The following is a 56,235-nucleotide window of genomic DNA, read 5'->3' on the forward strand; positions in this document are numbered from 1 at the left end:
CGCCTCCCGACCGTTGCGGTGTGCGCTACTCGCCGCGCAGCTCCAGGTACTTCGCGATGAGGGCCTTCGTCGACGAGTCCTGCGCGTCGAGCGCAGCCTGGTCGCCGTCGACCGCCGGGGCGATCTGCAGAGCGAGCTGCTTGCCGAGCTCCACGCCCCACTGGTCGAACGAGTCGATGCCCCAGATGGTGCCCTCGGTGAACACGATGTGCTCGTAGAGGGCGATGAGCTGGCCGAGCACGCTCGGGGTGAGCTCCGGCGCGAGGATCGACGTCGACGGCTTGTTCCCCGTGAACGTGCGCGCCGCGACGATCGCCTCGTCGGTGGTGCCCTCGGCCCGGACCTCGTCCGCCGTCTTGCCGAAGGCGAGCGCCTTCGTCTGGGCGAAGAAGTTCGCGAGGAACAGGGCGTGCACGTCCTGCCCCGGCTGCACGGCCTTCCCGTCGCCGGACTCGTCCTTGAGCGGTCGCGCCGGCTTCGCGACGGTGATGAAGTCCGCCGGGATCAGGCGCGTGCCCTGGTGGATGAGCTGGTAGAACGCGTGCTGGCCGTTCGTGCCCGGCTCGCCCCAGAAGACCTCACCGGTCTCGGTGGTGACCGGCGAGCCGTCCCAGCGGACGCGCTTGCCGTTCGACTCCATCGTGAGCTGCTGCAGGTAGGCGGGGAAGCGGTGCAGGTACTGCGTGTACGGCAGGACCGCGTGGCTCTGGGCGCCGAGGAAGTTCGAGTACCAGACGTTGAGCAGCCCCATGAGGACGGGGACGTTCTGCTCCAGCGGGGTCGTGCGGACGTGCTCGTCGACGGCGTGGAACCCCGCGAGGAACTGCTCCCAGTTCTCCTTGCCGATCGCGATCACGACGCTCGTGCCGATGGCGGAGTCGACCGAGTAGCGGCCACCCACCCAGTCCCAGAAGCCGAACGCGTTCTCCGGGTCGATGCCGAACGCCGCGACCTTGTCGAGCGCGGTCGAGACGGCGACGAAGTGCTTCGCGACGGCGTTCGACTTCTCGTCGTCCGACGCGTCGGCGAGACCGAGCCGCTCCCAGAGCCACTGGCGTGCGAGCCGGGCGTTCGTGAGGGTCTCCAGCGTGCCGAAGGTCTTCGACGCGACGATGAAGAGCGTGGTCTCGGGGTCGAGGTCCGCGGTCTTCTCGTAGATGTCGGCGGGGTCGATGTTCGAGACGAAGCGCGCCTCGAGCCCGGGCTGCACGTACGGCTTGAGGGCTTCGTACACCATGACCGGGCCGAGGTCCGAGCCGCCGATGCCGATGTTCACGACGGTCTCGATGCGCTTGCCGGTGACGCCGGTCCACGCACCGGACCGCACCTGGTCGGCGAAGGCGTAGACCTTGTCGAGCGTGGCGTGCACGTCGGCGTCGACGTCCTGCCCGTCGACGACGAGCTCCGGCGAGGCCCCCTTCGGACGGCGGAGGGCGGTGTGCAGCACGGCGCGGTCCTCGGTGGCGTTGATGTGCTCACCCGCGAGCATCGCCTGGAAGCGCTCGGCGACGTGGGTGTCCTTCGCGACCTGGAGCAGCGCGCCGAGGATCTCGTCGTCGACGAGCCCCTTCGAGAGGTCGACCGTCAGGTCGGCTGCCTGGAAGGTGTAGCGCTCGGCACGACCGGGGTCGCTGTCGAACCACCCTCGCAGGTCCGGGGTGAAGCCGGCGGCGATGCCGTCCAGCTTCTTCCAGCCTTCGGTCGATGTGGGGTCGACGGGAGCGGATTCGGTCACTTCGGTCCTCCTGGGTACCTTCAAGACGTACAAGCCCGCGGGTCACCGCAGCGCTGCGTCGCGGACCGTCTCCGAGCGTAGTGCCGTCGCGTCGGTCGTGCGCACAGGCGGCCGGGAGGCGCGGGTCGGTTCCGCTGCCCGCGTCACGCGAGCAGCGCCTCCAGTGCGCCCGCGACCGGCCCGGTCGGCGCGCCGCGCCACGCCCGTCCCGCCCAGAGGTGCAGCCATCGGGCGTCCCCGGTCTCCGCGGCAGCGGTCCGCATCGGCCGCGTGAGGTGGTGCACCGCCGGGTAGCCGAGCGGCGCGTCCGGGTGGGCTCGGACGAAGTCGTTGACGAGCGCCCGGGCAGGACGGCCGGTGAACGCCCGGGTCAGGTCGGTCCGGTCGAAGGCGGGGTCGGTCAGGGCCGCTCGGTGGGTCGCTCCCGTGCCGGCCTCGTCCGTCCGCAGCACGAACGTGCCGACGGCGGTCGCTCCCGCACCCGCGGCGAGCGCGGCGACCACGTCGGCCCGGGAACCGATGCCACCGGCGGCGATCACCGGGCGCGTGGTGACGGCGGTGACGGCCCGCACGAGGTCGGGCAGGGACCGCTCCTCGAGGGCACGCGTCGGATCGAACACCGCGGAGTGGCCGCCCGCGCCGGTGCCCTGCACCAGCAGGACGTCGACGCCGAGCTCCTCGGCAGCCCGGGCCTCGTCGGGGTCCGTCACGGACTGCACCGTGATCGTGCCCCGACGCCGGAGTGCGGTCACGGCGCTCGCGTCGGGCAGCCCGAAGGTGAACGAGACCACCGGCACGGGGTCGTCGAGCAGCAGCGCGAGCTTGTCGGGCCAGCCGTCGTCGTCCTCGCGCAGCGGGACCTGCCCGACGGCGGGGGCCTCCTGCGCGAGCCGTGCTCGGAGCCGGTCGTACTCGGCGGGGTCGATCGGCACCGGGTTCGGCGCGAACAGGTTCACGCCGAACCCGGTCACCCCTGCCGCACGGACGGCGGCGATCTGCGCGCCGAGGGTCTCCGGCGTCGTGTAGCCCGCTGCGAGCTGCGCGAAGGAGCCCGCACGGGCCGCGGCCGTCACGAGCGCCGCGGTGGTCGGTCCTCCGGCCATCGGCGCGACGTGGACGGGTCCCCCGCCCCGGAGGACGCCCGGCAGCTGCACCATGCCCCCCCATCCTGCCCCGCTCAGGGGCGGGGCGTGAAGCGGCGCAGGCGGAGGCTGTTGGTCACGACGAAGACCGACGAGAACGCCATCGCCGCCCCCGCGAGCACGGGGTTGAGCAGCCCCGCCATCGCGAGCGGGATGGCCGCGACGTTGTACGCGAACGCCCAGAACAGGTTCCCCTTGATCGTCCGCAGCGTGGCACGGGCGAGGCGGATCGCGTCGACCACCACGGTCAGCCGACCGCTGACGACGGTGATGTCGCTCGCCGCGATCGCCGCGTCGGTGCCGGCACCCATCGCGATCCCGAGGCCCGCGGCCGCCAGCGCCGCGGCGTCGTTCACACCGTCGCCGACCATCGCCACGCTGCGGCCCTCGGCCTGGAGTCGACGCACCGTGTCGAGCTTGGAGGACGGGGTCGCCCGCGCGTGCACCTCCTCGATGCCGACCTCGGCCGCCACCGCTCGGGCGGCTCCCTCGTTGTCGCCGGTGAGCAGCACCGGGTGCAGGCCGAGCTCGCGGAAGCGCCGGACGGCGTCCTGGGCCTCGGTCTTGACCGTGTCACCGACGACCACGACGCCGAGGGCTGCGCCGTCTCGGGCCACGACGACCGCTGTGCCCCCGTCGGACTCGGCGGTGTGGACCGCCTGGGCGATCGTGTCCGGGATCTCGACGGCCCACGAGGACCGGAGCCACGGGACGCTGCCGACGAGGACGACGTCGCCGTCGACCACGGCCTGCACGCCGGCTCCGGGCGTCGCGGCGAACTGCGTGGCTCCCGTCACGTGGAGTCCTCGGGCACGAGCGGCCTCGACGACGGCGCGGGCGACGGGGTGCTCCGAGCCGTCCTCGACCGCCGCGGCGAGCCGCAGCACGGTGTCGTCGGGGACCTCGGAGGTTCCGGTGACCGAGCGCAGGGCCATGACCCCGGTGGTCACCGTGCCGGTCTTGTCGAGGACGATCGTGTCGACGCCGCGCGTCTGCTCGAGGACCTGGGGGCCGCCGATGAGGATGCCGAGTTGCGAGCCGCGGCCCGTGCCGACGAGCAGCGCCGTCGGGGTCGCCAGGCCGAGGGCGCACGGGCAGGCGATGATGAGCGTCGCGACCGCGGCGGTGAACGCGGCGGTCAGGCTGCCGCCGAGCACGAGCCACCCGACGAAGGCCAGGAGGGCGAGGCCGATGACGATCGGCACGAAGACCCCGGAGACGCGGTCGGCGAGCCGCTGCACCTCGGCCTTGCCGGTCTGCGCGTCCTCGATGAGCTTCCCCATCCGGGCGAGTTCGGTGTCGGCGCCGACGCGGGTGATCTCGACGACGAGCCGGCCGCCGACGTTGATGGTCGCACCGGTGACGCCGTCGCCCGGCCCGACCTCGACGGGGACGGACTCGCCCGTGAGCATGCTGAGGTCGACCGCGGAGGACCCGTCACGGACCGTGCCGTCGCTCGGGATGCGCTCGCCCGGTCGCACGACGACCACGTCCCCGACGACGAGCGACGCGGCGGGGACACGGACCTCGGTCGCGGTGCCGGACGACTCCCGGAGGACGGTGGCGTCCTTCGCGCCGAGCTCGAGCAACGCGCGCAGTGCCGCACCGGACTGTTGCTTCGCCCGGGCTTCCATGTACCGCCCGGCGAGGATGAACACGGTGACGGCGCTCGCGACCTCGAGGTAGAGGTCACTCGCCTCGGGGTCGGTGGCGAACCACGAGAACGTCATGTGCATGCCGGTCATCCCGGCGTCGCCGAGGAACAGCGCGTACAGCGACCAACCGAAGGCCGCCAGGACCCCGACGCTCACGAGGGTGTCCATCGTGGCGGCCCCGTGGCGTGCGTTCACCCACGCGGCACGGTGGAACGGCAGCGCTCCCCACACGGCGACGGGTGCGGCGAGCGCCAGGGCCAGCCACTGCCAGTTCGGGAACTGCAGGACGGGCACCATCGACAGCGCGACGACCGGGACCGCGAGGACGGCGGAGACGACGAGCCGCTGCCGGAGCGGTGCCGCCGGGTCGTCCCCGTGCCGACCGGCGACGTCCGCCCCCCGCTCGGGTTCCGGCGGCGCCGGCACCGAGGCGCCGTACCCGGCGGACTCGACGGCGGCGATGAGCGCGGCGGTGTCGGTCGACCCCGGCGCGTCCACCGTGACCTGCGCCTTCTCGGTCGCGTAGTTCACGGTGGCGGTGACACCGGGGAGCTTGCCGAGCTTCCGCTCGATGCGGTTCGCGCACGAGGCGCACGTCATCCCGGTGATGTCGAGCTCGACGACCCCGTCGGTCACGACCGCACCACGTCGTACCCGGCCTCGGCGATCGCGCCGCGGAGGGCGTCCGCGTCGATCGGCGCGTCCGAGGTGACGGTCACCTGCGACGCGCCACCCGGCACGAGCTGCACGGCGACGTCCGACACCCCGTCGAGTTCGCGGAGTTCCTCGGTGACGCTCATCACGCAGTGTTCGCAGGTCATGCCCTCGACGAGCAGGAGTTCGGTGTTCACGGTGGTTCCCTTCGTTCCTAGGAGCGCACGAGCCGGGCGATCGCCTCGCTCGCCTCGCGCACCTTCGCGTCCGCCGCATCGCCGCCGACGGCCACGGCCTCGGCGACGCAGTGCGACAGGTGGTCTTCGAGCAGCGACAGCGCGACGCGTTCGAGCGCGCGGTTCGCCGCGGAGATCTGCGTGAGGACGTCGATGCAGTACGTCTCGTCCTCGACCATGCGGGCGATGCCACGCACCTGCCCCTCGGCACGGCGGAGTCGCTTGAGCAGGTCGTCCTTGTCGCCGATGTACCCGACGTGTCGGTGTGTGTCGTCCGTCATGCTCAGTACGGTACCCCCCTAGGGTACCTGATGTCCAACACTGAGTGTTCGCTGAGTCGTCGTGCTCGAGCGTGACGGATCCACCGCACACCCCGTCTCCTCCACGACAGCAACCGCCGGACGGCCCGGCGGAGAACCGGAAGGAACGACAATGGCTGACTCCACGACCACCACCCCGGCCACCACGAGCACCGCAGGCGGCGTCACGGGCAAGACCGTCATCGACGACTCCGTCGTCTCGAAGGTCGCCGGCATCGCCGCTCGCGAGGTGAACGGCGTCCACTCGCTCGGCGGCGGGGCTGCCCGTGCCATCGGTGCGATCCGCGGCGCGATCGGCCAGCGCGACTTCGGCCAGGGCGTCAAGGTCGAGGTCGGCGAGACGCAGGTCGCCGCCGACCTCGTCATCGTGGCCGAGTACCCGGTCGCCCTCCAGCAGGTGGCCGACGACGTCCGCTCCGCCGTGGCCCGTGCCCTCGAGCAGATCGTCGGCATGGAGGTCGCCGAGGTCAACGTGACCGTCCAGGACGTCTTCATCCCGGGCGACGACGACGACAACGACGACAAGAAGGAGTCGCGCGTTGAGTAACACGGTGCTGGGCGCCCTGATCGGCGCCGTGCTCGCCGTCGTGGCGCTGCAGTTCGGGTTCTGGGGCTTCGTCCTGGTGATCGTGTTCGGCGCGATCGGGGCGTTCGTCGCCGCTCTCGCGACCGGGAGGATCGACCGCGGTGCGCTGACCGACGTGCTGACCGGACGTCGGAGCTCCCGGTGAGCGCCGGCCCGGAGGTCCCGGGCCGCGTCGAGGTCACCGCCCGTGCCCTGACCTCGCTGACGCGGGCCGTCGCAGCCGAACGGCTCGGCGCCCCCGCGAGCCGGGTGCGGGTCGGACTCGGCGACGCGTCCGGGTCCCTCGCCCTCGACATCACCGGTCCGGTCGCGGCGGGCGAGGACCTCGTCGCGCACGCGACCCGCGTGGCCGACGAGGTCAAGGGCCGCGTGAGCGAACTCACCGGGCGTCGCGTCGGCAGCGCACACATCGAACTGACCGGGATCGTGCGCGACCACGAGACCCGTGTCGACAGGAGAGCATCGTGAGCAACGGTTCCGTCGAACGCCGCATCCGGCGTCGGAGCGTGCACCGCTCCCGCTCGACCGCCGTCGCGGTGTCGCTCGTGGTGCTCGCCCTCGTCGCCGCGTGGATCGGCACGGAGTCCGTCCTGCGGGCACTCGGGCGTCCACCGCTCCTGGCGGACCCGCAGACCGCGGTCGACGCCGCCCTGCGCCCGGACGCCGCGTCCATCACGGTCGCGGAGGTGGTCGCCGTCGTGCTGGTGGTCCTCGGCGTGGTGCTCGTCGTGCTCGCACTGAAGCCCGGACGGCAGCACCGCTCGGTCGTCGAGCACGACCGCGGCGCCGTGATCGTCGACACCCGCATCGTCGCGTCGACCGCGGCGAACGCGGCCGGCCGGGCAGCGGGGGTCCCGGAGGGCAACGCCTCCGCGACCGCCCGCGGCCGCCGCACCGACGTGCGGGTCGTCCCCGTCACCGGTGTGCCCGTCGACGAGCACGCCGTCGAGGAAGCCGTCCGAGCGCGTCTGGGCGGACTCGACGAGCGGTTCGCTCGGCGGGTCCGGGTCCACCTCGAGCAGAAGGGAACCCTCGCGTGACGAAGAGCAACCGCACGCTGAACCGGGTCATCCTGTTCGTCCTCGGCCTCGTCGCCGTCGCCGTCGGGCTCGTCGTCGGCGCCGGGGTCCTGCCCGCCGTCCGGGAGGCGCTCCGTCCGTACGCCGACGTGCCCCGCACCCTCGAGGTGCCCGCCTCGTCGCTCTGGATCGTCGCCGGCGTGTGCGCCGTCGTCGTCGTGCTCGCCCTCGTCTGGGCGTGCACCCGGGGCCGGGGCGGCACGGCCGTGGCCCTCCGGCAGCACACCGGCGCCGACACCGTGACCGTGAACGTCGCCCTCGTCCGGGACGTCGTCGAGCACGAGCTGACCGGCGTCCGCGACGTGGTCGGCTCCCGGGTCGACACGTACCTGGTCCGACGGCAGCGCGCCGCTCGGATCCGGGTCGCGGTCCGTCGCGGTGGCGACGCCGTGACGGTTCTCGCCGCGATCGACCGGGCCGTCGCGGCCCTCGACCGCACCCTCGGACGTCAGGTGCCCGTCCTCGTGCACCTCACGGGCGGCACACGTTCCGCCCTCGCGAAGGCGACCCGGGTCCGCTGACCGACCCGGGTCGCCGCGACCACCGCCTCACCCGCACCGACGGGGCGGGCGCGACCCGGGCCTCCCGGGCCACCACCGAACACCCACCGGGCGCACGCCCGAACCGAGGAAGGAACCCCCATGGGACTCGACGACAAGATCAAGAACGCCGCGCAGGACCTCGCCGGGAAGGCGAAGGAGGCCGTCGGCACGGTGACGAACGACGACGACAAGGTCGCCGAGGGCAAGAAGGACCAGGCCGCGGCCAGCGTCAAGCAGGCCGGCGAGGACGTCAAGGACGTCTTCAAGCGCTGAGTCGCCCGTCCCGCGCCGGGGTGCCCNGTCGGGCGCCCCGGCGCATCCGTACGCCCGGGTCGAGGAGGAGGAACCATGCAGCACGATCCGCACGGACGCCGTGCCACCGTCATCGCACGGGCAGCGCGGCCGTGACCACCGCCTGGTCGGGCGGTCGACGCCCCCGGACCCGTCCCCGCGCACGCGGTGTCTGGGTCGCCACCGGCGTGGGTGTCGTCCTCGTGCTCGGGACCGTGCTCGGCGCCTACCTCCCGCTCGTCGGGTTCCTCGGCAGCGTGACCGCCACCACGGCCGGCCTGGTGCCGTTCCCCGTCGTACGGGTCGCCGTCGCGACCGTCATCGGCGCGGTCGTCGTCCTCGGGCTGCTCCTGCTCGCCGCGACCCGCCGGCGCACGACCACCGCCACGATCGCCGTGGTCCTCGCGGTCCTCGTCGCGCTCGCCGTCACGGCGCTCCCGCTCGTGCTCGTCGCCGTCGGGTCCGCCGACCGCGCCGGCGACGTCTGGCCCGTGCTCACGCACCTCTGGAGCCGGTTCACCGGCTGAACGCACCTCCCCCGGGTCACGGATCGACGACGCCACCGGCGTGTCGTGTCAGGATCGCCGCATTCCCGACATTGTTCAGGTGAAGGGAGCACCGTGGACGACACCGCAGACGACGACGCCAGCCTGGCACGGCGCCTCGCATCGGGGGACCCAGGAGCGTTGGCGACGGCGTTCGACCGGTTCGCGCCGGCACTCACCCGGTACGCATGGGCGATCGCAGGCAGCCGGCAGGACGTCGAAGAACTCGTACAGGACACGTTCCTGACGCTCTGGCAGAAAGCGGACGGCGTGCAGCTCGCGACCGGCGGCCTGCTGCCCTGGCTGCTCGTGGTCTGCCGCAACCACGCGCGGAACCTCGGGCGGCGGAACGCGCAGCACGACGCCGACGACCTGCCCGCCGAACTCGCGGCACCGGCCGCCGACACCGACGCTGCCGACCAGCTCCGGTGGGTACGCGACGAGATCGCCGCGTTGCCCGAGACCGACCGGCTGATCTGCGAGCTGTGCCTCGTGCAGGGCTACTCCTACGCCGAGGCGGCTCAGCTCCTCGGCCTCACGGTCGGGACGGTCACGCAGCGCGTCTCCCGATCGCGTCGACGACTGCGGAAGGCGGTGGCGAACGATGGACGTTGAGCCCCCTCAGGGAGACGACCTGCAGCGCATGCTCGTCTCGATGAAGCGGAACGTGCTCGAGCGGGCGACCCCTCGGCCGCGTCGACGAGCACGGCGTGCGGGCATCGCGATCGGTGTCGTGGCGGTCCTGCTGCTCGGTGCGGCCGGCGGCGGCGTGGCCCTCGGCCTCATCCCCACCACCGTCACGGCGGACCCCGCTCCGACGGCGACACCGGAACCAGGTCCGCGCGCGACGGAGACGCCGTCGGGCGCTCCCGTCGTCGGGACGCCGACGCCGACCGCGGTGGCGTCGCCGTCGCCGAGCCGGACACCGGGACGGGCGCCGTACTCGGTGTCGGACCCGTCCACGTGGACGATCTCCGGCGACGAGGTCGGGCCGATCGCGATCCGCGGGCCCATCGACGGTGAACTCGACGACCTCACTGCGGCGTACACGCGCGAACCTGAAGCGGAGGACGGCTGCGCGAACCCGGCGGTGTCCTCGTGGAACGGGTCCGGCTCGAACCTGACGGTGGTCGAGCAGAAGGGCACGGTGTGGGGCGTGTACGTCACCGCGACCGCGACCGACGGTGCTCCCCCGACCACGGCGGAGGGACTCGGCGTGGGCAGCACGCTCGCCGAACTGCGGCAGGCGTACCCCGACCTCACGGCGGTCGACCGCGGAGAAGGGGTGCCCAGCACCGCGTACTCCCTGTGGGGGATCGAACGGGGCGGTCGGTACGTCACGTTCCAGCTCGGGGCCGACGACACCGCGGTCATGGCCGTGTGGGACAGCGTGTGGCCGGCGGTGCCGTACGAGTTCTGCGGCTGACACGGCGGGCGGACACGGCGCCACGGCGTTCGGGCCCGCAGCCCGCCAGCGGAGAGCCCGCTGAGCGGCATCGGGCAGCCCGCTGCCCGCTCCCGCTCAGCGCGCGGCTGCTGCGAGCCGGGCGAACCCCTCGTCGATCGACACGGCCGGCGTCCACTCGAGGTCCCGGCGCGTCCGGCGCTGGTCGAACCAGTGCGCGGTGGACAGCTGCTCGGCGAGGAACCGGGTCATCGGCGGCTCGTCCTCCCCGGGGCGCACCCGCCACACGGCCTCCACGAGCGACCCCGCGACCCGTGCGACCCCGGCGGGCACGTGCAGCCGCGGTGCCGGCACGCCCGACGCGACACAGATCCCGGCGAGCAGGTCGGCGACCGGACGTGGCTCCCCGTTCGTCACCACGTAGGCGTTGCCGTGCACCCCGTCATCGGCTGCGTGGTCCAGCGCGGCGACCATGGCCGAGGCGGCGTTGTCGACGTAGAGCGTGTCGATGAGAGCAGCGCCGGAGTCGAGCAACGGGAGGCGCCCGGTGCGTGCCCGGTCGACGATCCGCCCGACGAGCTGCGTGTCGCCGGGCCCCCACACGAGGTGTGGCCGGACGGCGACCACGGCGAAGCCCGGGGCGTCGGCGTCGAGCGCGAGCAGTTCGGCGGCGGCCTTCGTCCGCGCGTAGTCCCCGCGGGCTCGATCGGGTTCGGCGGGTCCGGCGTCGACGCCCACGAGCGAGGAGCCCGTGTGCGCCACCGACGGCGACGAGACGAACACGAACCGGGACACCCCGGCGGCACGGGCGGCGGCGACGAGGGCTCCGGTGCCGTCGACGTTCACGCGGACGAAGTCGTCCGGGTCGCCGGCCAGCGAGACCTTGGCGGCGAGGTGCACCACCGCGTCGATGCCCTCGACCGCTGCGGCGACGGCGTCCGGGTCGGTCATGCTGCCGAGGACGTCGGTGACGCCGGGCACCCGGGAGGGCCGTCGCTGGAAGGTCCGGACGTCGTGCCCGGCGTCGCGCACGGCAGCGGCGGTCGCCTGCCCGAGGAAGCCGCTGGCCCCGGTGACGAGGACCCTCACGGTCGGACCATCCGGCCGCCGGCCAGCACGGACGAGGCCCAGCGCGACAGCCGGGTCCGATCGACCTTCGAGTTGTGCCGGATGTCGGTCGGCAGCGCGGGCACGACGAGCACCGCGGCGAGCGTCACGGCTGCGGCGGCGCGGACGGCGTCGGCGAGTGCGGGTTCCGCGAGCGCGGGACGACGGACGCCACGGTCGGTCTCGACGACGGCGACGAGCTGCTGCGTGCCGCTCGGGCCGATCCCGGCGACCCCCGCCCGACGCACTCCGGGGACACCCTCGATCCGCTGCTCGGGACCGACCGGCGTGACCACGCCGTGGGGTGTCGTCACGACGTGCTGCAGCCGTCCCTCGACCCACAGGCGCCCGGCCGCGTCGAGGTGCCCGACGTCGCCGGTCCGGTGGCCGCGGGGGTCGTCGACGCCGAGCCGTGACACGCGGTCCGTCCGCCACAGCCGGTCGTAGTGGTCCCGCACGTGGGGCGCGGCGACGACGATCTCCCCGGTGACGCCGGGTTCGTCGGTGAGCGCGCCGGTGGGCCGGCCGGCGTCGTCGAGCGGCGCGATCCGCACGCGGACGTTCGTCGCGGGTCGTCCGACGCAGATGCCGTCGTCGGTCGACGAGTCGGCGGCCGCACGCACCCCCTCGAGGTCGACGTCCGTCATGAGCAGCCCCTCGGTCATGCCGTACGGGGTGTGCGCGGTCGCGTTCGGCATGAGGTCCGTCGCTGCGGCGAGCAGCGAGGCCGACACCGGTGCGCCCGCCGACAGGAACAGGCGCACCCGCGAGAGTGCTGCACGCTCCGCGCCGGTCAGCGCGGGCGCCGTGGCGACCACGTTGGCGAGGGCGGCCGGCGAGAGGAACACCACCGTGGCGTCCGCGGCGGCGACCGATGCCGCGACGGCCCGGGCGGTCAGGGTGCGCGGAGCGGTGACGTCCATGTCCGGCGCCACGGACCGCGCTCCCAGGGCCGGGCCGAGGAGCGCGAACGGCGCGAACCCCGCGACGAGTCCGGTGCCGACGCCGACGTCGTACTGCGCCGCGAGGGCGTCCCGGACGGCTCCGAGCTGCCCGTGCGTGTACACCACGCCCTTCGCGGGGCCGGTGGAGCCGGAGGTGAAGAGCACGGCGGCCGGCGTGTCCGCGGCGGGAGCGGGAGGGAGTGCCGCGCCGGCGGCGAGCCGGCGGGCACCGCGACGTGCGACCTCGGCGAGGGTGTGTTCGACGCGGAGCGCACGGCGCGCGGCACCCGGCAGCGCGATCGTCGCGATGCGCCGTCCGGGCCACCCGAGCGCGCGCGCCGCTGCCAGCCCGGGGAGCGCACCGATGACCCAGTCCGGGCGCGCACCCCGCACGGCTCGGGTCAGTCCCCCGATGCCGAGGCCGGCGTCCGCCACCACGACGGTCGCGGCGATCCGGACGCTGGCGTAGAGCGCGGCGGTCAGGTCGGCTCCGGGCGTGACGAGGAGCGAGACGCGGTCGCCGTGGCGGACACCGACGTCCAGCAGGCCGGCTGCGACCTCGTCGACGCGGCGCGCGAGGAGCCGCCAGCTGATCGTGCGCGGACCGTCCTTCGTCGCCATCTCGACGAGGGCCGGTCCGTCCGAGTCGCGCAGTTCGTCGAGGGCGGCCCAGAGCGGGCGGCTCGCGTCGGGTCCGCGCTCGCCGTCGGCCTGGAGGCGCGCCCCGGCCGGCGTGGTCGCGTGACCGCCCGGCAGGTGGTCGCCGAGCCACTCGAACAGCGCTCCGGCGACGTCGGCGTCCTCCGGGAGCAGGTGGCCGGCGCCCTCGAAGCGGTGCACGTCGGCTTGCGGCAGGCGCTCCACGAGGTCGTCGAGGTAGCGCTCGAGGAACACGGGATCGCGTGGCCCCCACAGGATGAGCGCGGGGACGTCGAGCGCAGCCACCCCGGCTGCGATCCGGTCGAGCTCCGGCGCGCTCGCGTGCCCGGCGTCGACGGGGATGTCGGCGACGAACCCGCCGATGCCGCCGCGTCGCGCCGCACCGCGGTACGGCGCCCGGAACGCGTCGGCCACCCGGCGGTCGAGCCGGGGGTGCGCGATCGCGAGGGTGGTCTCGAGGAACGCGGGCGTCAGCACGGTGGCGCGACCGAGCAGCTCCGGGCGCAGTGCGAGCCGCAGCGGTGCCGGGATCGGGGCGTCGTCCGGTTGGTGCACGGCGGTGTTGCACGTCGTGACGGCCACCACGAGGTCCGGGTGGTCGACCGCCCAGCCGAGGGAGACGACCCCGCCCCAGTCGTGCCCGAGCGTGACCACCGGGCCGGTCAGCCCGAGTTCGTCCGTGAGCGCGCCGAGGTCGTGCACGCGATCGGCGAGACCGTGCGCGTCACCGGTCCGCTCCGAGAAGCCCATGCCGAGCTGGTCGACCGCGACGACCCGCCAGGCCGGGCCGCCCGATGCGGCGACCTCGAGCGAGGTGCGCAGCACCGACCGCCACAGGTACGACCACGTCGGGTTGCCGTGCACGCAGAGGATCGTGCCGACGGGCTCGACGCCGAGCGCGGCGAGGGAGCCGGCCGTGTCGAGGAGGTGCCAGGTGCGGTCCGGACGAGCCGCGCCTCCACGGGCCGTCCCGGGGACGGTCACGAGACGCGACCACGTCGGGTCGAGTCCGGGCAGGGGCGGCGGGAGCGTCGCCGGAGCCGTGGCAGCGGCGACGCGCGGGAGGCCGGACCTCACCAGCGCAGTTCCATCATCGCCGTGTTGATGCCGGAGCCGACGCCCCCGAGGAAGACCCGGTCGCCGGGACGGATCGAGCCGCGCGCGACCTCGTCCGCGAGGGTGATCGGGATCGACGCCGGACCGACGTTGCCGAAGCGCTGGTACGTGGTGGGGACCTTGTCACGCGGCACACCGATCGCCTCGACGAAGGCGTTCGTGTGCACGTCGGAGACCTGGTGCAGGACGTACCGGTCCATGTCGGCCCAGTCGAAGTGCGAGCGCGCCTCGTTCCAGGCGGCGACGACGAGTTCCATGCCGCCCTTGAGCAGCATCTTCGCGTCGGTGAACATGCCGTCGACGCTGCCGACGCAGAGGTCGTACCACTGGGTCGCAGCGCGCGTGACCCCGCCGACGATCCGGTGCCCCGCGGGGTGCGCGTCCGCCGGACCGAGCACGGCGGCGGCCGCTCCGGAGCCGAGCGTCAGGCTCGCGAACTCGCTCATGAAGTCCTTGCGGTTCCGGCCGCCCTCGTTGAGTCGCGCGATCGTGTTGAGCTGCACCTGGTCGGCGTCCTCGCCGTCCACGACGAGGGCGTACTTGATCTGACCGGAGTCGATCATGCCCGCGGCGACGCTCATCGCGTTGACGAACCCGAGGCACGCGTTCGCGATGTCGAAGTTGATCGCGGACGACGGCAACCCGAGGCCGTGGTGCAGCCGCACGGCGACCGAGGGTTCGAGGTGCGGGCGCGTCACCGACGTGTTGATGAGCAGTCCGACGTCCTCGGGGCGGATGCCGGCCTCGGCCATGGCACGTCGCCCGGCGTCGATCGCGGCGTCCTGGAAGGACTGGCCCTCGCCCCAGTTCCGGCGTTCCTTCACCCCGGCCACGCGTTCGAGCAGTCCCATCGGCAGGCGCAGCCGACGCAGCACGCCGCGGAGCCGTTCCTCGATGTCCGCGGAGGTCGTCACGCGCTCGGCCACCGTCGTCGCCACGGAGAGGAGCGCGACGTTGTCGTGCTTCGCCGTGGCGTTGCCCGGCCGCTCCGTTTCGCTGCTCGTCGCCTGGTCGACCGGCCGTTCCGTCATGATCGTCACCGACACATACTTCCGCATCCGGCCTGGGTGCGCGATCCGGAAGCGCTGAGCGGCGCCTCCGGCCCGGAGCGGACGGCCGCTCAGGCATCGGGGAGGCGGGGCTCCTTGGGCAGCTTCCGGACCTTCGCGCGGCGCTTCCGACGTTCCGGGATCATCGAGCGCATCTCTTCCAGCTTGCCGAAGCACAGCAGGCGGTCCCCGGACTCGAGGGGGACGCCGCTGCGCGGATTCGGGATCACGCTCGAGCCGCGGTGCAGCGTGAGCACGGTGATGTCCCGGTCCCAGAGACCGGACTCCTTGATGGTCTTCCCGACGAGGTCGGCGTTCGTGTGCACGAGGAGCTCGGCCACGCCGTACCCCGTCGACACCGACAGACGCTGCCGGACGTCGATCTCCGGGAACGCGACCTGGTTCGCGATGAAGTCGATGATCGCGCCGGCGATGTCCAGGCCCGTCGCGCGCTCGATGCCCTCGAGCCCCGGCGACGAGTTGACCTCCATCACGAGGGGCCCGTCGTTGCCCTCGAGCATGTCCACACCGGCCACCCGCAGGCCCATGATCTGCGCCGACCGGACGGCGGCCTCCTCGTACTCCGGCGTCAACGTCACCTTCTCGACCGTGCCGCCGCGGTGCACGTTCGACCGGAACTCGTCCCCGGAGGCGCTCCGGCGCATCGCGGCCACGACCCGGTCACCGACCACGAGCGCGCGGATGTCCTTGCCGCGACTCTCCGAGATGAAGCTCTGGATGAGGACGTTCTGCTTGGTGGAGTGCAGGGTCTCGACGATCGACTCGGCGACCTTCGCCTCGGGAGCGAGGATCACGCCGATCCCCTGCGTGCCCTCGAGCAGCTTGATCACGACGGGAGCACCCCCGACGCGCTCGATCGCCCCGCGGACGTCCGCGCGCCCGTTGACGAACGTCGTGGCCGGCATGCCGATGTCGTGCCGGGACAGGATCTGGTTCGCCCGGAGCTTGTCCCGCGAGTTCGTGATCCCGTTGGCCGTGTTCGGCGTGTACACGTCCATCTGCTCGAACTGCCGGACCACGGCCGTGCCGTAGTACGTGATCGAGTTGCCGATCCGCGGCAGGATCGCGTCGTAGTCGCTCAGCAGCTTGCCGCGGTACTGCAGGTCCGGGTCGTCACCCGTCAGGTCGATCGCGAACCGCAGGGTGTTGAGCACCTTGACCTCGTGGCCGCGGTCGAGCGCGGCCGCCCGGAGGCGCGCGGTCGAGTACGCGTGCGGGGCACGCGACAGGATGGCGAGTTTCATCGGTGCTGCTCCGCGGGATCTCGGTATCGACGACGACGCTCCATCCAAGCATGCGCACGCGGTGTCCGAGCATGCGACAGGATGGGCGCATGCCCCGAGAGCCGAAGACCCCGAACGGCGGTCTCGTCGTCGCCGGGTGGCGCGAGTGGGCCGGACTGCCCGGCCTCGGCATCCCGTGGATCAAGGTGAAGCTCGACACCGGCGCCAGGAGCTCCGCCCTGCATGCGTTCGACCTCGAGGAACTCCCCGGCGACCGGGTCCGGTTCTCGGTGCACCCGTGGCAGGACACCGACGCGGACGCCGTCACGATCGAGTGCGACGTGCACGACCGCCGCACCGTCCGGAGCTCGACCGGCCACACGCAGGAGCGCATCGTGGTCCTCACGGAGATGACCCTCGCGGGTCGCGTGTTCGAGGCCGAGGTCACGCTGAGCAACCGCGACCAGATGGGGTTCCGGATGCTCGTCGGGCGCGAGGCACTCCGTCAGGGGTTCCTGGTCGACCCGGCGAGGTCGTTCATGGCCGGCCGGGCGCCGAAGGACATCCGGCGCCGGAACCGCGGGCGCGCCTGACGCGACGCCGGTGTCCGGAGGGTGGGGTCAGCGGGTCAGGTGCCGGCCCAGGAACGTCAGCTGCTGCGGCGCCAGTCGTCGCCAGTAGGCCGTCGTGTGGCCACCCGCCTCGAAGCCGCCGGCCGGGGCCGTCGCGAACCCGTCGACGTACGTCCGGACGGCCGGTTCGAACCCGTCGCCGGTGCCGCAGTCCACACGGACCGCGACGCCGTCCAGCGAGCGCTGACGCCCGAGGACGGTGTTGGCGCGGAAGTCCTCGGGGTCGTCGAACGCGCCGCGTGCCGTCTCGCCCGCCTGCGTCCAGAGCGCGGGGCTGATCGCGGACACCGCGCGGACTTGCGACGACCCGAGCACGCCGGCGAGGTGGAGTGCGCCGTACCCGCCCATCGAGTACCCGGTCAGGCCGAGCCGGGCGGTGTCGAACCCGCGTCGGGCGAGCAGCGGGAGGAACTCGTCCACGACCATCGACGCCGGATCGTCGCCGTCTGCTCGGCGGTGCCAGTAGCGGTTCCCGCCGTCGACCGAGGCGATCGCGAACGGGGCGCCGCCGGCGGTGATGTGCGCGGCGAGGAACCGGTCGTACCCGAGGTGCTGCCCGAAGAAGTCGGCGTGGTCGTCGCCGTAGCCGTGCAGCGCGACCACGACCGGGAGCGCGGTGTCGGACGCGGGAGCGGCGATCGTCCACCCGACCTCCCGGCCCTTCCGCGCCCTGGAGACGAAGGTGCCCGACGTGGACGGCACGCCGGCGACGTCGGGCACGGTGCCGGCCGGCCCGTCGAGCCCGAGGACCCGGTACATGGTGGACCGGCCGGGCAGCACGCGGGCGTTCACGGCCTCGGCTGCGCCGCCTGCGACCACGAGGGCCGCGCCGCCGACGATCAGGGACCGCCGGGTGATGCGGGCCGCGCGCGGAGCGGTCATCCGAGGGGCACCGTGCCGTCCGAGGTCACGCGCTTCATCACGAGTGTGGAGGAGATCCGCTGCACACCGGGCAAGGTACCGAGTTCGGTGTCGTAGAACACCTGGTAGGCGGCGAGGTCACGTGTGAGGATGCGCAGCAGGTAGTCCGGGTCGCCGAACAGCCGCTGTGCCTCGACCACGTTCGGCATGCCCCGGACCCGGTCCTCGAACCCGCCGATCGTCTCGAGGTCGGTCCGGCCGAGGGTCACGAACACGATCGCCTCGAAGTGCAGCCCGACGGCTTCCGGCGAGACGACGGCGCGGTACCGCTCGATGGCGCCGGACTGCTCGAGCGCCTTCAAGCGGCGGTGGCACGAGGACAGGCTGAGGCCGACCTCGGCGGCGAGGTCGGTGGCGCTCATCCGGCCGTCGTGCTGCAGGAGTGAGAGGATCTCCCGGTCGAGTGCGTCCATGGCGGCAATCATTGCAGAGAGTCCGGGTGTCGAGCGGGAGAAGCGGAGCACATCCCACACGATCCGCCGTAGCGTCTCGTGCTGTGGACCTGACCCTCGTGCTGCAGTTCTGGACAGTGGCGCTCCTGCTCGCCCTGACACCGGGCGCGGACTGGGCGTACGCCATCGCGGCCGGCCTGCAACCGCGGTCCGTGGTGCCGTCGATCCTCGGGATGGTGTGTGGCTACGTCGTCGTGGTCGTCGTCGTGGCGCTCGGCGTCGGGGCGCTCGTCACCGAGTACCCCGCGGCGCTCACCGTCCTGACGCTCGCGGGGGCGGCGTACCTGCTGTACCTGGGCGGGAGCACGTTGCTCGCCCGGGGCAGCACCCCGGTCACGGCGAGCGACCGACCCGTCGGGGCCAGCGCCCGCACGCGGTTCCTCCGCGGTGCCGGCGTGAGCGGCATCAACCCGAAGGGCATCCTGCTGCTCCTCGCGCTCCTGCCGCAGTTCGTCTCGCCCGGTGGCTGGCCCGCCCCGGTGCAGATGGGCGTCCTGGGCAGCCTCCACCTCGTGGACTGCGCGGTCGTCTACCTGCTCGTGGCGTTGGCGGCGCGGAGGATCCTGCACGCGCGCCCACGGGCCCGGGTCGTGGTGACGAAGGTGTCCGGCGCGCTCATGGTGCTCATCGGCCTCGGGCTGCTGGCCGAGCAGGTCGTGCCGCTGCTGCACTGAGCAGGTCGTCCCGCTGCTGCGCCGAGCAGGTCGTGCCGCTGCTGCGCCGAGCGCGTCCACGTCGGCGCGCACACCGCGTCAGAGCAGTGCGGCAGCGATCCCGCGCGCGACCTCGGTGCCGAGACCGGGATCCCGCAGCCGCATCGCGAGGTACCCGGACACCACGAGCAACAGCTGCTCGGCGAGCGCCGCCGCCCGGTCGCCGACGACGGGCACGGCGAAGTCGGTCAGACGCCGCCGCAGGGTGCCGGTCTCCCGGTCGAGCACGGCACGCAGGTCGTCCGGGGCGTCGGCGTACTCGGCGGCGGTGCCGAGGAACGCGCACCACCGTGACCCCGACGGCGTGGAGCGGTAGGCGTCGAGCGCGTCGAACACGGCGAGCAGTCGCCCGCGGTCGTCCTGCGCGGCGGTGACGGCCCGATCCCAGACGGCGACCCAGTCGTCGTGGCGGCGGTCGAGCGCCGCGGCCACGAGCGACTCCTTGCTCGCGAAGCCGCGGTACAGGGTGGCGCTGGAGATCCCGGCGCGCTCGAGGACGGCGTCGATCGGGGTCGCCGCGATGCCCTGCGTGAAGAAGAGCTCCTCGGCGGCGTCGAGGAGCTTCTGCTCGGTTCCTGGACGCATGGCCATGAGAGCACCCTAGGCTCCGACAAGTGAAACGATCGTTTTCGTTACGGCAACGGCTCCTGCTCGCGACCGGACTCGCGCTCATCGCCGCGACGTACGGGCTCGTCCGACTGGCGTACGGCCTGTTCCTGCCCGACGTGCAGCACGACCTCGGGCTGCCCGACGCCGCCGCCGGTCGGATCTCGTCGGGCGCCTCCGCGTCGTACTGCGTCGGCGCGGTGGTCGGGTTCGTGCTCGCGAGCCGGTGCCCCCGCGCCCTGGTCACAGCGTCCGCACTCGTCGCCGGGTTCGGCGCGCTCGCGATGGCGGCGGCGCAGGGGCCGGGCGTGTTCGGCTCGGCCTCGGTGATCGCGTCCGCGGCCGCCGGGCTCGCCTCGCCCGCTCTGGTCCGCATCGTCGCGCAGCACGTCCCGGAGCAGGTGCTGGACCGGGCGCAGTCCGTCGTCAACGCCGGGACGGGCCCCGGACTCGTGGGCGCCGGCGTGCTCGCACTCCTCCTGCTGCCCGGGTGGCGTGCGGCGTGGGCCTGGTCCGGCCTGTTCACGCTCGCGGTGGGCGCGGCGCTGCTCGCGGTGGCACGCGGCGATGGGGGCGGTCCATCCGTCCGGTCGCCCGGTCCTTCCCGGTCGTGGTTCCGGGCGCACGGCTCCGTCGTCGTGCTCGCCGTCCTCTTCGGTGCGGGAACGGCGGTCGTCTGGACGTACGCACGCGCACTGCTCGTCGACGCCGGCGCTCCGCCCGTCGTGTCGGTGTCCGCGTGGATCGCGCTCGGTCTCGGCGGAGCCGCGGTCGTCCTCACCGCGCCCTGGACGAGCAGGATCGGTCCACGACGACTCTGGGCGATCACCGCCGGCGGGGGCGCGGTCGCGGTCCTGACGCTCGGGGCTGCACCTCGATCGACACTGCTCGCGATGGCGGCGTGCGCGGTCTTCGGGTGGGCGTACACGGCCGCGACCGGTGCCCTCATCGCCTGGACGACCGCGATCGACGCGGAGCGGGCGTCCGCGGGGACGTCGGTGCTGTTCGTGGCGCTCGTGCTCGGGCAGGCTGCGGGGGCGGCCGCAGCCGGAGCGTTCGTGCAGCAGGTCGGGTACCCGCTGACGTTCGCCGCCGGCGCGCTCGTGGTCGCGGTGAGCACCGGTGCCGTCCTCGCCGCTCGGCCGGTCAGAGCAGCGGACGCAGCTCGATCCTCCGGTTGCACGCCGCCGACGCCTCGGTCGCGACGCGCAGCGCGGTCTCGGCGTCCGGCAGGTCCATGACCCAGAACCCGGCGACGTACGCGTCGTGGTCGCCGACGAGCCCGGCGGCCGTGTCGGGCGTGCCGCCGCGGGCGTCGACGACGGTGCCGTCGGCGGGCGCGGACACCCCGGCAGCGAACACGACCGCATCCCCGAGCCGGTCGTTGAGCGCGTCGACCGCGTCCATCTCGGCCTGGGTCGCGGATTCGGTACGGCCGGCCGCGCGGGCCTGACCGTCGTCGATGACGTTGACGAGGAACTGCACGGCGACTCCCCTGTTCGTCGGCCGGAGACTACTCCTGGAGGCGCGGTGCGGGTGACGGACGTCGGGTACCGACACCGCGCCTCCAGGTCGGCCACCGGACCCGCTAGCGTGGTCCGCATGGGGACGACGGCGGGGTGGTCGAGGCTGCCGGTGGGGCGACGGGAACACCGTCAGGACGTCGTCCTGGCGCTCGTGCTCGCAGCCGGGCTCGCCGTGACGACGACGCTCTCGGGCTCCGCCGGCACCTACGGCGACGACCAGGCCGCCTGGTGGGTGTCCGCGGCCTTCGTCGTGGCGAACGCGGCACCGATCGCCTTCCGTCGTCGCTGGCCGATGACCGTCGCGGTCGTGTCCGCGCTGGCGTTCACGGCCACGCAGCTCCTGCACGTGCCCGAGGTCCTCCTCATCAACTTCACGCTGTTCATCGCGCTCTACACGGTCGGTGCCTGGTGCTCGGACCGCATCCGGGCCGAGGTCGTCCGGTGGGTCGTCATCGGCGGGATGTTCGCGTGGCTGTTCCTCGCGATCGCGTTCGGCTGGGCGGTCCCGAGCGCGCTGCCGGAACGGGACGGCAGCCTCATCCCACCCGTCATCGCCCTCTCGTTGCTCAACGTCCTCATCAACGTGATCTACTTCGGTGCCGCCTGGTACGCCGGGAACCGCGCGTGGGCGTCCGCCGTCGCCCGACACCAGCTCGACGAGCGGACCGCGGAACTCGCAGCCGAACGCGAGCGCAACGCCGCCCAGGCCGTGACGATCGAACGCGTCCGGATCGCCCGGGAGCTGCACGACGTCGTCGCCCACCACGTGTCCCTCATGGGGGTGCAGGCCGGTGCCGCCCGGCGCGTCATCGGCCGCGACCCGGACCAGGCGACCGCGTCCCTCGGCGTGGTCGAGGAGAGCGCCCGCACCGCGGTCGAGGAGCTGCGCCGGATGCTCGGCACCCTCCGCTCGGACGAGCACGACACCGGCGCGGACCAGGCCACTGACGGCTCGGGCGAGGGTCGCCGGGACGCTCCGAGCACCGAGGGGCTCGGGCGCATCCGTGAGCTCGCGGACGCCGCCCGGACCGCCGGACACCCGACGGCGTTCGTGATCGTCGGAGTGGAACGGGACGTCCCGCCGACCGTGTCCGCGGTGGCGTACCGAGTCGTGCAGGAGGCCGTGACGAACGTCCTGAAGCACGCCGGACCTGCAGCTCGGGCCGATGTCCGGGTCCGGTACCTCGCGGACGGCGTCGAGGTCGAGGTCACCGACGACGGCCGCGGCGAGGCCGGAGCGGGGCGCCGGGTGAACGACGCGACGGGCAGCGGGCTCGGACACGTCGGCATGCGCGAACGGGTGGCCGCGGTCGGTGGCCGCATCGAGATCGGGCCACGCGCCCGGGGAGGGTACCTGGTGCGGGCATGGCTGCCGACGACCTGACGATCGTGCTCGCGGACGACCAGGACCTCGTCCGGGCAGGGCTCCGTGTCATCCTCGAGTCCGAGCCCGGCTTCCGGGTGGTCGCCGAAGCCGCGGACGGCGCCCGGGCGGTCGACGCCGTCCGCACACACCGTCCGCAGGTCGTCTGCCTCGACGTGCAGATGCCGGGCGTCGACGGGCTCGAGGCGGCGCGGCGCATCGCGGCGCTCCCCGACCCGCCCGCCGTGCTGGTCCTGACGACGTTCGACCACGACGACGCCCTGTTCCAGGCGCTCGAGGCGGGTGCGAGCGGCTTCCTGCTGAAGAACGCCTCCCCCGAACGGCTGATCGACGCCGTCCGCACGGTCGCTGCCGGCGACGCGCTGCTCGCCCCGGACGTGACCCGGCGTGTGATCCGACGGGCGACGGAGCACCCGGCGCTGCGCTCCGCGGTCGCCGGTGCCGACGCGATCGCCGCCGCCGGGCTCACCGACCGCGAGGCCGAGGTCCTGCGGCTGCTCTCCCGGGGCTGCAGCAACGCCGAGATCGCCGCCACCCTGTTCGTCGGTGAGGCCACCGTGAAGACGCACGTGTCGAACGTGCTCCAGAAGCTCGGGCTGCGCGACCGCATCCAGGCCGTGGTCTGGGCGTTCGAGCACGGCGTCGCCGGTCCCCAGGCCTGACCGCGGGCCACCCGCGCTCCCCCGGAAGGCGGAGGGCGGACGCCGGGGAGACCCGTCCGTCGCGGGAGGTGCCGGGCCCGCACGTCCCCGTAGCGTCGAGGCAGGCGGCGGGACCGCCACGAGAGGGGAACGAGATGCTCACCATCGACGGGGTGACGAAGCACTACGGCGACCGCCGGGTGCTCGACGACGTGACGTTCACGGTCGGCGACGGACGCCTGACCGGGTTCGTCGGCGGGAACGGCGCCGGCAAGACGACCACCATGCGGATCCTGCTCGGCGTCCTGCAGGCCGACGCGGGCACGGTCTCGATCGACGGCACCCCGGTCGGTCCGGCCGACCGCCGCCGTTTCGGGTACATGCCCGAGGAACGCGGCCTCTACCCGAAGATGCCGGTGGCCGAGCAGATCACGTACTTCGCCCGGCTGCACGGCGTCGGGAAGGCCACCGCCGCCGCACGGACCGCCGACCTGCTGGAACGGCTCGGGCTGACGGCGCACGCCGGTGACGCCGTCGAGAAGCTGTCGCTCGGCAACCAGCAGCGTGTGCAGGTCGCCGCGGCGCTGGCGCACGGCCCCGAGGTGCTCGTGCTCGACGAGCCGTTCTCCGGGCTCGACCCGATGGCCGTCGACGTCGTGCTCGCCGTGCTGCGCGAGGCTGCGGGGGACGGCGCGCCGGTCCTCTTCTCGAGCCACCAGCTGGACGTGGTCGAGCGACTCTGCGACGACGTCGTCGTGATCGCCGACGGGACCATCCGCGCTGCCGGGCCACAGGACGAGTTGCGGAAGCAGGCCGGACCGAGCGCGTGGGAGCTCCTCGTGGACGGCGACGTCGCGTGGCTCCGTGACGAGCCCGGCGTCATCGTCCGTGCGTTCGACGGCGGCTACGCGGTGTTCGAGGCCGACGGCGTCACCGCCCAGCGCGTGCTGCAGCGCGCGGTGCAGCACGGCACGGTCGGGTCGTTCGCGCCGAGGGTCCCCCGGCTCAGCGAGGTCTTCCGCGAGGTGGTCCGGTGAACGGCTCGTTCGCTGCGTCCGTGCAGCTCGTCGCCGTCCGCGAGGTCCAGGCGCGGCTCCGCAGCAAGGCGTTCGTCGTGTCCGCGTGCATCCTCGTCCTCATGGTCGTCGCGTCGATCGTCGTCGGCGGGATCGTCGGGAAGGCCACCGCCGGCGACACCACACCCGTGGCCGTCGCGGACGGGGTGTCGCTCCCGACCACGACCGGCCTCGACGTGACGCACACGTCCACCGCGAAGGAGGCGGAGCGACTCGTGCGGAGCGGCGACGTCGATGCGGCCGTGGTGCCGTCCGACGATCCGCTGGGGTACGCCGTCGTCGGCCTGCACGACGCCCCGACGGACGTCGTCCAGGCGCTCAGTGCCTCCCCCCGCGTCGACCTGCTCGACCCGGACGCGATCCCCGGTGGGCTCGTGTACCTCGTCGCGCTGGCGTTCGGGGTGGTCTACTTCGCATCCGCGGTGACGTTCGGCCAGTCGATCGCGCAGAGCGTCGTCGAGGAGAAGTCCACCCGTGTCGTCGAGATCCTCATGGCGGCGATCCCGGCCCGGGCCCTGCTCGCCGGCAAGGTCATCGGCAACAGCGTGATGGCGTTCGCGCAGATCGTCGCGGTCGCCATCGCCGCGGCCGTCGCCCTGGCCGTCACCGGGCAGGACAACATGTTCACCGTGCTCGGGCCGAGCATGCTGTGGTTCGTCGGGTTCTTCGCGATCGGGTTCGTGCTCATCGCCGCACTGTTCGCGGCCGCGGCGGTGCTCGTGTCCCGCCAGGAGGACGTCGGCAGCGTGACCACCCCGGTGATGATGCTCGTGATGATCCCGTACGTGCTGATCATCGTCGCGTACGACGACCCGACGATCCTCGGCGTGATGTCGTACGTGCCGTTCAGCGCTCCGATCGGGATGCCGATGCGCATCTTCCTCGGGACCGCCGAGTGGTGGGAGCCCGTGCTGTCCCTCGTCGTCGTCGCCGTGTCCGTCGTCCTGGTCGTGCTCGTCGGGGCGCGGGTCTACGAGAACGCCCTGCTCCGGACCGGCGGACGGGTCAAGCTGACGGAGGCGTTGCGGGGCTGACGCCGTCGGCTCGGACGGGAGGCGCGGTGCACCGCGCCTCCAGTCCGTCCGTCAGCCCGGGAACGCGCGCAACGCGCGCTCGACGACGGCCGCCAGCTCGCCGCGGCTCGCGCCGCTGCTCGCCTGCACGGCGAGCCCGGCGGACACGGTCACCACGTACTTCGTGAGTTCCTCGGGATCCTCGTCGGCGGGCAGGTCGCCTGCCTCGTGCGCTGCGCGGAACCGGTCGGCGATGCGCCGCTCCCCACCGGCTCGGCTCTCCTCGAGGAACGCCACGATCCGCCGGTCGTCGCCCCCGCCGGCGAGGCCGCCCTGGATCGACAGACAACCAGCGGGCCGGCCAGGGTTGGTGACCGCCGCCACGTTGCTCCGCAGGTAGTGCTCGGCGACCGCGCGCGCCGTGGGCTCGGCCAGAGCGTCGGAGACGTAGGCCATCTCGACCTCGGCGTAGCGGTCCAGCGCCTTCCGGAAGGTGGCCTCCTTGTTGCCGAACGCCGCGTAGAGGCTCGGGCGGTTGATGCCCATCGCCGTCGTCAGGTCCTCGAGGCTGGTCCCTGCGTACCCCTGGCGCCAGAAGACCTCGACCGCGTTGTCGAGTGCCGCGTCGGCATCGAAGCCCCTGGGGCGTCCTCGTGTCGCCATCCTGCTCCTCCGATCTGTACCGATCAGACCAGAATACTCGCACTCAGCCTTTTCATACCCATCGGTACAGATTTGACAACACCCCGCAAGCGGTCTACGTTCCTTTCTGTACCGATTGGTACCTAAATGCTCCACTCGGAGCCGGAGAGAGGAACGATCATGGGTGACTTCACGGGGACCACAGCACTCGTCACCGGCGGGACGTCGGGCATCGGCCTGGCCGTCGTCCGCCGGCTCGTCGCGGAGGGCGCGCACGTCGTCGTGACGGGACGCCGCCCGCAGGCGCTCGACGCCGTGGCGGAGGAACTCGGAGACGCGGTGACGCCCGTCCGCGGCGACGTGGCAGTGCCCGCCGACGTCGAGCGGGTGTTCGAGGCCGTGCGCGAGCGCGGGAGCCGTCTCGACCTCGTCTTCGCCAACGCGGGCGGCGGCGAGTTCGCACCCCTCGGACAGATCAGTTGGGACCACTACACGACGACCTTCAACGCGAACGTCGGCGGGGTGATCAACACGGTGCAGGGCGCCCTCCCGCACCTCGGGAAGGGTTCGGCGATCGTGCTCACCGGTTCCAACATCGACGTCAAGGGGAACCCCGCGTTCAGCGTCTACGCCGCGACGAAGGCCGCGGTGCGCTCGCTCGCCCGGAGCTGGGCAGCGGAACTCGTCGAGCGCGGTGTCCGCGTGAACGTGGTCGCACCGGGTCCGATCGGCACGCCCGGACTGTCCGGCCTCGCCGGGAGCCCGGAGGATGCCGAAGCGCTGCTCGGCGGCCTCGCCTCCGGTGTGCCGATGCAGCGCCTCGGCACCGAGGACGAGGTGGCGGACGCGGTCCTGTTCCTCGGCTCACCGCGCAGCAGCTACGTCACCGGCGCGGAGCTGTACGTCGACGGAGGCGCGAGCCAGGTCTGACCGGGGCCGTCAGTGCTGGACTGAGAAGAGGTCGCCGGGCTGGCACCCGAGCGCGTCGCAGAGCGCGGTGAGGGTGGAGAAACGGATCGCCCTCGCCCGGTTGTTCTTCAGCACGGAGAGGTTCACGACGGTCACCCCGACCCGGTTCGCGAGTTCGGTCAGGGTCATCCCGCGTGCGGCCAGCAGGTCGTCGAGGTGGCACACGACCGCGTGACCGTCCTCCTCCGGCGGCATCAGACCAGCCCGGCCTGGTCGCGCACCATGCGCTGCGACGCGGTGAGCGCGAACCGGAAGCAGACCACCACGAGCAGCCCGATGTAGATCGGCAACCACATCGGCTCGGCGACCGGTTCCGGCAGCCTGCCGTGCCAGCCGAGGCCGGACACCACCCAGTTCCAGCCGAGGTGTCGGACGAAGGCCGGAACGACCCCGAGGAGCACGACGGTGACGCCGAGGAGATCGAGGATGCGGGGCATGGAGGCGTCGAACAAGCGCCCCCTGCTGATCCGGAGGGCGATCCACCCGACGACGGCGATGAGGGCCACGACGAGCAGGGCCCCAGCGGCGTCCCCGATCCGGATGGCCGTGACCGCCCCGGCAGGGACGTCCGCCGTCCGGACCTGCAGCAGCATCTGGGCGGCGCGCACCGTCGCGCCGCCCGGGGGCTGCGGGACGTCGGCGGTCGCATCCACCCGGACCGGCACCTCGACGACGCCCGAGCGCACCGACGCCAGCAGGTCACCGAGGTAGGCGCCGACGACGACCACGATGCCGAGGGCGCACAGCGCGACGTAGCCGATGAACGAGTTCCGCCCACGGGGTGGGTCGTACACGGGTGTGGTCATGATCTGTCTCCCCTGTCGATCTTCGTTACCATCGATCTTCGATAACAACGATAAACGATAACGCGGGACGAGGACAAGAGCACACGGAGCCCAGGACCCACGGCGTATCCTGAGCGACGGAAGCAACGACGATTCCGGCCAAGCCCCGTCGTGCCCTCCCCGCGGTCCGGCGGGAACGAACTGCGACCAAGAGCCTCTCGTGTCAGAACACCTCATCGAGTACGTCGCCCGTGACCGCACGGGCATCACCGCCGTCGTGACGCCGACCAGCGTCATCGACGTCGACACCGTGATCCGGAACATCCACGCCGGTCACGCCGGGTACTACGTCGCCGCGGACTCCTGGAAGCGCACACCTGTCCGGAGCATGACGTTCCTCGGTGGTGCGTACCTGTTCGCGAACTGGGACGGCTCGAAGCGGAACATGCTGCACGACCTCGCATTCCGCGCTCCGACCCGGTCGGTCCAGGTGCAAGCCGCGCCTCGGCCGCGCTTCGGGCGTCTCGTCGCGGCACTCTTCGGACGGCGCCGTTCCGCCCGGAACTTAGCCCCACACCGGCCGGGCCGACCCGTGGCGGGACACGATGGAGCAGTGGAGTACGCGGCGGACCGGTGGGTGCAACGACTGCGCGACGGTGTCGTGCCGACACCGTGGCCGGTGATCGTCGGCGGCACGGTGCTGGCGCTCGGCGCTCTCGCGACCCTCGTCGCTGAGCTCAGCACCCCGACGTTCTTCGACCACGTGACCGGGGCGCGAGCTCGGTCCTCAGCGCTGCTGTTCCCGGCCTTCCTCGCCGTGGTCGGGGTCGTCATCGTCATCGGGACCCGGTGGAGCGGTCGGCGTGACCACCGGACCCTCGCCCGGATCCGGGAGAGCGGGAGGCGGTCGGCGTTCTTCCTGCCGGTCGTGACGAGGGGCCGCCGCGCGACCGAGGACCTCCCCCGTCCGCGGCCGGAGATCTGGACGGTCGACGCCGCCGGACTCCACGGGTGGTCGCCCGCCCGGGACGCTCCGGTGATCGACATCGCGTGGTCGGACATCCGCACCATCGACCTGGCGACGCACGACGTCCGCGGCATGCGCGTCGACTACGCACTCTGGCTCGGCCTCACCCACGGCCGCACGCTCGTGATCGGGGCACGCACGACGCTCGGCCGCCCGTTCGAGGCCGGACAGACGAAGCTCGACGTCCTCATGCGGGTGCTGCGTTCGCTGCGGCGCGACCTCCGGCGCTGAGGCTCCGGTCAGCCGTCGTCGCGTCGTGAACGGGTCCGTCGGAACCGCTTCCCGGTCTCCTCGTCCACCGCGACGCTCCCCGTGGGCAGGTTCGAGAAGTCCGGCGCGATGACGGTCGGTTCCGGCCCCGCTCCCGGCGCGTCGAGGACGAGGATCCCGGTCGTCGCGTTCAGTGTCCGTCCGGCGAAGAAGTCCGGCGACCGCACCCACCAGACCACCATCAGGACCGCGCCGATGAGGATCGACCCGACCCCGACCACGGCGACCGCCCCGATGCCGAAGATGGTCACGTCCTTGCCGTCGTCACCCTGCAACCAGTCGGGCTGCGCGAACTGTACGAGGCCGTACACGAAGGTGATGCCGAGCGTCAGGCCGCCCAGCAGGGGGACGACGCCGCGCATGAGGAAGTGCCGGACGCTGGTGAACAGCGTGCGGCGGTACACCCAGACGCACGCGAACCCGGTGAGTCCGTAGTAGAACGCGATCATGAGGCCGACCGAGCCGATCAGCGCCGTGAGCAGGTTCGTCGAGATGACGGTGAACAGCACGTAGAAGCCGATGGACGCGACGCCCATCCCGACGGTCGACCAGGTCGGTGTGAGGAACCGCTTGTGGATACGTGCGAAGTGCGACGGCAGGGCCTTGTAGACCGCCATCGACAACGAGGTCCTCGCCGTCGGCATGATCGTCGTCTGCGTCGACGCGGACGCCGAGGTGAGGATCGAGAAGGACAGCAGGGCCATTGCCGCGTGACCGAGGAACGAGGTCCCGAACAGGGCCGGACCGATCGCGGAGAACACGTCGTCCGCGTTCGCCTGGGAGCCGAGCCCGATGCCCTTCGTCCCGACGCCTGCGAACGCGATCGCCGCGATCGACACGAGCGCGTAGATGACCAGGAGCAGGACCGTGCTGATGACCGCGGCGCGCCCCGGTGTCTTCTCCGGGTCCTTCGTCTCCTCGTTGAGCGAGACGGCCGTGTCCCACCCCCAGTAGATGAAGATCGCGGTGAGCATCGCCGGCGCGATCACGGACCCGAAGTCCATGCCGCTCGGCCACAACCACGACAGGGACGGGACGAGTGACCCCGACACCCCGTTGCCCGTGGCCACCCGGACCAGCGCGACGGCGGCGAACACGACGAGCACGAGCACCTCCACGCCGAGCAGGACGTACTGCATCCGCGCCGACACCTCGACGCCGACGTAGCAGATGACCGTCATCACGGCGATCCAGGCCACGCCCGCGACGGTCGACCAGAGCGTGCTGTCACCGAGGGCGCTGATGGCCGGGTCGTTGGTCACCACGCCGACGAAGGCGTACCCGTACGAGCCCGCGATCTGCGCCAGGTTCGCCATGACGATCACGTCGGCGGCGATGATCCCCCAGCCACCGAGCCACCCCGTCACCGCACCGAACGCCCGCGTCGCCCAGGTGAACGTCGTGCCGCAGTCGGGGTCCTCGCGGTTGAGCTCCTGGTAGGCCACGGCGATCATCCACATCGGGATGAACGCGAGCAGCATGATCGCTGGCGCCTTGACCCCGGCGAGGAGCGCGCCGCCGCTGGCCACGACCAGACCGAGGCTCGCGGCGAGACTGTACGCCGGCGCCGTGGAGGAGATGCCCATCACGACGCTGCCGACCAACCCGATGGCACCGGGGCGCAGCCCCTTCTCCGCGCCGACCGTCTCGGTCGACACCGTCACGACTCGTCCGTCTCGCATGACCACCACACCTCGTCGGATGGCGAGCGACGGAAACCGTCGCCGTCGCTCCACATCACCGTGGATACGCGCACTGAAACTATCCCCAGACGACGCTTTCCGCACCTGTCTGTGTCAATCTTGATCGAGTCCCGAGAGGAGCACCAGCATGGAGGTGACCGACGTCGTCGTCATCGGAGCAGGAGTCGCCGGACTCACCGCGGCGCGACTGCTCACCGATGCGGGGCGTCGCGTCGTCGTGCTCGAGGCCCGGGACCGCATCGGCGGACGTGTCCACACGGACCGGAGCGACGGACACGCGGTGGACCTCGGGGCGTCGTGGATCCACGGGATCGACGGCAGCGCGGTCGCCGACGCTGCCCGGGCGTTCGGCATGCGCACCGTCGAGTTCACCGTCGGCGGCTACCAGGTCGACGGCCGGCCGATCGCGTACCACGGCCCGGACGGTGCACGCCTCGACGACGACGCCGTCCGGCGGTTCGCGGCCGACGTGCACACGGTCGACCGGGCGCTCGTGGGGGCAATCGAACGATCGGGGGCGTCCGACACGTACCGCGACGTGGTCGAGCGGGTCCTCTCGGAGCAGGGCTGGAGCGCCGAGCGGGCCGAACGGGTCCGCGAGCACCTCGAGCACCGGAGCGAGGAGCAGTACGGGGTGCCCGGTGACGAGCTCGCGGCGCACGGGCTCGACGACGACACGATCGACGGTGACGAGGTCGTGTTCCCGGACGGGTACGACGCGCTGCCCGCACACCTGGCCACCGGGCTGGACGTCCGACTCGAGCACGTCGTCCGGTCCGTCCGCCACGACGACGACGGCGTGACCGCGACGAGCGACCGCGGACCGTTCCGCGCGGCCTCCGTGATCGTCACCGTGCCGGTCGGGGTCCTGCACTCCGGCGTCCTCGCCTTCGACCCGCCGCTGCCCGCACGACACCGTGCGGCGCTCGGGCGGCTCCGCATGAACGCCTTCGAGAAGGTCGTCCTGCGCTTCCCCGAGCGGTTCTGGGGCGACGACGTCTACGCCGTCCGGCAGCTCGGGCCCGAGGGGCGGTGGTGGCACTCGTGGTACGACCTGACGCGGCTCGACGGCGTGCCCACCCTGCTCACGTTCGCGGCCGGACCCGCGGCGCGGGCGATCCGCGGGTGGAGCAACGACGAGGTCGCCCGGTCCGTGCTCGAGCAGTTGCGGCGGCTGTTCGGCGCGCGGGTGGGCGCCCCGACCTCGGTGACGGTGACCGCGTGGCAGGACGACCCCTGGTCGCGCGGGTCCTACGCGCACATGCTGCCGGGGTCGACGACGAGGGACCACGACGACCTCGCGCGTCCGATCGGTGGCCGGGTGCACCTGGCGGGCGAGGCGACGTGGACCGACGACCCGGCGACGGTGGCGGGCGCGCTCTCCTCCGGTCACCGGGCGGCCGTCGCGGTGCTCGGACGGGACGTGCCGGTCGAACGGCTCTGGGCAGACCCGGGCCACGACTGAACGGCTGCGCTCGCTGGTGATCGCTGCACGGACGCCGTGGCGACGCGGTCAGGCGCTCGTCGCGGTCGCCGTCACGTCACTGATCCGCAGGCCGGTCTCGACGAGCCGCTCGACGGCGGGCGTCGACCGTCCCGCCGGCCATCCGAGGACCGTCGTCGCGATGGGCGCGTCGAGCACCGGTACCGCGACGTGCTCGGGCCACTGCCACGCGCGGCTCGACCGGGGGATGACGAGCAGCGTGCGGCCGAGCGCGACGAGCTGCGCCAGCTGGGCCTGGGAGTGGACCTCCGGACCCGGCCCCGGCGGGTAGGTCCAGTCGGCGAGCGGCCACCGTGCCATCGGCAGGTCCGGCACCGACGAGACCTCCGCCATCGTCAGGGACCGCCGGCGAGCGAGCGGGTGCACCGCCGGCACGATCGCGACCTGCGGTTCGGAGTACAGGTCGACGGACTCGATGCCGGCGAAGTCGTCGAAGGGCCGGTGCATCACGGCGACGTCGGCCGTGCCGTCGAGCAGCAGCCCCGCTTGTTCGCCGATCTCGCAGAGCTCGACGTCGATCGGGGTGCTGCCGTCCTCGGCCGCGTGCGCGTCGAGCAGGGCCTGCAGGAACTCGTGCGACGAACCCGCCTTCGTCGCGAGCACGAGGCGCCGGACGGGCGCTCCGGCACGACGGGCTCGGCGCACCGCCGCCCGGACGCCGTCGAGTGCGGCCGGTGCGTCGCGGAGCAGCGTCGCCCCCGCCGGCGTGAGGCGGACGCCGCGACGGTCCCGGTCGAACAACCGCACCCCGATCCGCTCCTCGAGCTGCCGGATCGCCCGCGACAACGGCGGCTGCGCCATGCCGAGCCGGAGCGCCGCGCGTCCGAAGTGCAGTTCCTCCGCGACGGCGACGAAGTAGCGCAGCTCACGGGTCTCGACGTCGTCCACACCAGGACCATACGTCCGGTGATGCCGGAGCGGTATCACCGCGGACCCGATCGGTGTTGGACGCCGTCCGGTTGCCGGACGGACGATCGACCCATGGAGAACGACGTGACGACCGCGCTGGTGACCGGCGCGAACAAGGGAATCGGGTACGCGATCGCCGAGGGCCTCGGTGCTCGCGGGATGCGGGTGCTCGTGGGGGCGCGGAACGACGCGAGCCGTGACGCCGCCGTCGAACGGCTGCGCGCATCGGGCGTCGACGCCCACGGGGTGCGGATCGACGTGACGGACGACGCGAGCGTCGCGGCGGCCGCGACCGACGTCGAGGCGCGGTTCGGGCGGCTCGACGTGCTCGTGAACAACGCCGGCATCTCCGGCCCGTTCGACCCCGTGACCTGGACGCAGGACCCGACGACGCTCGACCTCGACGTGGTCCGCGAGGTCGTCGACGTGAACGTCTACGGCGTGGTCCGGGTGACGAACGCGATGCTCCCGCTGCTCCGGCGCTCCCCCGCGCCGCGCATCGTGAACGCGTCGAGCAGCATGGGTTCGCTCGGACGGCAGCCCGGTCCGATCATGGCCGCCTACTCCCCCTCGAAGACGTTCCTCAACGGGATCACGACGCAGTACGCACGGGCGTTCGAGGACACGCCGGTCATCATCAACGCGGCGTGCCCGGGACTGGTCGCGACGGACTTCAACGGCTTCGCGGGCGACCGGACGGCGACGCAGGGCGCGGCGACCGCCGTCCGACTGGCCACGTTGCCGGACGACGGTCCCCGAGGCGGCTTCTTCGAGGACGCGGGCGTCGTTCCCTGGTGACGACGGACCGGACTGGAGGCCCTGCACACGTTCCGCGCCCTGCCCACGTGCGCAGCGCCTCCAGTCCGGCCCCGGTCCGGCCACCGACGGCCGGGCGGCCGGTGGCACCCGTCCGCGCTACCGCACCGACTTGATCGGGAGGACCGCGAGCGCGCCGAAGACCACCGCGATGCCGGCGCCCCAGAGCATGAGCGTGTAGTTCTCACCCGTGCCGCCGACGCCGAGCAGCCAGAGGCCGACCGCCGGGGCGAGCGACTGCGGCAGCGCGTTGGCGATGTTGATCACGCCGAGGTCCTTGCCCGGGCGGTCGGCGTTCGGCAGGACGTCGACCACCAGGGCGGTGTCGATCGCGGTGTAGACGCCGTACGCGAAGCCCATGATGACCTCAGCGACGTAGAAGGTCCCGACGGAGTCGGCGTGCGCGAGGATGACGAGGCCGACGGCGGTGAGCAGGGTCGAGCTCCAGACGAAGACCTTCCGACGCGCGATGCGGTCCGACGCCCACCCGGAGACGGCGGCCGCGGCCATGAGCGCGATCGTGTACAGGAGCACACCGAACGCGACGGCCGAGACGGCTGCCCCCTCCTCCAGGCCGAGGTGCTTCTGCATGTACAGGAGCCGGTACGTCGTGAACATGAACGTGCCGAAGGTGATGAGGAAGCGGCCCCACCAGGCGAAACCGAAGTCCGGGTTCGTGATCGGGTTGGTCCAGAACGACGAGACGAGGTTGAGCCAGGTGAACTTCTTGAGCCGGTAGGTCGGCAGCTCGTCCTTCGCGACGACGCAGTAGACCAGGATGAGGACGATCGCCAGGACGCCCGGGGCGATGAACAGCACCGGGATGTTGCCGACCAGGTACACGGCGAGGTAGATGCCCGCGAGGATCGCGACGTTCTGCGCGAGGGCGATGACGCTCGATGCCTTGCCACGCTGGAACTCGGGGACGTTGTCCGCGAACGACGCCGTGAGCGTCGCGAGGACCGCGTTCGCCGACACCTGCGCGACGAGCCAGCCGAGCGTCAACTGGAGCTGGTCGTCCGCGACGGCGAGCCACACGAGGGCGGCGACGAAGACGACCAGGCCGCCGACCATCCAGGGGCGACGCCGACCCCAGCGGGTGCGGGTCCGGTCGGACAGCGCACCGGCGAGCGGGTTCGCCAGGAGTGCACCGAACGCGCCGATCGGGAGCACGGCGCCGACGACCACCTCGGGGTGCGCCGGGTTGATCTGGGACGCCTTGAGCGACATGCTCACGAACACCGGGGTGAGCAGGGCGGCGAACAGACCGAACTGCGCGAGGCTCAGCCCCAGAGGTAGCCACCCGTGACCTTCTGCGTGGCGACGGGCTGCGTGATGCCCTCGGCCGTGAACGCCGCGGCTGCGGTGCTCTCCGGCGATGCCGTGGATGCGATGCCGCGTTCTTCGTCCGACGTCGGTGTCGACATGACTCCTCCTCGAGCCATCGGGGGCGCCAGTGCCCACTGAATACCTAGTGCTGGTAGGTGATCGGGACTGTAGCAGCAGAAACCGACTCGCGAAAGGTTTTGTTCGGGAGTCCCTCCAGCGGCGCGATCCGGCGAGCGACGGGGAACCCCGCAGCGCGGCGCCTAGGCTGAGTCCGTGGACACAGCGCGCGAGGAGTTGTTGGCGCTCGTCCGCCCCGGCGCCCCCTCGCTCGTGCCGAACTCGTCGGTGCCCGCGGCATCGCGTCGCGCCGCGGTCCTCATCCTGTTCGGGCCGCTCGACGGCGTCCCCGCCGCACGGGCTACGGGCGCCCCCGTGACGCGGGACCTCGACGTCCTGCTGCTCGCCCGCGCCACGACGCTCCGCGCCCACCCCGGCGAGGTCGCGTTCCCCGGCGGACGGATCGACCCGGGGGACGCGGACGCGGTCGCCGCAGCGCTCCGCGAAGCGAACGAGGAGACCGGGCTGGACCCCGCGGGCGTGGACGTCCTCGGAGCGCTCGAACCGGTGCCGCTCGCGTTCTCACGACACCTCGTCACGCCCGTGCTCGGGTGGTGGCGCGCCTCCTCCCCGGTGCGGGTCGTGGACGAAGCGGAATCGGCCGACGTCTTCCGCGCACCGGTGGCCGACCTGGTCGACCCCGCGCACCGTGGCGTGACGGTGGTCCGCCGCGACGGTCGGGAGTGGCGCGGACCGGCGTTCACCATCGACACCGGCGCCGGGACGCACGTCGCCTGGGGGTTCACCGCGATGCTGCTCGACGCCCTGTTCGAGCGCCTCGGTTGGGCGGAACCGTGGGACCGGGAGCGTGTGCTCCCGCTGCCCGGCCGCCGTCCCTGACGACGTGCTCGACCGGCGAGGACGGACACCGCGTACCCGACAGCGGCGCTGTCCCGTACTGTTCGGGTGTGCGCACCGGACCCCGTGACTGGTTCCTCTCGCGGGACGAGCGAGGCAACCTCGCTACCGACGTGCACTCCGGCGCGCGTGCGGCGGGCAGCTCCGATGCCGCCGCGGCCACCAACGCCCTCGCGTGGTCCGAGGGCAACCTCGTCCGCCCGTTGGTCCACGGCGCTCCCTACTTCGACCGCATCCACGCCGAACTGTCCGCGCTCGGCCCCGGCGACCGGGTGTGGTTCACCGACTGGCGGGGCGACGCCGACGAACGGATGCTGCCGGACGGCCCGACGATCGGGGACCTGCTCGCCGACCGTGCCCGCGCGGGCGTCGAGGTGCGCGGACTCATCTGGCGCTCACACGGCGAACGGGTCTCGGCATCGATCAGCGCCCGGTCGAACGAACTGCTCGGCCGGAAGATCAACGACGCCGGCGGCGAGGTGCTCCTCGACCAGCGGGTCCGCATGTTCGGGTCGCACCACCAGAAGTTCTTCGTCATCCAGCACCGCGACGACCCGTCCCGCGACGTGGCCTTCGTCGGCGGCATCGACCTGTGCCACAGCCGTCGGGACGACGCCGACCACCACGGCGACCCGCAGCCGGTGTCGATCGACGCCCGCTACGGGAAGCGCCCGGCCTGGCACGACGCGTCGACGGAACTGCGCGGACCGGTGGTGGCCGACGTCCTCGCGGTGTTCGCGGAGCGGTGGGACGACCCGCACCCGCTCGACCGGAGCCTGCCGTACCGGATGCTCCTGCAGCGTCTCGCGCACATGCCGCGTCGCCCGGAGCCGCTGCCGGAGCGCACCCCGCCGCCCCCGCCCGCCGGTGACCACGCCGTCCAGCTCCTGCGCACCTACGGCGTGAAGCACCCGCCGTTCCCGTTCGCACCCGAGGGTGAGCGAAGCATCGCCCGGGCCTACGCGAAGGCGTTCGGCCGCGCCCGGTCCCTGCTGTACATCGAGGACCAGTACCTCTGGTCACGGGAGGTCGCGAGCGGCATCGCGGAGGCACTCGAGCGGAACCGGGACCTCCGCGTGATCGTGCTCGTGCCGCGGTACCCGAACTCGGACGATGCCCTCGGTGGGCCGCCCGCGCGCCTGGGACAGATCGAGGCGATCCGGACCCTCCGTCGGACCGCCCCCGACCGGGTGGGCGTCTTCGACCTCGAGCACGAGTCCGGCCGACCGATCTACATCCACGCGAAGGTCTGCATCGTGGACGACGAGTGGTTCACGATCGGCTCGGACAACTTCAACCGCCGGTCGTGGACCTCCGACAGCGAGCTCACCTGCGCCGTGGTGGACACGTCGGACGGTGACGGCTCCCTGGCGCGGGACCTGCGCCACGAGCTCTGGGCCGAGCACCTGGCGACGACGACCGACGACGAACGGCTCGACGGCACGGGCGCGGAACTCCTCGCCCGGTGGCGGTCACAGGCCCGGGCGCTCGACCACTGGTACGAGGACGGTCAGCACGGGCCTCGGCCGGCGGGCAGGGTCCGGCAGCACGAGCCGGAGCCGGTCTCGGCGCTCCAGCGTCTGTGGGCGCGCCCGCTGGCGCGGCTCGCGGTGGATCCCGACGGTCGACCACACCGGTCGCGCGGCTCGACCCGGTTCTGACCGCCCCGCCCGCGGGTTGCCATCCGCGAGCGGCCTCACCGGTGGTCTGGGGGCACCCGGCGGCCACGCTCGTCGTCCTGGTCCTCGGGTCCTGCTGGACGGTCGTACGGCGCCGTCGCCGTCGCCGTGGCTGGCCCGCCGCGCTCGCGACCCTCGTCGGCGTGGTGGTCGTGTTCCTGGCGGCCGTCGTCACGATCCAGGTCGCGAGCGGCGGACACCTGCTGTAGCGGCCACCCGCGACGCACCGACGGGCCGGGAGGACGGGACGCCCGGCGCCCCGTTCCCCCGGCCCGTGTCGGCTCGGGCTTCCCGACTACCCGAGCCGGCTCCGACGACGCCGGACGACCACGACCGCCCCGGCGAGCGCCGCGCCGGCCGCGACGAGCACCCCGGCGACGAGGCCCCAGCGGACCGGGTCCACGTCACTGCCGGTGTACGCCAGGCCGTCCCAGCTGCCCGGGTCGGCAGGTGCCCGACCGGCGTCGGCCGCGGGCCGGGCCAGCACCCGGAACGCCGCGGTCACGGCGACGTCCGAGCTGGTGCCGAGCGCGACGACCTCGTGCACGCCGGGGGTGGCCGCCGTCGGCACGGCGAAGGTGCCGGAGACGATCCCGTCGGCGTTCGCCGTGGCCGTCCCGAGGGCGATCGGCGTGCTGTGCAGCGTCAGGCCCACGTGCTCGCCCGCCGCGAAGCCGCTGCCGCTGAAGCCGACGACGGTGCCCTCGGTGCCGGAGGCCGCCAGCAGGTGGAACTCGGGCGACCAGTGCCCGTGACCACCACCGGTGCCGCCACCGTGGCCGCCGCCGGAGCCGGGCGTGACGACCCGGAACGTGGCGCTGGCGACGGTCTGCGACTGCGCACCGAGCGCGGACACCGCGTGGTTCCCGGGTCGGCCCGGCGCCCGCACGTCGAACGCGAGCCGACCGGACGCGTCCGCCGTCACCGGCACCCGCACGGCGGAGCCGTCCAGGCTGACCGCGACCGACTCGCCGTGGGCGAAGCCGGCGCCGGTGACGTGCACCGCGCCTCCAGGCCGGACACCGGACCCCGCGGAGGTCGTGAGCGACGTGTGCCAGACCGGCGCCGCGGCGATCTCGACCGGGGTGCGCACGCTGGCGCTCCCCGTGCTGTCGTCGACCGTCACCACCGCGGTGACCTTGCCGGCCGCCGTGTAGGTGTGCTTCCCGGTGACGGTCGCGGTGCCGTTCGCGACGGTCACCGTGGCCTGCTCGAGCGGCGTGCCGTCACCCCAGTTGACCGTGGCGGTCGTGGTGCCGGTGCCGATCGCGCCTCCCGTCGCGGTCGCGAGGGTGCCGGTGACCTGCTTGCCGGCGGTCCCCGTCAGCGTCGCGCCCGGCGTCGCCGCGAGCGGTGCCACGGGCACGCGGGTGCCGTTCGTGGCGATCGCGAAGACGTGGATGCGACCCTGGCCGGTCGGGGTGCCGACCGCTGCGGGCAGGGTGATCGAGACCGCCTGCTTGCCCGCCGGGACCGTGAACACCGGTGTGGCGAAGATGCCCGCCTTCGTGGTGTCCGACCCGTTCACGCCCACGGTGCGGTGGTCGCTCGTCGCGACGAGCGTGTCACCGAACTGCGGTGCGGCCACCGAGGCGGTCCAGTCGCCGAACGCGATCGGGAGCACGTCGGTGCTGCCGTCCGCGTAGGTGACGGTGCCCTGCAGCTGCTGCCCGCGCTCGTTGGCGGTGCCGACGAGCGACAGCTCGGTGATGCCGGTGCCGGTCGGCACGGGGATGGTCTGCCCGTCGTTCGTGGCGTTGTCGGGGTCACCCGGGGTGACCGCCGGCAGGTCGAACGTCAGGTCCGTACCGGGGACCGCGTTGGACCGCCCCTGGACGAAGCCGTCGGCGGCGAGCGCCGACCGCGAGAACCCGCGGCCCTCGAAGTCGCAGTTCCCCGCCTGGCCCGGGTCACCCAGGCAGACGTTGTCGAAGGCGCCCTGGAGGCTCGGTGCGGTCCGCGAGACCATCACCGGCACGTCGGTGCTCGCCATCGCCGTGCCGGAGCGGACGACGACGTGGACCGTGTGCGCACCGGCGGTGGCGAACACGTGGTCGCCGGGGACCTCCCACGCGCCGAGCGCCGACTTCGTCGGCGTCACCGCCTTCGGCCCCGCGCCGTCCTGCCAGTCGACCGTCACCGTGTAGTCGGACGCCGAGGTGCCCGGCCCGGTGATCGCCGCGAGGTTCCCGGTGAAGGGCTTCCCGACCTCGGCCGTGAGTCCCGGCGTCGCGGTGACCGAGAACGCGGCGGTCGTGGCTCCGCTGTCGGCGAGCAGTTCGAACTCACCGATGCTCGGCGCCTTCCCGGTGTCCGTGCCGGTCACCGAGAGTCGGTAGTACGACAGGGCGGCCGGGTGCGCGATCGTGAACGGACGGGTCTGCAGGGGTGCGGTGAAGCCTGCCTTCGGCACCGTGGACAGCGGGACCCACGTGGTGCCGTCGCTGGAGCCCTCGAGCTTCCACGACGTCGGTCGGGTGCCGCTGGAGGCGGTCGTGAGCGTGTACTGGTCCACGGTCACCGGCCCCTGCGCCGACTTCCAGGTGATCGCCGGGGTGGCGGTGCCGAAGGTCGTCGCGGTGAGGGACTCGTCGTCGGTCAGCGCGCCGGTGGCGGTGCCGTCGTCGCTCGTCGTCTCGCCGTACCCGGTGGTCGTCGCGTCGACGAGGGGCTTCGGTGCCTCGGCAGGGGTGTCGAGCCCGTCGGCGCCCTGCGTCTTCCCGTTGCCCCACGTGGACGGCTGCGACCCCATGGTGAAGTCGAGCGAGCCGCCCTTCGCGATGTCGGCCTGCGACACCACTGCGCGGTCGAGCGGCTTCCCGTTCAACGAGGCCGACTGGACGTACACGTTCGACGCGCTGTTGCCCGCCGCGTCGATCTGCAGGTCACCGCCGTCGAGGTGGACGGTCGCCTTCGAGAACAGCGGGGACCCGATCGTGTACTGGCCGGAGCCCTGCGCCAGCGGGTAGAAGCCGAGCGCGGAGAACACGAACCACGACGACATCTCGCCGTTGTCCTCGTCGCCGGTGTAGCCCTGCCCGATGTCACTGCCGACGAACAGGCGCCGCGTGCTCTCCCGGACGACCTGCTGCGTGAGGGACGGATCCCCGGCTGCGGCGGCGATGTACGGGATGTGGTGCGAGACCTGGTTGCTCATGCCGAGCTGCCCGATCCGGACCGAGCGCGCCTCGAGCATCTCGTGGATCTGGCCGCCGTACGAGCCGACGTCCTCGGCCGTCTCCGGGGTGGCGTAGAACTCCTTGAGCTTGGCGATGAGCTGGTCGTCACCGCCGTACAGCCCTGCCAGGCCCTGCACGTCGAAGGGCGCGTGGAAGGCGAAGTTCCACCCGTCGCTCTCGGTGAAGGCACCACCCCACTCGGCGGGGTCGAAGTCCTTCGCGGCGACCTGGAAGGAACCGTTCGCGTCGCGCCCCTGGAAGAACCCGGCGTCGGCGTCGAACAGGTTGACGTAGTCCTTCGAGCGGTCGGCGAGGTACGCAGCGTCGGCCTTGAGCTCGTCGACGCGGTCCGCCGGCGTGGCCGGGTCGGTCGCGAGCTTCTCGGCCATCTTCGCGAGACCGTAGTCGTTGATCGTGCCCTCGAGACCCCACGAGACGCTCTCGCCGAGCGAGTCGGGGACGTACCCGAGGAAGGCGGACTGGTCGAGCGCCTTGCGACCGGCTCCGGAGACGTTCGACACGGTGGTGGCGTTCTGGAACCCGGCGTCGAACGCGTCGAGGGCCGTCTTCGTGTCCACCGCGCCGTCGACGTAGGCGTTCGCGAACGCCACGTCCGAGCTGGTGCCCGTCATGAGGTCGGCGTAGCCCGGGGACGACCACCGCGGCGTCCACCCGCCGTCGCGGTACTGCTGCACGAACCCGTCGACGAGCTCCTGCGCCACCTTCGGGTAGAGCATCGAGTAGAGCGGCCACACGGTGCGGTACGTGTCCCAGAACCCGTTGTTGACGTACACCTTGCCGTCCTTGACGACGGCGTTCGTGGTCGTGTCCGTCGCGGTGCCGGTCGGGGTCACGTTCGGGCTGGCGTGCCGGTAGACGGGCGACCCGGCGGAACCGGTGTTCTCGAACTGCGAGTTCGGGTAGAGGTTCATCCGGTAGAGCGAGCCGTAGAGGGCCTGCAGCTGCGAGTCGCTCGCTGCCGACTGCGGCACCGTGACGACGCCGAGCCGGTCGTTCCACTGTGAGGCCGCGGCCTGCTGCACCTGGTCGAACGTCTTGCCGGTGAGCTCGAGGGCGGCGTTGTGCCGTGCCTGGTCGAGCGAGATGAACGAGGTCGCGAGCCGGAGTTCGACGACGTGGTCGCCGGTCAGTCCGGTGAACGACGCGTACCGGGCGCTGCTGCGGTCGCCCGCCGCGGTGCCGGTCGTCGTCGGTGCGTGGTCGAACGTGCCGGTGAAGAACATCCGGGTGGCACCGACGGAGAGGCCGGAGCCGCCCTGGGTCCAGCCGGAGACCTCGCCGTCCGATCCCACCGTGACCGACGTCTTCTCGTCCGAGCCGACGTTGTCGAAGACGACGCTGCCGCTGTCCTGCGGGAACGCGAACCGGAGGACGGCGCCGTGGTCGCTCGGCGTCACCTCGGCGACGAGCCCGGACTGGGTCTTCACCGAGTAGAGGTCCGGTCGGGCCACCTCGTCGTTGTGGTCGAACGCCAGGGCGCGTGCCGAGAGGGATGCGTTCGGGGTCGATCCGGAGTTCGACGGCATGATCGCGAGTTGGTCGCGGTCACCCATCCAGGGGCTCGGCTCGTGGGAGACGCCGAGCGCCTGCAGTTGCGGGAGGTTGGCGCCGTTGTTGTCCGACTGCCACGAGTACTCCCACGACTCGCTCGACGCGTTCGTCATCGGGGTCCAGAAGTTGAACCCGTTCGGCACGGCCGCTGCGGGGATGTTGTTGCCCCGCGAGAAGCTGCCGGACGAGTTCGTCCCGCGGCGGGTGTCCACGTAGTTCGTGAGGCTGCTGCCGTCGATGCGTTCGGCGGCCGGGTCGATGCGGATGTCATCGACCCACCCCTGGAACTTCGTCGCGGCGCTGGTGCCCGCGGCGTCGTCGTCGTACGTGAACAGCACCTTGGTGACCGTCTTGCCGGCGAGGGCGCCGAGCGGGATCCGGATGGAGTTCCACTGGTCGGCGAAGAACACCTTCGCGTCACCGAGCGCCTTCGCGGACACCCGGTTGCCGTTCTCGTCGGTGACCTCCGGGTCGGCCGACACGAGGGAGCCGTCGGAGAGCTGCAGGTCGACGGCGGCGTAGGTGGGCGGGTACGTCGTGTCGCCGCCGAGCTCCGGGAAGAGCTTGTAGCTGAGCTCCGTGTCGGCGGTGATCGGCAGTGACACGTCGTCGTACAGCACGTTGGTGGCGCTGGCCTCGCCCGTGGTGACGTGGGCACCGGAGTAGCGGAGCGCCTTCGTCCCGCTGAACCCGACCGTCGAGCGGATGTTGTAGCCCGAGACGGGTCCGTTGCCGACCTGCGTCACCATCGGGCTGGGCGGCGGCGGGGTCGTCGAGCCGTCGGAGATGCTCCAGTCGGCGAGCTGCGTGAGTCCGTCACCGCTGTTCTTCGTGATGGTCAGCCGGTACTGCGAGTACGAACCGGGCGTCGCGGCCGTGTAGTCGTTCGTCTTCCCCCGGCCGGAGAACGCCTGCCCGGACTGCGTGTCCACCGTCGTCCACGTCGATCCGTCGTCCGATCCGGCGAGCGTCCACGCCGCCGGGTCGCGACCGGGCGAGTCGTTCGCACTCGTGAGCGAGTACTTCCGGAGCGTCTCGGCCTGGTCGAGCTGGTACGTGATCACGCCGGTGGGCTGGAACGCCAGCCACTTCGACCCGGCGTTGCCGTCGGCGAGGTTGGCGGCGACCTCGTTCGGCGGGTTCTCCGCGTCGGCAGTGACGTTCGTCACGTGTCCGAGGAGACTGCCGACGGGGAGCGTCGAACCGGTCACCGTCGTGGACGGGGTGAGCGGGGTGTTCGCGAGAGGCTGTGCGTCGCCGCTCTCGAACGAGGTGGTGAAGGCGGAGGGAGCAGCGTGCGCGGGTGCCGCTGCGACCAGGGCGCCGGACGAGGCGATCGCCGCGCCGACCACGACCGCGGTCGCGCGCGTGGCGAACCCGCCGAACGCGCTCCTGATCTCGTGCATGGCCCGGCCGCGCCGGGAGCCGAATGACGTCATCGTCACCTTTCGGGATGGAGGAGGAGGTGACGCCGCGTCGACCATGACAGCGTTGTCACACCCGCTGTTTCTATCCGTTCCGTGTGAACAGTGTCAAGAGGTCCTGAGGATTCCGGACAACCGTACGATGGCGGTGTGAGCAACCCACGCCCGACCCTGCAAGCGGTCGCCGAGCGGTCCGGGGTCAGCATGAAGACCGTCTCCCGTGTCGTCAACGGGGAGCGGTACGTCGCCGCCGACACCGCCGCGCGGGTGCTCGCCGCCGCCGAGGAACTCGGGTTCCGCCCGAACGCGCTCGCCCGGGAGTTCCGCGCCGGTGCCCGTTCCGCGACCATCGGGCTGATCACCGGAGACGTCGCGAACCCCTTCTACTCGCGCATCGCCCGCGGCGCCGAGCACGCGCTCCGCGACCCCGGGTACAGCTTGCTCTCGGCCTCGAACGACGAGGAACCCGCCCGCGAACGCACTCTCGTCACGCAGCTCGTCGACCGGCGTGTCAGCGGCCTGCTCGTGGTCTCCGCCGACGACGACCACGCGCAGCTCGACGAGGAACGCCGACGCGGCACGCCCGTCGTGTTCCTCGACCGCGCGCCCACCGACGTCGACGCCGACACCGTGGTGCTCGACAACGCGGACGGCATGCGCCAGGCGGTCGGGCACCTGCTCGAACGCGGGCACCGGCGCATCGGCCTCGTCGGCGACCTCAGCCGGCTCTCCACGCACCGCGAGCGCATCGACGGCTTCCGCGACGTGATGCGCCAGGCCGTCGGTGGTGACTGGGAACGGTACGTCCGCAGCGGCTCCCACGACGTCCGAGCGGCAGCCGAGGCGACGACGTCGCTCCTCGCCGAGGCGGACCCGCCGACGGCGATCGTCACCACGAACAACCGCATCACCACCGGAGCGCTCGGGGTCCTCGCGGGACGCCCGGACGCGCCCGCCCTGGTCGGGTTCGACGACTTCGACCTGGCCGACGTCCTCGGGATCACGGTGGTCGCGCACGACCCGGACGAGATGGGTCGGGTGGGCGCGGAGGAGCTCCTGGCCCGGATCGGCGGGGACGACGCGCCCGCCCGGCACCACGTGCTGCCGGTCCGGCTGGTGGTGCGGCGCTCCAGCGGGGCACCGGTGACGACCGCGTCCTGACCCGGCAGCCCAGCGGGGCGCCGGTCACGACCGCGTCCTGACGGGGGCGACCGGCGCTGACCGACGGGGCACGAGGACGACCGGGGGCTCCTCACCGGGCGGGAACCGCGCCTCCCGTCCGGCACCCGCACACCCCGTCGGGACCCCCGCCGTGGGCTCAGGCGCGTCGACGCCGAGCCGCGGCCGCGGCCGACGAGGCGAGTACCAGCAGGCCCGCGAGGACCGCCGATCCCCACGCGATCGTCCTCGCCGCCTGCGCGAGCTCCCACCGGGTCGTCGTGGCCACGTACGCGTAGTCGCCGCTGTGCCACGGGAACGCCGGCGCCAACGGCCACGCCGCGTGGTCGGCCACCAGCGCGACCACGACCGCACACGCCGCGAGCAGGGCGAGGACGACGGCCGGGGCCTGGCGTCGGAGCCGGGAGGACACCGCCTCTACGCCCCGCCGTCGCCGGAGCGCTGCAGCCGGTCGGCAGCGCGACCCAGCAGCCAGTTCACGGCCCACCCGACGATGCCGACCATCGGCAGGGCGAGGATGAGCACCGTCCAGACCACCTTGACGACGTCGCTCCGGCGGCGGTCCCGCCACACCTGCACGAGCGCGAGCACGTCCAGCGCGACGACCACCAGGATGACCAGGAGGTGTGCACCTGCGAGGTTCTCGAACACGTCGTCCTCCGATCGTCGAGCGGTCCGTCGGCGACGAGTCTAGGGACGAGGCGCTCGCGCGGAGTCCGCCGCGGGGATGACATCGGCGTGCCCGGCTGCCGCTCCGCCGACACCGTCGTCCCCGCCCACCGTGGGTGGCCCGGGAGCACGCGCGTCCTGCGTGGCCCGCCGCCGGAACGCCTCGGCGGCCGGGGTGCGGACGCGTCCGAGCGTCCCGTCGGCCGCCTCGTCGAGCCGGATCAACCCCATCCGTCGGAGGTACGGCGTCTTCCGGTCGCTCGCCGCGCGTTCCGCCACGACCTCGGGCGGGAGTTCGAACTCCTCGACGTTGCGTCCTCCGGAGGCGTACGACCAGTCCACGAAGTCGAACAGCGGCCACCACGTGAGCCCCCGCACGTCGAGGCCGTCGGCGGCGAGGTCGCGCACGGCGTCTGCGGCGTCGTGCACCCAGGACGTCCGGAGCTCGTCGACGCCCTCGATGGACGTCTCCGTGACGACCATCGGCAGCCCGTACCGTGCGTCGAAGCGCCGGAGTGCGTCCGCGAGCCCGTCGGCCCAGCGGTCGTGCGCGCGCTGCACGACCCGTCCTGCTTCGGTGGTCAGCCGCCGCGGGGTGAGGTCCGGGTAGTAGTTCACGCCGAGCAGGTCGAGGGTGACGGCGCCGTCGACGAGCGCGTCGAGTTCCGCAGCGGTGGCGCCGTGCTCGAGGAGCCACGGGTACACCTCGTGGTCGGGCGTGACGCGGCCCGTCACGAGGTCGGTCGGCACGGTCCCGAGCACCTCGAGCAGGGCCGTCTCGGCCAGGGTCTCGGTGTGGGCGTCCCCGGCCTCGACCAGGGAACTCGCCTCGACGTGCAGGATCACGGCGTCCGGGTTGGCGTCGCGGACGGCCTCGATCGTGCGTTGGATCCCCGCGGCGATGCCGAGCACGACCCGGGTCCACCCGTCCCAGCCGGTCAGCGCCGGCGGCCACACGCCGCGCAGTCCGGCGAACGAGGCCGTCGTGATCGGTTCGTTGAGCGGCGTGACGTGGTCGACCACCCCCGCGTAGCGCGCCGCGAACGCACCCGCGAACGACGCGATCGCCTCCGGGTAGCGCGGGTCGGCGAAGGAGCCGTCGAGCCACGTCGGTGTCCCGTAGTGCACGAGGTCGGCGATCACCGTGACACCGCCCGCCGCCGCGTGTGCCAGCCGTTCGTCGAGCACGGTCCAGTCGTACCGGTCCGGGCCGAGGTGGACGCGTGGCCAGTCGACCCCGTACCGCAGGGCGGTCGCACCGAGGTCGCGGACGGCGTCGAGGTCGGCGCGCCAAGCGGTGTCGTGCCCGGTGAGACGGTGCTCGTCGAGCGGCGCCATCACGAAACGGGCCGGCGGGTACACGCAGGTGTCCTCGATCCCGAGCGCCCAGGTGAAGGTGCCCGGCGCGAACGCCCGGTTCACTTCAGCCCTGACGTCGCGACCCCGGCGACGAAGTACTTCTGCGCGAAGAAGAACCCGAGGGCGATCGGTACGAGGGAGATCACCGCGCCGGCGAGCAGCACGGCGTGGTCGGTGACGTGCGCCCCGCCGAAGAGCGTCAGGCCCGCCGGCAGGGTCAGCATGTCGTTGGAGGTGCTCACGACGAGCGGCCAGAGCAGGTCGTTCCACAGCGCCATCCCGTTGAGCACGGCGACGGTCGCGATCGCGGGCTTCGCGAGCGGCAGGATCACCTGCCAGTAGATCCGCCAGTGGCCGGCACCGTCGATCCGCGCCGCCTCGTCGAGCTCCGGCGGGATGTCGATGAAGAACTGCCGGAACAGGAAGATCCCGAACGCGCTGGTCGCCCGCGGGATGATGAGTCCCTGGTAGGTGTTGAGCCAGCCGAGGTGGAACAGCTCCACGAACACCGGGATGAGCGTCACCTGGAACGGCACCATGAGCGTCGCGATGACGAGCACGAACGCGACGTTCCGCCCGACGAACCGCATCCGCGCGAGCGCGTAGGCACACATCGAGTCGAACAGCAGCGTCAGCACGGTCGTCACGGCCGTGAACACGAACGAGTTGAGCAACAGCCGCAGGAACGGCAGCTGTGACCAGACGCCCTCGTAGCCGTGCAGCGTGATGCTGGTCGGCAGGAGCGACGCGGGGTGGCCGAACAGGTCCGCCTCGGACCGGAAGGAGCCGCTGACCATCCAGATGAACGGGACGAGCGCGAACACCAGCCCGATGCCCAGGTAGACCCACTTCAGGACGGAGCCGGTGACGACGAGGCCGCTCCGGTGGCCGTGTCGCCGCCGCCGGTCGGCGTCCGGACTGGAGGCGCGGGTCGGCTCCGCCACGGGCGGTCGCCGGGTGAGTGCGTCAGTCGACATCGTCGTAGCGGAAGAGTCGGAGCTGCAGGAGCGAGATGAGCATGATGATCACGAAGAGGACCCAGGAGATGGCCGACGCGTAGCCGGTCTGGTAGTTGACGAACCCGTCGCGGTAGAGCAGGTTCACGAGCGAGTCGGTGGCGAACACCGGGCCACCTCCGGTCATGACGTAGACGAGGTCGAACACCTGGAACGACTGGATCGTCAGGATCATCGAGGTGAAGAGCAACGTGGGACGGATGCTCGGCAGGGTGATCCGCCAGACGGTCTGCCAGCGGTTCGCGCCGTCGAGCTCGGCGGCCTCGTACCGTTCGGCGGGGACGCCCTTGAGGCCGGCGATGAACAGGATCATCGCGAACCCGATGCTCTTCCAGACGGACACGAAGATCACCGTCGGCAGTGCGAGCGAGGTGGACTGCAGCCAGGCGACGCTCGGCAGGCCGAACAGCGCGGTGAGACCACCGACGAGCCCGATGTCCGGGTCGAGCAGGAACTTCCAGACCAGGCCGATCGTGACGAGCGACACGATCGTCGGGAAGAAGAACACCGAGCGCACGATGCGGTTGAGCAGGGTGTCACGCTGCAGGAGCAGGGCGGCGACGAACCCGAGCACCACGAGCAGGACGACGGAGACGACCGTGTACTCGAGCGTCACCCGCAGGGCGTTCCAGAACTGCGGGTCGTGGAAGAGCTTGACGTAGTTGCCGAACCCCACGAACGGCTGCGACGCCGCGCCGACCGTCCAGTCGAAGAACGAGTAGTAGAGGGACCGCAGGATCGGGAACAGGACGAAGACACCGAGGATCAGCAGCGACGGCGCCATGAAGAGCCAGGCGGGCTGGAAGCGGCGCGGACGGCGTCGGGTGACCCGCGCCTGGCGTCCGCCTGCGGGGGCGGGGGCCCCGTCACGCGCGCCGCGTGACGGGGCCGACCCGGTGAGCTGGTCGGTCACTGGCTGCAACCGGTGAGGCCGTCGATCGTCTGCGCGGCTTCCTTCGTCGCCGAGGCGACGGAGGTGCCCCGCGTGATCTTGCCGATCATCGGGACGTACGCGTCGGAGTCGACCTTCGTCGCGTTCGTGACGTGCGGCAGGTAGAGACGGGAGTCGCCGACCTGGCTGGCGAAGACCGAGACGGTCGGGTCGGCCTTGAGCTTCGCGTCGTCGGAGAGGTCGGTGCGCAGCGGCGGGAAGCCCGTCTGCAGTGAGAACTTCTCCTGGGCGGTCTTGGACGTCCAGTAGGCCAGGAACTCCTGCGCCTGCTTCGGGTACTTCGTCTTCGCGGAGATCGACAGCGGCGCGATCGAGCCGAGGGTGGTCGACTTGCCGTCCACGCCGACCGGGACCTTGACGATGCCGAGGTCGATGCCGGCCGACTTGTAGCCGGGGGCCGCCCACGGACCGTTGATCTCCATCGCGGCCTTGCCGGCGGAGAACAGCGAGTCCGCCTCCGCGCCGGTGAGACCGACCGGGCTGACCTTGTCCTTCGCGACGAGGTCGCCCCAGGTCGTCAGGCTCTGCTGCCCGGCGCTCGTCTGGACGGCGCTGCACCCCTTGGCGGTCACGATGTCGCCGCCTTCGAGCCATTGGAGGACGGGCCACATCTGGATCGTCTGGTTGTCCGCGAGCGCGATGCCGTACTTGCCGCCGGTGGTGAGCTTCTTCGCGTCCGCCGCCATCTCCTGCACGGTCGTCGGCGGGTTCGTGATGCCCGCCTGCTCGAAGAGCTTCTTGTTGTAGTACAGGCTGAGCGTCGCGAAGTTGGCCGGGACGCCGTACAGCTTGCCGTCGTAGGTGAACTCGTCGACGGTGCCGGGCGCGAACTCGGAGGTGTTGATCTTGCCGTCCCCGCTGCCGGTCTCGGTGATCGGCAGCACCGAGTTGGTCTTGACGTACTGCGCCACGGCGTTCGGGTCGGAGCTCACCGCCGCGACGTCGGGGCCCTGCCCGGTCAGCCACGCCGAGGGGAGCTTCTGCTGGATGGTGTCCCACGGCTGGACGGTCATCTGGACCGAGATGTCCGGGTGCGCCTTCTCGAAGTCCTTGACGATGGTGGCGTAGCCGGGTCGGTCGCCGCCGGTGAAGCCGGTCCAGACCTTGAGGGTGACGGGGCCGCTCGTGTCGGCGCTGCCGCCGGCGGAACAGCCGGTCAGGACGAGGGCCATGGCGGCGGCACCGGAGACGACCGCGAGGGTCGTGCGTGCGTGCTTCATCTTCGAACGCTCCTTTGCGTTACGGGTGCGCGGGTCGGTGTTCGGGGTCGATCGAGTGCGCTGTGGGTGGGATGGGGAGGGGTGGGTGCGGGTCGGGGTGGGTCAGGGGGCGGACTGTCCGGGGTCGTCGTCGCAACCGCAGGATCCGCGGAGGACGATCTCGACCGGGAGTTCGGTGTGTCGGCCGCGCCTCGGCCGGCCGTCGACGAGGTCGAAGAGGCGCTCGGTGGCGATCCGCCCCATCTCCTCCGCGGGGACGCGGACGGTCGTGATGCCGGGCGTGGTCACGCGTGCGAGGCCGAAGTCGTCGAACCCGACGACGGAGAGGTCCTCGGGCACGCGGACGCCCGCGCGGCGGAGGACCCGGAGCCCACCCACCGCCATGTCGTCGTTCGCGAACACGATCGCGTCCGGCAGGTCGTCCGGGTGGTCGCGGAGCACCTGCTCGACGGCCGCGGCGCCGGACTCCTCGGACAGGTCGCCCTCGACGACGGAGACGTCGTCGACGCCGTGTGCGGCGGCCGCGCGGAGGAACCCGTCGCGGCGGTCGATGCCGGTCTGGTGGTCGAGCGTGCCGGTGACGTGCAGCAGCCGTCGTCGTCCGTGCTCGGTCACGAGGTGGTCGACGAGCCGCTCGGTCGCGGTGACGTCGTCGATCCCGACGGAGACGGCGTCGGCGAGGTGCGGGTAGTTGCCGATGAGGACGACCGGCAGCCCGCTCGCGACGAGTCCCTGCACGTGGTCGTCGTCGATCGCGGCGCTCGTGACGATGGCGCCGTCGGCCGTCCGCGACCGCATGACCCGCTCGTACGCGACCCCGCCGGTGGACGTGTCGGCGTTCGTCGACACGATCACCTGGGCGTCGTGCGCGTTCGCGGCGGTGGACATGCCCGTGAGGACGTGCATGAAGTACATGTGGCCGAACACGTGGGTGGACGAGTTCGGCACGATCAGCGCGACGGCGTCGGCGCGCTGGCTGCGGAGAGCACGACCGGCGGAGCTCGGGACGTAGCCGAGTTCGGCTGCGGCCTGCCGGACGGCGGCCCGGGTCCGCTCGCTGATCCGCTCGTGTCCGGCGAGGGCCATGCTCGCGGCGGCGGACGTCACGCCGACCTTGGCGGCGACGTCCTTCAGGGTCACGGACTTCGGCACGGTCGCCTCCTCGCAGATCGACGCTTTATCGATTAACTGCACTCATCATGCACCTGCTTAATCGATGAAGCAAGCACTTTCTCGCGATCGCCGCGAAACGCGCCGGCACGACGGACGGGAGGCCCGTGGCGGCGTCGCCACGGGCCTCCCGTCCCCCTGGGGATCGTCGGCGATCAGTTGAAGCTGAACACCTGCGGTTGCTGGTTGTTGCAGTCGTAGAGCTGCAGCGGCGTGCCGTTCGCGGTGTTGCCGGACGGGACGTCGAGGCACCGACCGGACTGCGGGTTGAGCACCGAACCGTTCGCCTGCGGGACCCACTGCTGGCCACCGACCCCGTTGCACGTGTACAGCTCGAGGTGCGAACCGTTCGCCGTCGCGTTGCCGTCGACGTCGAGGCAGCGCCCGAGGGTCCGGATCGTGTGGTCGGCGGCGTTGTAGGCCCACTGCTGGTCCGTGGTCTGCTCGTCGGTCAGGAGCGTCTGACAGTCCCACACCTGCACCTGCTGGCCGTTCTGCTGCAGGTCGTTGCCCGCGACGTCGACGCACTTCGACCCGATCGTCCGGATCGGGACGGCGGCGACGAACTTCTGCGCCTGGTTGCCGTTGCAGTCGTAGAGCTGGAGCGGCGTGCCGTTCGCGGTGTTCCCCGACGGGTCGTCGAGGCACCGGCCGGACTGCGGGTTCTTGATCGAACCGTCCGGCTGCACGATCCACTGCTGGCCGCCGACCCCGTTGCAGTCGTACAGCTCGAGGTGCGTGCCGTTCGCCGTGCCGTTGCCGTCGGCATCGAGGCAGCGCCCCAGCGTGGAGAGCGTGTGGGCACCGTAGACGTTGCCGAGCCAGTGCTGGTCGGCCGCCAGCGCTTGGCAGTCCCAGAGCTGCACGACGGCCGTGTTGCCACCGACGTCGTCCCCGCTGACGTCGATGCACTTGCCACCGGGACCCACGATCGGCGCCCCCGGTCCGCCGCCCGTCGACACGCCCTGGTAGTTCTGCGCCACGACGTTCGCCTGCACCGCGTCGTCCGCGGCGTCGGAGCTGTAGCCGGTCGTCATCACGCCCTCGAAGAACGACTGCGTCCCACGGTTCGAGTTGTCCCCGCCCGCTCCGAGCACGATCGACCCCTCGAGCTTCATCGGCGTGTAGCCCTGGCCGTCACCGTCCTTGTCGGTCGGCAGCGCCCCCTCGTACCACTTCGTCAACGAGCCGGACTGCGAGTCGCCGCCCTTCAGCGCGAAGTTCGCGACCCCGTCGTTCTTCAGGAGGGCGGTGACGAACTTCGTCGAGTTGCCGGTGTTGGCGGTGTTGATCGCCGTCTTCCCCTCGTAGACACCGTTCTCGAGGTCCGCCTGCACCCACGGACCACGGCCGGCACTGCCCGTCCCGTTGAGCATCGACAGGTTCAGGGCGTCCATGTGCCCCTTGCCCGTGTCCTTCTCCTGGGTCTCGACGTTGCCGAAGTCGGAACAACAGCCGTGGTTGACGTTCGTGCCGCTCGCGACCTCGTACATCGACTCCGGACTGGCTCCTCGCGCCGTGCCCTTCGCCAGCGTGCTCGAGATCCGGTAGGCGACCTGTTGCGGCATGTAGATGCCGTACGCCGCGTGCCCGGCGACGGTGATCGGCAGGGCGGTCGCGTTCGCCGGGTTGTTGGCCGGGCCGGCGTCACCCGCCGGTGCGACGGTCAGGTCGTTGTGGTTCGGCGACTGGTCGTAGATCTTCGGGATCGTGCAGGTGGTCCCCGAGCAGAACGCGTCCTGCGTCGCGGCGTTCGCGTACCCGCCGGCAGCGAGCAGCCCGATGTTCGTCGTCGCGCCGTCCGAGGCGCGTTGCACCTGGTAGAGCGGACCGTTGTACGAGGAGTACAGGGCCCGGGTCGAGCTGTACGCGGCGACACAGGCGGTGCCCGAGTTGCCGTAGATGTCGCACGGCCCGTTGCTGGCGGCAGTGGCGCTGCCCGCACCGGCCGTCGCGCCGAGGAGTCCCCCGGCGACGAGGGCGAGTGCCCCGAGGGTGGCCGCGGTGATGCGGCCGACCCGTGTCCTGGATCTGTTGTGCATGTGGTGCTGTCCTTCCTTGCGTCGTTGCGAGGTGGAGCGGTCATCGGTCCAGCAGCATTGCTTAATCGATTAACCCCACCCATGGTACCGCTCGGGGCCGCCGGAGGTCGAGGACCGTCCCGGAACACCGACGGTCCGACCGGGGACGACGGTCCCGTCCGGGTGCCGAACGGACCGAGCGCCGGAAGCTTGCGCGGCGGGGCCGATCCGCCGCGACGCCCGCCCGAACACGCACGATTCCGCCGCAGATGGGCAAGAACCCGTCTCCGGTTCTTCCTTAGGCTCGTGGCAGGTCCGCGCACCGCGCACGATCCCGCCGCAACGCCGCGGCTGACCCGATGACGGGAGGTTCGACATGTATCAGTTCGTCCAGGAGTTCTCGAAGGACGCGATCGTCGGCGAGCCCGAGGTCGTCGAGGACCGCCCGACCGTGCGGGAGCTGGCCGTCCACCCGGCGTGGCTCCGCCTCAAGGAGGCCGTCGTCGCACTGCAGGGCGTGCAGGCGAAGGACGGATCCGTCCCCGAGGAGTCCGACCACCCGGCCGCTGCGGCGCACCTCGCCGTGATCATGCCCGCCATCACCGAACTCGTCCCGTTCTTCCCGCACGACGAGGCGTTCCTCACCGCAGTCCAGCGGGACTTCGCACAGTGGGAGGCACAGGGGTTCGGCGTCCCCGACTTCCTCGACTCCCTGAACGCCTTCCAGCCGCAGCAGCACCGCGTGGACGGCCTCGGGCACCTGGTCGTCTTCCCGATGTACACACAGAACGGCAGTTCCTCTCGGTTCGTCGAGGCCGTGCTCGTCGAGGTGATCTGGCCGGACTTCATCGCCGAGCTCGAGGCGGGCGACTACGGCAACACGCTGTTCGTCGCGCTCCGCTTCGTCGACTTCACCCCCGGATACGACACGAACTCCGCCGTGCTGTTCCCCGAGACCGTCGCGATGCGCGAGATCCCGACGTTCACCTGGGGCGCGATCTTCCAGGACCGCGAGGCCGCGCGCTACCGCCGGGTCGTCCGCGCGGCCGCCGAGATCACCAAGCTCGACCTGCCCGAGGACGCCGCCGCGATGCTCGACGACCAGCAGCTCACCGAGGAGGTCTTCGTGATGTGGGACATCATCCACGACCGCTCCCACATGCGCGGCGACCTGCCCTTCGACCCGTTCATGATCAAGCAGCGGATGCCGTTCTTCCTGTACTCGCTGGAGGAGCTGCGCTGCGACCTCACCGCGTTCCGTGAGTCCGTACGTCTGGAACGCGAGCTGTCCGCGCTCGGCGATGCGAGCCTCCAGGACGGGCAGCGCGCCATCCGCGACCACGCGCGTCTCGTGCAGTACGCGGTGATCTTCGACCGCATCTTCCGCTTCGCGATCACCGGCAGCCGCGTCCGGAACTACGACGGCCTCGGTGGCCAGCTGCTGTTCGCCTGGCTGCACCAGCACGGCGTCCTGCACTGGACCGACACGCAGCTCACGATCGACTGGGACGCCGTGCCGGACGTCGTCATCGCACTGAGCGACGAGATCAACGAGCTGTACTGGCGGTCCATCGACCGGCCGAAGTCGGCACACTGGCTCGCCGCGTACGAGATGCTGACCCGCACGCTCACGCCGCACCCCGCCTCCGTCTGGGCGCGCGGCCTCCCGGCGGAGACGCTCGCCGGGCTCCCCAAGGGCTACACCGACGCGGTCCTGGACGACGAGTTCCCGCTGTCGATGTTCTACGAGGCGCTCGACAAGAAGATGGCGTCGGTCATCGAGTCCACCGCCGGCATCACCGGCACGACGGACGCGGCGTCCCCGGACGTCGCGGACGCCGCGGCGTGAGCCGCCGCCCCCTGGACGGCCGTCTGGTGCTGGTCGCGGGCGCGACCAGCACCAGCGGCGAGGCCGTCGCGCGCGCACTCTCGGCAGCGGGGGCGTCGGTCCACGCCGTCGGGACGCGCGCGGACGCACTGGAGGCACTCCGCGACTCCGTCCCCGGCGTCACGACCCACAGGTGCGACCTCGCCGACCTCGACGCGGTCACCGCACTCGCTGCGGAACTCCACGAGACCGCCGGCCCCGTCGACGGCCTGGTCCACCTCGTCGGCGGCTGGCGCGGCGGCGGCGGGATCGCCGGCCAGTCCGACGAGGACTGGGAGTTCCTCGACCGCGGCTTCCGCACCCTGCGGAACACCACGCGCGTGTTCGACGCGGACCTGGTCGCATCGCCCGCCGGGCGGCTCGCGATCGTCTCCTCCACCGCGGTCGACTCCCCCACCGCGGGCGCCGCCAACTACGCCGCCGCGAAGGCCGCTGCAGACGCCTGGGTCCGGTCCGTCGCGCAGGGCTTCCGGAAGCAGGCCCCGCAGACCGCGGCCGCCGTCGTCTTCGTCGTCAGGACGCTCGCCGGCCTCGAGCAGCAGCTCGGCGACCAGGTCGTCCGGCTCTGGGACGGGGCACCCGGAGCGCTCAACGGCACCCGCATCCCGCTCGAACCCGTCTCCCTAGGATGAACCCGTGACCCTTCCACTGCACGACCTGGACCTGCGGGGCTTCGCCTCGGACAACTACGCCGGCATCCACCC

56 protein-coding genes (1 of these 56 only partly in view) are annotated in these 56,235 nt (G+C 72.1%); 27 read left to right on the top strand and 29 right to left on the bottom strand.

Annotated elements, in window-relative coordinates:
* Positions 1-25 precede the first annotated feature (25 nt).
* The 5 genes from pgi to ACTJKO_RS05145 all read right to left on the bottom strand — a co-directional run bounded on the left by pgi (position 26) and on the right by ACTJKO_RS05145 (position 5,703).
* Positions 26-1,735, bottom strand: a complete 1,710-nt coding sequence (gene pgi, locus ACTJKO_RS05125) for a glucose-6-phosphate isomerase (RefSeq protein ID WP_440686352.1) — start codon at positions 1,733-1,735, stop codon at positions 26-28.
* Between the two features lie 143 nt (positions 1,736-1,878).
* The gene (locus ACTJKO_RS05130; protein WP_440686354.1) at positions 1,879-2,892 is read right to left on the bottom strand and encodes a nitronate monooxygenase; all 1,014 of its coding nucleotides are present in this window, start codon (positions 2,890-2,892) and stop codon (positions 1,879-1,881) included.
* A gap of 20 nt (positions 2,893-2,912) precedes the next feature.
* Positions 2,913-5,168, bottom strand: a complete 2,256-nt coding sequence (locus tag ACTJKO_RS05135) for a heavy metal translocating P-type ATPase (protein ID WP_440686356.1) — start codon at positions 5,166-5,168, stop codon at positions 2,913-2,915.
* Positions 5,165-5,383: a heavy-metal-associated domain-containing protein gene (locus tag ACTJKO_RS05140; protein WP_440686358.1), complete on the bottom strand. Its 219-nt coding sequence runs from the start codon at positions 5,381-5,383 to the stop codon at positions 5,165-5,167. The genes ACTJKO_RS05135 and ACTJKO_RS05140 overlap by 4 nt, the downstream gene beginning before the upstream one ends.
* Before the next feature lie 17 nt (positions 5,384-5,400).
* Positions 5,401-5,703, bottom strand: coding sequence for a metal-sensitive transcriptional regulator (locus ACTJKO_RS05145; protein WP_440686360.1), 303 nt, complete (start codon positions 5,701-5,703; stop codon positions 5,401-5,403).
* Positions 5,704-5,854: 151 nt separating this feature from the next.
* On the opposite strand from ACTJKO_RS05145, the gene ACTJKO_RS05150 reads away from it, so the two are divergent.
* The 9 genes from ACTJKO_RS05150 to ACTJKO_RS05190 all read left to right on the top strand — a co-directional run bounded on the left by ACTJKO_RS05150 (position 5,855) and on the right by ACTJKO_RS05190 (position 10,211).
* Positions 5,855-6,289, top strand: a complete 435-nt coding sequence (locus ACTJKO_RS05150) for an Asp23/Gls24 family envelope stress response protein (protein WP_440686362.1) — start codon at positions 5,855-5,857, stop codon at positions 6,287-6,289.
* Positions 6,282-6,473, top strand: coding sequence for a DUF2273 domain-containing protein (locus tag ACTJKO_RS05155; protein ID WP_440686364.1), 192 nt, complete (start codon positions 6,282-6,284; stop codon positions 6,471-6,473). The genes ACTJKO_RS05150 and ACTJKO_RS05155 overlap by 8 nt, the downstream gene beginning before the upstream one ends.
* Positions 6,470-6,796 carry a hypothetical protein gene (locus ACTJKO_RS05160; protein WP_440686366.1) on the top strand — a complete coding sequence of 109 codons (327 nt, stop codon included), beginning with the start codon at positions 6,470-6,472 and terminating at the stop codon, positions 6,794-6,796. The genes ACTJKO_RS05155 and ACTJKO_RS05160 overlap by 4 nt, the downstream gene beginning before the upstream one ends.
* Complete coding sequence (locus tag ACTJKO_RS05165) at positions 6,793-7,368, top strand: DUF6286 domain-containing protein (RefSeq protein WP_440686368.1); 576 nt, start codon at positions 6,793-6,795, stop codon at positions 7,366-7,368. Before ACTJKO_RS05160 ends, ACTJKO_RS05165 begins: the two co-directional genes overlap by 4 nt.
* Entirely contained in the window at positions 7,365-7,928 is a 564-nt protein-coding gene (locus ACTJKO_RS05170) for a hypothetical protein (RefSeq protein WP_440686370.1), read from the top strand. The genes ACTJKO_RS05165 and ACTJKO_RS05170 overlap by 4 nt, the downstream gene beginning before the upstream one ends.
* A gap of 120 nt (positions 7,929-8,048) precedes the next feature.
* Positions 8,049-8,222 (top strand): CsbD family protein, encoded by a 174-nt coding sequence (locus ACTJKO_RS05175; RefSeq protein WP_440686372.1) that lies wholly within the window; start codon positions 8,049-8,051, stop codon positions 8,220-8,222.
* Positions 8,223-8,353: 131 nt separating this feature from the next.
* The gene (locus ACTJKO_RS05180; RefSeq protein ID WP_440686374.1) at positions 8,354-8,767 is read left to right on the top strand and encodes an MFS transporter permease; all 414 of its coding nucleotides are present in this window, start codon (positions 8,354-8,356) and stop codon (positions 8,765-8,767) included.
* A gap of 93 nt (positions 8,768-8,860) precedes the next feature.
* Positions 8,861-9,400, top strand: a complete 540-nt coding sequence (locus ACTJKO_RS05185; RefSeq protein ID WP_440686376.1) for an RNA polymerase sigma factor — start codon at positions 8,861-8,863, stop codon at positions 9,398-9,400.
* Complete coding sequence (locus ACTJKO_RS05190; protein WP_440686378.1) at positions 9,390-10,211, top strand: hypothetical protein; 822 nt, start codon at positions 9,390-9,392, stop codon at positions 10,209-10,211. Before ACTJKO_RS05185 ends, ACTJKO_RS05190 begins: the two co-directional genes overlap by 11 nt.
* Positions 10,212-10,307: 96 nt before the next feature.
* Here the strand turns inward: ACTJKO_RS05190 and ACTJKO_RS05195 are convergent, their stop codons facing one another.
* The 4 genes from ACTJKO_RS05195 to ACTJKO_RS05210 form a co-directional block, all read right to left on the bottom strand.
* Complete coding sequence (locus ACTJKO_RS05195; RefSeq protein ID WP_440686380.1) at positions 10,308-11,279, bottom strand: NAD-dependent epimerase/dehydratase family protein; 972 nt, start codon at positions 11,277-11,279, stop codon at positions 10,308-10,310.
* The gene (locus ACTJKO_RS05200; protein ID WP_440686382.1) at positions 11,276-13,978 is read right to left on the bottom strand and encodes an alpha/beta fold hydrolase; all 2,703 of its coding nucleotides are present in this window, start codon (positions 13,976-13,978) and stop codon (positions 11,276-11,278) included. The genes ACTJKO_RS05195 and ACTJKO_RS05200 overlap by 4 nt, the downstream gene beginning before the upstream one ends.
* Positions 13,975-15,048, bottom strand: a complete 1,074-nt coding sequence (locus ACTJKO_RS05205) for a 3-oxoacyl-ACP synthase III (protein ID WP_440686571.1) — start codon at positions 15,046-15,048, stop codon at positions 13,975-13,977. The genes ACTJKO_RS05200 and ACTJKO_RS05205 overlap by 4 nt, the downstream gene beginning before the upstream one ends.
* An 89-nt stretch (positions 15,049-15,137) precedes the next feature.
* A complete protein-coding gene (locus ACTJKO_RS05210; RefSeq protein WP_440686384.1) occupies positions 15,138-16,331 on the bottom strand; it encodes a RimK family alpha-L-glutamate ligase in 1,194 nt (397 codons plus the stop codon).
* 89 nt (positions 16,332-16,420) lie between these two features.
* Between ACTJKO_RS05210 and ACTJKO_RS05215 the strand changes: the two genes are divergently transcribed.
* Positions 16,421-16,903, top strand: coding sequence for an ATP-dependent zinc protease family protein (locus ACTJKO_RS05215; RefSeq protein WP_440686386.1), 483 nt, complete (start codon positions 16,421-16,423; stop codon positions 16,901-16,903).
* Between the two features lie 27 nt (positions 16,904-16,930).
* Here the strand turns inward: ACTJKO_RS05215 and ACTJKO_RS05220 are convergent, their stop codons facing one another.
* Positions 16,931-17,824, bottom strand: a complete 894-nt coding sequence (locus ACTJKO_RS05220) for an alpha/beta hydrolase (protein ID WP_440686388.1) — start codon at positions 17,822-17,824, stop codon at positions 16,931-16,933.
* The gene (locus tag ACTJKO_RS05225) at positions 17,821-18,276 is read right to left on the bottom strand and encodes an Lrp/AsnC family transcriptional regulator (RefSeq protein WP_440686390.1); all 456 of its coding nucleotides are present in this window, start codon (positions 18,274-18,276) and stop codon (positions 17,821-17,823) included. The genes ACTJKO_RS05220 and ACTJKO_RS05225 overlap by 4 nt, the downstream gene beginning before the upstream one ends.
* Before the next feature lie 83 nt (positions 18,277-18,359).
* Between ACTJKO_RS05225 and ACTJKO_RS05230 the strand changes: the two genes are divergently transcribed.
* The gene (locus ACTJKO_RS05230; RefSeq protein ID WP_440686392.1) at positions 18,360-18,989 is read left to right on the top strand and encodes a LysE family translocator; all 630 of its coding nucleotides are present in this window, start codon (positions 18,360-18,362) and stop codon (positions 18,987-18,989) included.
* A 78-nt stretch (positions 18,990-19,067) separates the two neighbouring features.
* Here the strand turns inward: ACTJKO_RS05230 and ACTJKO_RS05235 are convergent, their stop codons facing one another.
* Positions 19,068-19,619, bottom strand: coding sequence for a TetR/AcrR family transcriptional regulator (locus tag ACTJKO_RS05235; protein WP_440686394.1), 552 nt, complete (start codon positions 19,617-19,619; stop codon positions 19,068-19,070).
* A 23-nt stretch (positions 19,620-19,642) separates the two neighbouring features.
* Between ACTJKO_RS05235 and ACTJKO_RS05240 the strand changes: the two genes are divergently transcribed.
* Complete coding sequence (locus tag ACTJKO_RS05240; RefSeq protein WP_440686396.1) at positions 19,643-20,875, top strand: MFS transporter; 1,233 nt, start codon at positions 19,643-19,645, stop codon at positions 20,873-20,875.
* On the opposite strand, the gene ACTJKO_RS05245 is transcribed toward ACTJKO_RS05240, so the two are convergent.
* Positions 20,781-21,119, bottom strand: coding sequence for a YciI family protein (locus ACTJKO_RS05245; RefSeq protein ID WP_440686398.1), 339 nt, complete (start codon positions 21,117-21,119; stop codon positions 20,781-20,783). The genes ACTJKO_RS05240 and ACTJKO_RS05245 overlap by 95 nt on opposite strands.
* 117 nt (positions 21,120-21,236) lie before the next feature.
* On the opposite strand from ACTJKO_RS05245, the gene ACTJKO_RS05250 reads away from it, so the two are divergent.
* The 4 genes from ACTJKO_RS05250 to ACTJKO_RS05265 all read left to right on the top strand — a co-directional run bounded on the left by ACTJKO_RS05250 (position 21,237) and on the right by ACTJKO_RS05265 (position 25,295).
* Complete coding sequence (locus ACTJKO_RS05250) at positions 21,237-22,544, top strand: sensor histidine kinase (RefSeq protein WP_440686400.1); 1,308 nt, start codon at positions 21,237-21,239, stop codon at positions 22,542-22,544.
* A complete protein-coding gene (locus ACTJKO_RS05255; protein ID WP_440686402.1) occupies positions 22,526-23,206 on the top strand; it encodes a response regulator in 681 nt (226 codons plus the stop codon). The genes ACTJKO_RS05250 and ACTJKO_RS05255 overlap by 19 nt, the downstream gene beginning before the upstream one ends.
* 134 nt (positions 23,207-23,340) lie before the next feature.
* Positions 23,341-24,222, top strand: a complete 882-nt coding sequence (locus ACTJKO_RS05260) for an ABC transporter ATP-binding protein (RefSeq protein WP_440686405.1) — start codon at positions 23,341-23,343, stop codon at positions 24,220-24,222.
* Positions 24,219-25,295, top strand: a complete 1,077-nt coding sequence (locus ACTJKO_RS05265) for an ABC transporter permease (protein WP_440686407.1) — start codon at positions 24,219-24,221, stop codon at positions 25,293-25,295. The genes ACTJKO_RS05260 and ACTJKO_RS05265 overlap by 4 nt, the downstream gene beginning before the upstream one ends.
* Before the next feature lie 51 nt (positions 25,296-25,346).
* Here the strand turns inward: ACTJKO_RS05265 and ACTJKO_RS05270 are convergent, their stop codons facing one another.
* Positions 25,347-25,937, bottom strand: coding sequence for a TetR/AcrR family transcriptional regulator (locus tag ACTJKO_RS05270; RefSeq protein ID WP_440686409.1), 591 nt, complete (start codon positions 25,935-25,937; stop codon positions 25,347-25,349).
* 159 nt (positions 25,938-26,096) lie between these two features.
* Between ACTJKO_RS05270 and ACTJKO_RS05275 the strand changes: the two genes are divergently transcribed.
* Positions 26,097-26,846, top strand: coding sequence for an SDR family NAD(P)-dependent oxidoreductase (locus ACTJKO_RS05275; protein ID WP_440686411.1), 750 nt, complete (start codon positions 26,097-26,099; stop codon positions 26,844-26,846).
* A 9-nt stretch (positions 26,847-26,855) separates the two neighbouring features.
* On the opposite strand, the gene ACTJKO_RS05280 is transcribed toward ACTJKO_RS05275, so the two are convergent.
* Complete coding sequence (locus ACTJKO_RS05280) at positions 26,856-27,080, bottom strand: helix-turn-helix domain-containing protein (RefSeq protein WP_440686413.1); 225 nt, start codon at positions 27,078-27,080, stop codon at positions 26,856-26,858.
* Entirely contained in the window at positions 27,080-27,691 is a 612-nt protein-coding gene (locus ACTJKO_RS05285) for a hypothetical protein (RefSeq protein WP_440686415.1), read from the bottom strand. The genes ACTJKO_RS05280 and ACTJKO_RS05285 overlap by 1 nt, the downstream gene beginning before the upstream one ends.
* Before the next feature lie 199 nt (positions 27,692-27,890).
* Here ACTJKO_RS05285 and ACTJKO_RS05290 point away from each other — a divergent pair, with 199 nt between their 5' ends.
* Positions 27,891-28,928, top strand: coding sequence for a hypothetical protein (locus tag ACTJKO_RS05290; protein ID WP_440686417.1), 1,038 nt, complete (start codon positions 27,891-27,893; stop codon positions 28,926-28,928).
* A gap of 8 nt (positions 28,929-28,936) precedes the next feature.
* Here the strand turns inward: ACTJKO_RS05290 and ACTJKO_RS05295 are convergent, their stop codons facing one another.
* A complete protein-coding gene (locus ACTJKO_RS05295; RefSeq protein WP_440686419.1) occupies positions 28,937-30,649 on the bottom strand; it encodes an APC family permease in 1,713 nt (570 codons plus the stop codon).
* A gap of 148 nt (positions 30,650-30,797) precedes the next feature.
* Between ACTJKO_RS05295 and ACTJKO_RS05300 the strand changes: the two genes are divergently transcribed.
* The gene (locus tag ACTJKO_RS05300) at positions 30,798-32,135 is read left to right on the top strand and encodes a flavin monoamine oxidase family protein (RefSeq protein ID WP_440686421.1); all 1,338 of its coding nucleotides are present in this window, start codon (positions 30,798-30,800) and stop codon (positions 32,133-32,135) included.
* 48 nt (positions 32,136-32,183) lie between these two features.
* On the opposite strand, the gene ACTJKO_RS05305 is transcribed toward ACTJKO_RS05300, so the two are convergent.
* Positions 32,184-33,062 (bottom strand): LysR family transcriptional regulator, encoded by an 879-nt coding sequence (locus tag ACTJKO_RS05305; protein WP_440686423.1) that lies wholly within the window; start codon positions 33,060-33,062, stop codon positions 32,184-32,186.
* 93 nt (positions 33,063-33,155) lie between these two features.
* On the opposite strand from ACTJKO_RS05305, the gene ACTJKO_RS05310 reads away from it, so the two are divergent.
* The gene (locus tag ACTJKO_RS05310) at positions 33,156-33,881 is read left to right on the top strand and encodes an SDR family oxidoreductase (RefSeq protein ID WP_440686425.1); all 726 of its coding nucleotides are present in this window, start codon (positions 33,156-33,158) and stop codon (positions 33,879-33,881) included.
* A 117-nt stretch (positions 33,882-33,998) separates the two neighbouring features.
* Here ACTJKO_RS05310 and ACTJKO_RS05315 read toward each other — a convergent pair whose 3' ends face one another.
* Positions 33,999-35,129: an MFS transporter gene (locus ACTJKO_RS05315; RefSeq protein ID WP_440686573.1), complete on the bottom strand. Its 1,131-nt coding sequence runs from the start codon at positions 35,127-35,129 to the stop codon at positions 33,999-34,001.
* A gap of 53 nt (positions 35,130-35,182) precedes the next feature.
* Positions 35,183-35,326, bottom strand: coding sequence for a hypothetical protein (locus ACTJKO_RS05320; protein WP_440686427.1), 144 nt, complete (start codon positions 35,324-35,326; stop codon positions 35,183-35,185).
* Between the two features lie 175 nt (positions 35,327-35,501).
* Here ACTJKO_RS05320 and ACTJKO_RS05325 point away from each other — a divergent pair, with 175 nt between their 5' ends.
* The 3 genes from ACTJKO_RS05325 (at position 35,502) to ACTJKO_RS05335 (ending at position 38,091) form a co-directional block, all read left to right on the top strand.
* Positions 35,502-36,185 (top strand): NUDIX hydrolase, encoded by a 684-nt coding sequence (locus ACTJKO_RS05325; protein ID WP_440686429.1) that lies wholly within the window; start codon positions 35,502-35,504, stop codon positions 36,183-36,185.
* A gap of 68 nt (positions 36,186-36,253) precedes the next feature.
* Positions 36,254-37,864, top strand: a complete 1,611-nt coding sequence (locus tag ACTJKO_RS05330; protein WP_440686431.1) for a phospholipase D family protein — start codon at positions 36,254-36,256, stop codon at positions 37,862-37,864.
* Positions 37,865-37,905: 41 nt separating this feature from the next.
* On the top strand, positions 37,906-38,091 hold the full coding sequence (locus ACTJKO_RS05335) for a hypothetical protein (protein WP_440686433.1): 186 nt from the start codon (positions 37,906-37,908) through the stop codon (positions 38,089-38,091).
* Between the two features lie 86 nt (positions 38,092-38,177).
* On the opposite strand, the gene ACTJKO_RS05340 is transcribed toward ACTJKO_RS05335, so the two are convergent.
* Entirely contained in the window at positions 38,178-44,072 is a 5,895-nt protein-coding gene (locus ACTJKO_RS05340; protein ID WP_440686575.1) for a GH92 family glycosyl hydrolase, read from the bottom strand.
* A gap of 135 nt (positions 44,073-44,207) precedes the next feature.
* Between ACTJKO_RS05340 and ACTJKO_RS05345 the strand changes: the two genes are divergently transcribed.
* A complete protein-coding gene (locus ACTJKO_RS05345; protein WP_440686435.1) occupies positions 44,208-45,218 on the top strand; it encodes a LacI family DNA-binding transcriptional regulator in 1,011 nt (336 codons plus the stop codon).
* 157 nt (positions 45,219-45,375) lie between these two features.
* Here the strand turns inward: ACTJKO_RS05345 and ACTJKO_RS05350 are convergent, their stop codons facing one another.
* The 8 genes from ACTJKO_RS05350 to ACTJKO_RS05385 form a co-directional block, all read right to left on the bottom strand.
* The gene (locus tag ACTJKO_RS05350) at positions 45,376-45,648 is read right to left on the bottom strand and encodes a hypothetical protein (protein ID WP_440686437.1); all 273 of its coding nucleotides are present in this window, start codon (positions 45,646-45,648) and stop codon (positions 45,376-45,378) included.
* A gap of 5 nt (positions 45,649-45,653) precedes the next feature.
* Positions 45,654-45,887: a PLDc N-terminal domain-containing protein gene (locus ACTJKO_RS05355; protein ID WP_440686439.1), complete on the bottom strand. Its 234-nt coding sequence runs from the start codon at positions 45,885-45,887 to the stop codon at positions 45,654-45,656.
* 39 nt (positions 45,888-45,926) lie between these two features.
* Positions 45,927-47,327 carry a family 1 glycosylhydrolase gene (locus ACTJKO_RS05360; protein WP_440686441.1) on the bottom strand — a complete coding sequence of 467 codons (1,401 nt, stop codon included), beginning with the start codon at positions 47,325-47,327 and terminating at the stop codon, positions 45,927-45,929.
* Entirely contained in the window at positions 47,324-48,241 is a 918-nt protein-coding gene (locus ACTJKO_RS05365) for a carbohydrate ABC transporter permease (protein ID WP_440686443.1), read from the bottom strand. The genes ACTJKO_RS05360 and ACTJKO_RS05365 overlap by 4 nt, the downstream gene beginning before the upstream one ends.
* Positions 48,231-49,193 carry a carbohydrate ABC transporter permease gene (locus tag ACTJKO_RS05370; RefSeq protein WP_440686445.1) on the bottom strand — a complete coding sequence of 321 codons (963 nt, stop codon included), beginning with the start codon at positions 49,191-49,193 and terminating at the stop codon, positions 48,231-48,233. Before ACTJKO_RS05370 ends, ACTJKO_RS05365 begins: the two co-directional genes overlap by 11 nt.
* Entirely contained in the window at positions 49,190-50,452 is a 1,263-nt protein-coding gene (locus ACTJKO_RS05375) for a sugar ABC transporter substrate-binding protein (RefSeq protein ID WP_440686447.1), read from the bottom strand. Before ACTJKO_RS05375 ends, ACTJKO_RS05370 begins: the two co-directional genes overlap by 4 nt.
* A gap of 102 nt (positions 50,453-50,554) precedes the next feature.
* On the bottom strand, positions 50,555-51,604 hold the full coding sequence (locus ACTJKO_RS05380) for a LacI family DNA-binding transcriptional regulator (protein ID WP_440686449.1): 1,050 nt from the start codon (positions 51,602-51,604) through the stop codon (positions 50,555-50,557).
* A gap of 173 nt (positions 51,605-51,777) precedes the next feature.
* Positions 51,778-53,664: an arabinofuranosidase catalytic domain-containing protein gene (locus ACTJKO_RS05385; protein ID WP_440686451.1), complete on the bottom strand. Its 1,887-nt coding sequence runs from the start codon at positions 53,662-53,664 to the stop codon at positions 51,778-51,780.
* Positions 53,665-54,019: 355 nt separating this feature from the next.
* On the opposite strand from ACTJKO_RS05385, the gene ACTJKO_RS05390 reads away from it, so the two are divergent.
* The 3 genes in view from ACTJKO_RS05390 to ACTJKO_RS05400 are tightly spaced (at most 4 nt apart) and all read left to right on the top strand, a layout consistent with a single transcriptional unit that may run on beyond the window.
* Positions 54,020-55,492, top strand: coding sequence for a DUF6421 family protein (locus ACTJKO_RS05390; RefSeq protein ID WP_440686454.1), 1,473 nt, complete (start codon positions 54,020-54,022; stop codon positions 55,490-55,492).
* Positions 55,489-56,163 (top strand): SDR family oxidoreductase, encoded by a 675-nt coding sequence (locus ACTJKO_RS05395; protein ID WP_440686456.1) that lies wholly within the window; start codon positions 55,489-55,491, stop codon positions 56,161-56,163. The genes ACTJKO_RS05390 and ACTJKO_RS05395 overlap by 4 nt, the downstream gene beginning before the upstream one ends.
* A 4-nt stretch (positions 56,164-56,167) precedes the next feature.
* Positions 56,168-56,235, top strand: partial view of a threonine aldolase family protein gene (locus tag ACTJKO_RS05400; protein WP_440686458.1) — the beginning only. 1,006 nt of this gene lie beyond the right edge of the window; the window shows 68 of its 1,074 coding nt (coding positions 1-68); the start codon lies at positions 56,168-56,170; its stop codon lies beyond the right edge, outside the window.

The sequence above is a fragment of the Curtobacterium sp. 22159 genome (assembly GCF_052045775.1).
In the GTDB taxonomy this organism is placed as follows: Bacteria; Actinomycetota; Actinomycetes; order Actinomycetales; family Microbacteriaceae; genus Curtobacterium.

What these genes read in the sequence shown, in the direction of transcription:
- ACTJKO_RS05320 (WP_440686427.1), bottom strand. Translation starts at nt 35,326, where the DNA reads ATGTCGACACCGACGTCGGACGAAGAACGCGGCATCGCATCCACGGCA.
- ACTJKO_RS05300 (WP_440686421.1), top strand. Translation starts at nt 30,798, where the DNA reads ATGGAGGTGACCGACGTCGTCGTCATCGGAGCAGGAGTCGCCGGACTC.
- ACTJKO_RS05385 (WP_440686451.1), bottom strand. Translation starts at nt 53,664, where the DNA reads ATGCACAACAGATCCAGGACACGGGTCGGCCGCATCACCGCGGCCACC.
- ACTJKO_RS05315 (WP_440686573.1), bottom strand. Translation starts at nt 35,129, where the DNA reads ATGTCGCTCAAGGCGTCCCAGATCAACCCGGCGCACCCCGAGGTGGTC.
- ACTJKO_RS05295 (WP_440686419.1), bottom strand. Translation starts at nt 30,649, where the DNA reads ATGCGAGACGGACGAGTCGTGACGGTGTCGACCGAGACGGTCGGCGCG.
- ACTJKO_RS05215 (WP_440686386.1), top strand. Translation starts at nt 16,421, where the DNA reads ATGCCCCGAGAGCCGAAGACCCCGAACGGCGGTCTCGTCGTCGCCGGG.
- ACTJKO_RS05285 (WP_440686415.1), bottom strand. Translation starts at nt 27,691, where the DNA reads ATGACCACACCCGTGTACGACCCACCCCGTGGGCGGAACTCGTTCATC.
- ACTJKO_RS05280 (WP_440686413.1), bottom strand. Translation starts at nt 27,080, where the DNA reads ATGCCGCCGGAGGAGGACGGTCACGCGGTCGTGTGCCACCTCGACGAC.
- ACTJKO_RS05310 (WP_440686425.1), top strand. Translation starts at nt 33,156, where the DNA reads ATGGAGAACGACGTGACGACCGCGCTGGTGACCGGCGCGAACAAGGGA.
- ACTJKO_RS05275 (WP_440686411.1), top strand. Translation starts at nt 26,097, where the DNA reads ATGGGTGACTTCACGGGGACCACAGCACTCGTCACCGGCGGGACGTCG.
- ACTJKO_RS05210 (WP_440686384.1), bottom strand. Translation starts at nt 16,331, where the DNA reads ATGAAACTCGCCATCCTGTCGCGTGCCCCGCACGCGTACTCGACCGCG.
- ACTJKO_RS05375 (WP_440686447.1), bottom strand. Translation starts at nt 50,452, where the DNA reads ATGAAGCACGCACGCACGACCCTCGCGGTCGTCTCCGGTGCCGCCGCC.
- ACTJKO_RS05175 (WP_440686372.1), top strand. Translation starts at nt 8,049, where the DNA reads ATGGGACTCGACGACAAGATCAAGAACGCCGCGCAGGACCTCGCCGGG.
- ACTJKO_RS05270 (WP_440686409.1), bottom strand. Translation starts at nt 25,937, where the DNA reads ATGGCGACACGAGGACGCCCCAGGGGCTTCGATGCCGACGCGGCACTC.
- ACTJKO_RS05220 (WP_440686388.1), bottom strand. Translation starts at nt 17,824, where the DNA reads ATGACCGCTCCGCGCGCGGCCCGCATCACCCGGCGGTCCCTGATCGTC.
- ACTJKO_RS05190 (WP_440686378.1), top strand. Translation starts at nt 9,390, where the DNA reads ATGGACGTTGAGCCCCCTCAGGGAGACGACCTGCAGCGCATGCTCGTC.
- ACTJKO_RS05340 (WP_440686575.1), bottom strand. Translation starts at nt 44,072, where the DNA reads ATGACGTCATTCGGCTCCCGGCGCGGCCGGGCCATGCACGAGATCAGG.
- ACTJKO_RS05235 (WP_440686394.1), bottom strand. Translation starts at nt 19,619, where the DNA reads ATGGCCATGCGTCCAGGAACCGAGCAGAAGCTCCTCGACGCCGCCGAG.
- ACTJKO_RS05150 (WP_440686362.1), top strand. Translation starts at nt 5,855, where the DNA reads ATGGCTGACTCCACGACCACCACCCCGGCCACCACGAGCACCGCAGGC.
- ACTJKO_RS05390 (WP_440686454.1), top strand. Translation starts at nt 54,020, where the DNA reads ATGTATCAGTTCGTCCAGGAGTTCTCGAAGGACGCGATCGTCGGCGAG.
- ACTJKO_RS05255 (WP_440686402.1), top strand. Translation starts at nt 22,526, where the DNA reads ATGGCTGCCGACGACCTGACGATCGTGCTCGCGGACGACCAGGACCTC.
- ACTJKO_RS05130 (WP_440686354.1), bottom strand. Translation starts at nt 2,892, where the DNA reads ATGGTGCAGCTGCCGGGCGTCCTCCGGGGCGGGGGACCCGTCCACGTC.
- ACTJKO_RS05365 (WP_440686443.1), bottom strand. Translation starts at nt 48,241, where the DNA reads ATGTCGACTGACGCACTCACCCGGCGACCGCCCGTGGCGGAGCCGACC.
- ACTJKO_RS05225 (WP_440686390.1), bottom strand. Translation starts at nt 18,276, where the DNA reads ATGGACGCACTCGACCGGGAGATCCTCTCACTCCTGCAGCACGACGGC.
- ACTJKO_RS05205 (WP_440686571.1), bottom strand. Translation starts at nt 15,048, where the DNA reads ATGACGGAACGGCCGGTCGACCAGGCGACGAGCAGCGAAACGGAGCGG.
- ACTJKO_RS05260 (WP_440686405.1), top strand. Translation starts at nt 23,341, where the DNA reads ATGCTCACCATCGACGGGGTGACGAAGCACTACGGCGACCGCCGGGTG.
- ACTJKO_RS05250 (WP_440686400.1), top strand. Translation starts at nt 21,237, where the DNA reads ATGGGGACGACGGCGGGGTGGTCGAGGCTGCCGGTGGGGCGACGGGAA.
- ACTJKO_RS05145 (WP_440686360.1), bottom strand. Translation starts at nt 5,703, where the DNA reads ATGACGGACGACACACACCGACACGTCGGGTACATCGGCGACAAGGAC.